The following is a 56,086-nucleotide window of genomic DNA, read 5'->3' as shown; positions in this document are numbered from 1 at the left end:
CCCCGCCCCGGCCGTCCACGTCGACCGGCTGTGCGCCCGGATCGAGCAGGTGGACCCGCTGATCCACGCCTTCGTGCCGGAGCCCGGCCGCGCGGACCGGCTGCAGGCCGAGGCCCGGGCGCTCGCCGCCCGCCACCCCGATCCGGCCCACGCCCCGCCGCTGTACGGGGTGGCCGTCGGGGTCAAGGACGTCGTGCGGGTGGACGGCCTGCCCACCCGCGCCGGCTCCGCGCTGCCGCCGGGCGTCCTGGCCGGGCCGCAGGCCGCGGTGGTGGACCGGCTGCGGGCGGCCGGCGCCCTGGTCGCGGGCAAGACGGTGACCGCCGAGTTCGCGGGTGCCGCCCCCGGCCCGACCCGCAACCCGCACCATCCCGGCCACTCCCCGGGCGGCTCCAGCAGCGGCTCCGCGGCGGCGGTCGCGGCCGGGCTGGTGCCGCTGGCGATCGGCACCCAGACGATCGGCTCGGTGGTCCGCCCGGCCGCCTACTGCGGCGTGGTGGGCTTCCGGCCGACGCACGGGCGGATCCCGTCGGCGGGCGTGATCCCCAACGCGCCGACGTTCGACACCCCCGGTCTGTTCACCGCGGACCTCGCGGGCGCCGCGCTGGCCGCCCCGCTGCTCTGCGACGACTGGGACGACCGCCCGGCGGCCGCCGGCGACGACGGCGTGCCGGTGCTCGGCGTGCCGGTCGGCCGGTACCTGGAGCGGGCCGGCGCGCAGGCGCGGGAGGCGTTCCGAGGGCAGCTGGAGCTGCTGACCGCACGGGGACTGACGGTCCGCCGGATCGATCTGCTGCCGGACTTCGACGAGCTGGAGCGGTGGACGCGGACGATCAACCGCTTCGAGACGGCGGCCTCCCACGCCGAGTGGTTCGACCGCTTCGGCGGCCTCTACCGGCCGGAGACGGTGGCCGCCGTCCGGCACGGCCGGGCGGTCGCCCGCTCCGCCTACGAGGCCGCGCTGCGGGCCCGTTCGGCCTTCCGCGAGCGGCTCGCCGAGCAGCGGCGGCGGGCCGGGGTGGACCTGCTGCTGGCGCCCTCGGCGACCGGCCCGGCCCCGTTCGGGCTGGACGGCACCGGCAGCGCGGTGATGTCGCTGCCGTGGAGCTGCGCGGGGCTGCCCGCGCTGAGCCTGCCCGCCGGGGTGACGGCGGAGGGGCTGCCGCTGGGCCTCCAGGTGGTCGGCGAGGCCGGGGCGGACGAGCGGCTGCTCGCACTGGCGGCCGTCCTGGAGCGGGTGCTGGACACCGCCTGAGCGGCCGCCGGCCCGGCCCGGGCGTCACCCGGCCAGCGCGGGCGAGTCCGGGTCGGTGGCGTCGGCGCGCAGCAGGCGCAGGGCGGCGCGGTGCGCCCGCTCGTACGGGGTGTCCTCGTCGAACAGCAGGGCCAGCGGGTTGGCGCTCTCCAGCAGTGCGATCAGGGTGAACGCGAGGTCCTCGGGGTCGGTGTCGGCGCGCAGTTCGCCGGTGTCGCGGGCGCCGTTCACCAGGCCGAGGACGGTGGCCCGCCACTCCCGCCCGTTGGCCGCGAGGGCGTCCCGCAGCGGGCCGGGGCGGGCGTCGTACTCGGCGGTGACCTCGTAGAAGAAGCAGCCGCCGGGGAACACCCGGGCGCGCGAGTAGGCGAGCCAGGACTCGAAGAGCAGCCGGACCTTGCGCAGGCCGGGGGGTTCGGCGGCGATCGGGTCGAGCACGGCGTCGGAGAAGATCCGCCGGGCCGCGCGGATGGTGGCGAGCTGGAGCTCCTCCTTGGAGCCGAAGCCGGCGAAGACGCCGCTCTTGCTGAGTCCGAGGTCGGCGGCGAGCCGGCCGATCGACAGTGCGTCCAGACCCTCGACGGAGGCGATGTCCACGGCCCGGCGCAGGACCGTCCGGCGGGTCTCCTCGCCGCGCAGGACCCGTCCGTCGGTGGTCGGCGTGTTCGGTCCGGCCACTTCTCACCCCAGTTCTCCGGCCCGTGCGCCGGACTCCGTCCGTGCCGCCCAGGGTAGCGGGGGGCAGCGCCGGGACACTAAAAAAGCACGAACGGTCGTGCTAATATCTCGCGGAGTCCGGCTCTCGCCCCTCGGCACCCACAGGAGTTCCGCATGGACCCGGCCGTCGCACTGATCCGCACCGCCCTGAACACCACCGCGTCCGTCGCCCCCGGCCTCGCCGGCCGGGCCGCGTTCGCGCTCTACCGCCACCCGCTGCGCCGTTCCCGGGTCCGCACCCGGGAGCGCGAGGTCCACGCGCGGGCCGTCACCCGGACGATCCGTCACCGCGGCGCACCGGTCGTGGTCCACCGCTGGGGCGACGGCGCCCGGCCCGTCCTGCTGATGCACGGCTGGCAGTCCCGGGCGTCCCGGTTCGCCGACCTCGTGCCCCGGCTGCGCGCGCTCGGCCTGAGCGCCGTCGGCTACGACGCCCCCGGGCACGGGGACTCCGGCGGGCGGACCGCCACCGTGCTGGACCACCGGGCCCTCGCCCTGCGGCTCCAGGAGGAGTACGGCGCCTTCGAGGCGGTCGTCGCCCACTCGATGGGTGCCAACGCGGCCTTCCTGGCGCTGCGCGAGGGCCTGGAGGCGCGGCGGCTGGTCGCCGTCGCCGGGGTCGCCGGGATCTCCTGGCTGCCCGCCGCCTTCTGCGCCAGGGCCGGCCTGAACGCCACCGTGGAGAGGGAGTTGACGCGACTGGCGGAGAGCGGGGCGATGTTCCCCGGGGTCGCCGACGTCCGGGCGCACTTCGACGCCACCCGCGACCCCGGGCAGATCGGCCTGCCGATCCTGGTGGCGCACGACGAGGACGACGACGTCGTCCCGTTCACCGAGGCCCGCCGGCTGCGGGCGGCCTACGGGGAGCGCCTGGAGCTGCTGGTCACCCGGGGCCTCGGGCACCGGCGGATCCTCACCGAGCCCACCGTGCTCGACAACGTGATCGGCTTCCTGTCCGCCGGGACGGCGACGGCGACGGCGAGGGCGGTTGACGCGCCCGGGACGGCGACGGCGGTGGACGCGGGATGAGCCTGCTCGAACTGCACGCCCGCTCCCTGGAACTGGCCGCCGGCGTGGTGGACACCGTGCAGCCGGAGCAGCTGGTGCTGCCGACCCCGTGCGCCGGCTGGTCGCTGCGGCGGCTGCTGGAGCACGTGGTCGGCCGGCACGACGGCTTCACCGCGGCCGCCCGGGGCGCCGGTCCGGACCTCGCGCTCTGGCGCGACGTCCCGGTGCACGGCGATCCGGCCGGTGCCTTCCGGCACTCGGCGGCGCGGCTGACCACCGCGTTCGCGCTCGCCGCCGCGGCCCGGTGGCCGGCCCCGCTCTGGCTGCCGGAGATCCTCCCCGGCCGTCCGGTCCCGTTCGAGCGGGCGGTCGGCTTCCACCTGCTGGACACCCTGGTGCACGCCTGGGACGTGGCGGCGGCACTGGGCCCGCCGGACCGGCTGACGGCCGCCGTGGAGGCGGAGCCGCAGCTGGCCCGGACGCTGCTCGCGGTGGCCGGGGCGGTGCCGGCCGGACCGGCGGACCGGGCGCCGGGGCGGGCGTTCGCCGCCGTCCGGACGCCGCGGGACACGGCCGGGCCGTTCGAGCGTGCGCTCGCCCTGCTGGGCCGCGACCCGGCCTGGGCGCTCCCGGAACCGGTGCGCTGAACGTCCCCGGCGGACCGTCCGTGCCGGGGCCGCCGCCCCGCCGTCCGGGCCGCCGCCTCCGGCCGGCCGGGTTACCGCCGGCCGGGCCGCTGCTCGTCGGGGAAGCGGGGCCCGCCGATCAGGAAGAGCAGCGCGGCGGTCGGAAAGCCGAACGAGGCGGCCAGTAGCACGATGAACTCCCAGAACATCCGTCGCTCCTCGTCGTCGGAGCCGCGGGCGCGGGTCCCCCGGAGGGGATCCCGAACCCCCGGGGCCGGGATCGGCCGAACAGTCCACCCCCGGTCCGACGGTATGGCCGGATCACCCGCGCTGCCACCGGGGGAGTGCGGCACCGCGCGTGCACGGGTCTGGGCTCGCGCCGCGCCGGCGCGCACACTGTCGGGATGCAGGTACAGCTGGCAGGGGAAGCACGGCGGCCGGAGTGCGTGAGCGAGGACTTCGCGGCGGCCACGTCGGAGGCGCTCGTCCTGCTCGACGGTTCGAGCTCGCCGACCGGTCTGGAGTCGGGGTGCCACCACGGCACCGCCTGGTACGTCCGCAGACTCGGGGTGCACCTGCTGACCCGGCTCACCGACCGCGCGGACCGCTCGATCGCCGAGTGCCTGTCCGACGCGATCGCCGAGACGGCCGCCCTGCACGGCGGGCGCTGCGACCTCGCCCACCCCAACACCCCGGCCGCGATGGTGGTCGCGGCCCGCCGGCACGGGTCGGCGCTGGAGTACCTGGTGCTCGGCGACTCGCTGCTGGTCCTGGAGCCGGTCGACGGCCCGCCCCGGGTGATCGGCGACAACCAGCGCTTCCCGGGCGGCGAGGAACTGCGCCGGCAGGTGTGGTCGACGGTGCCGGGATCCGCCGAGCGCGCCGCGCTGCACCTGGAGTACACGCTGGCGGTCCGGGCCGCCCGCAACTCCGGCCACGGCCCGTGGATCGCCGCCGCCAGTCCGCGGGCGGCCGCGCACGCCGAGACCGGGTTCGCCCCGCTGGACGGACTGCGCGCGGTGGCCGCTCTCTCGGACGGCGCCGCGCGGTTCACCGAGCGCTTCGGCCTGGGCAGTTGGGGCGACGCGCTGCGGCTGCTCGCGGAGTGCGGACCGGCCGAGCTGATCGCCCAGGTGCGGGCGGTGGAACGGGCGGACGCCGCCTGCGAGCGCTGGCCGCGCGGCAAGGCGCACGACGACGCCTCGGCCCTCTACGCCCGTCTCCAGGAGCCGTTCGGGGCAACGCGGCCCGCGTGAACCCGCCGCCTTCCGGGGCGGGTCCGCACGGGCCGTGCTGTTCCGGGTGACTCCTACCGGGCGTCGGCGGGGATGGTGCCGAGGCGGCCGGCCTGGAAGTCCTCCATGGCCTGCTGGAGTTCGCGGTGGCTGTTCATCACGAACGGGCCGTAGTGGGCGACCGGCTCGCGGATCGGGAGGCCACCGAGGAGGACGACCTCGAAGTTGTCGTCGCGGGAGTCCTGCTTCCCGTCCGCGCGCAGGGTGATCGAGTCGCCGTCGCCGAAGACGACGGCCTGGCCGCGGTGGAAGGGGCGGTGGTCGGTGCCGGCCGAGCCGTTGCCGGCGAGGCCGTAGGCGAGGGCGTTGAAGTCGGAGCGCCAGGGCAGGGTGATCTGGGCGCCGGGGTTGATCGAGGCGTGGATCATGGTGATCGGGGTGAAGGTGGTGCCCGGGCCCTGGTGGCCGTCCAGCTCGCCGGCGATCACGCGCAGCAGCGCGCCGCCGTCGTCGGTGCTGAGCAGCTTGACGCTGCCGCCGCGGATGTCCTGGTACTTCGGGGTGATCATCTTGTCCGAGGCGGGCAGGTTCACCCACAGCTGGAGGCCGTGGAACAGGCCGCCGGACCGCACCAGGGACTCCGGCGGGGTCTCGATGTGCAGCAGGCCCGAGCCGGCGGTCATCCACTGGGTGTCACCGTCGGTGATGGTGCCGCCGCCGCCGTGCGAGTCCCGGTGGATGAAGGTCCCGTCGATGATGTAGGTGACGGTCTCGAAGCCGCGGTGCGGGTGCCAGGGGGTCCCCTTCGGCTCCCCGGCCGCGTAGTCCACCTCGCCCATCTGGTCCATCATGATGAACGGGTCCAGGTACTTCTGGTTGATCTTGGCGAAGGCGCGGCGGACGGGGAAGCCCTCGCCCTCGAAGCCCTCGGGGGCGGTGGCCACGGTGAGGACCGGGCGGGCGGTCGAGGTGGCGGCGTCCGGGGTGGCGACGCGCGGGAGGGTCAGCGGGTTCTCGACGGTCACGGCGGGCATGTCGGCCTCCTTCGGGGGATTTTCCTCTGGCCTGCGTCCACGAGATTAGTTCAATGCTCAACAAGAAGCAAGTTGAAAGTTGAACCAAATGGTCGCGCGACGCGCTCCGGGCGGCCCGCCGTCGGGGCGGGCGGGCCCTCGTCCATCCTCCGTCAGCCGTACATCCGCCGCATCGTGAAGTCGACCATCTGCTCGACCGCCTTGGCGTCGAACACCATCCGGTGCTCGCCCTCCATGTCCAGCGCGAAGCCGTAGCCGGTCGGCAGCAGGTCGAGGACCTCGGCGCCGGTGACGGTGAAGTGCTTGGAGTCCTTGCCGGCGTACCGGCGCAGTTCCTTCAGCGAGCTGAACATCGGGATCACCGGCGTCGGCGTGTTGTGCAGGGCCAGGAAGCCCGGCCGCTCGCCGCGCGGGCAGTGCACCTTGGAGGTGATGAAGATGGCCTGGAAGTCCTCCACCGCCATCGAGCCGGTGGTGAAGGCCCGGACGGCGTCCGCCAGGGACGGCGGGGACGGCTCCGGGTAGAGGGACTGCTGTGCGCTCGGCGGCTGCTCGCCGTACGGGCCGGGGCCGGGCATGCCGTTCATGCCCGGCTGCGGCCCCGCCTGCTGGTAGGGGTCGCCCGGGTACGCGTTCTGGTCATAGCCGTACACACGGACAGGCTATCGGGAGCGCGCCCGCCCGCGCGGGCGCCGATCCTGACAAGGAGTGGCCGCCCCGGATTGTGGGACGTGACCACGTTCACGGCGGAATCCCGGGAGGATTCGGTGACGGGGGCTTGAAACAAGTTACCGCTGGGTAGCATCATGAGGCCTACTGGTGGGTACGGGGCGCCCGAACGCGGCGTTCTCCCGGAAGCGACGAACCGGAGAAAACGGCCATGGGTCACTACAAGTCCAACCTGCGGGACGTGGAGTTCAACCTCTTCGAGGTGTTCGGCCGCGACCAGGTGTACGGCACCGGACCGTTCGCGGACATGGACGTCGAGACCGCGAAGAACATCCTGGGCGAGATCGCGCGCCTCGCCGAGAACGACCTCGCCGCGTCCTTCGCCGACACCGACCGCAACCCCCCGGTGTTCGACCCGGAGACCAGCACCGCGCCGGTCCCGGCCGCCTTCCGGAAGAGCTACCAGACCTTCATGGACGCCGAGTGGTGGCGCCTGGGCATCCCGGAGTCGATCGGCGGCCAGGTCACCCCGAACTCGCTGATCTGGGCCTTCGCGGAGCAGATCCTCGGCTCCAACCCGGCCATCTGGATGTACTCCTCCGGCCCGGCCTTCGCCGGCGTCATCGCCGAGGAGGGCACCGAGGAGCAGCTTGAGGTCGCCCGGCGGATGACCGACCGGCTCTGGGGCTCCACCATGGTCCTCACCGAGCCGGACGCCGGTTCGGACGTGGGCGCCGGCCGCACCAAGGCGGTCCGCCAGGAGGACGGCTCCTGGCACATCGAGGGCGTCAAGCGCTTCATCACCTCGGGCGAGCACGACATGTCCGAGAACATCGTCCACCTGGTGCTGGCCCGCCCCGAGGGCGGCAAGCCCGGCACCAAGGGCCTGGGCCTGTTCATCGTCCCCAAGTTCGACTTCGACTGGCGGACCGGCGAGCTGGGCGAGCGCAACGGCGTCTACGCCACCAACGTCGAGCACAAGATGGGCCTCAAGGCCTCGAACACCTGCGAGATGACCTTCGGCGCCAAGCACCCGGCCAAGGGCTGGCTGCTCGGCGAGAAGGTCGACGGCATCCGCCAGATGTTCAAGATCATCGAGTTCGCCCGGATGATGGTCGGCACGAAGGCCATCGCCACCCTCTCCACCGGCTACCTGAACGCGCTGGAGTACGCCAAGGAGCGCGTGCAGGGCGCCGACATCTCGCAGTTCCTGGACAAGACCGCCCCGCGCGTCACCATCACCCACCACCCGGACGTCCGCCGCTCGCTGCTGACCCAGAAGGCGTACGCCGAGGGCATGCGCGCCCTGGTGCTGTTCACCGCCTCGGTCCAGGACGACATGACGGCCGCCAAGCTGCGCGGCGAGCACGACGAGGCCGCCGAGCGCCTCAACGACCTGCTCCTGCCGATCGTCAAGGGCTACGGCTCGGAGAAGTCCTACGAGCAGCTCGCCCAGTCCCTGCAGACCTTCGGCGGCTCCGGGTACCTGCAGGAGTACCCGATCGAGCAGTACATCCGGGACGCCAAGATCGACACCCTCTACGAGGGCACCACGGCCATCCAGGGCCAGGACTTCTTCTTCCGCAAGATCGTCAAGGACGGTGGCCAGGCGCTCACCGCCCTGTCCGAGCAGATCCAGAAGTTCCTCGGTGCCGCCGAGGGCGGCGACGCCCTCGCCGCCGAGCGCGAGCTGCTCGCCAAGGCCGCCGGGGACCTGGAGGCCGTCGTCGGCAAGCTGCTCGCCGACCTCTCCTCGGTCGAGCAGGACGTCCGGAACATGTACAAGGTGGGCCTCAACACCACCCGCCTGCTGATGGTCTCCGGCGACGTCGTGGTCGGCTGGCTGCTGCTGCGCCAGGCCGCGGTGGCCCTGGCCAAGCTGGAGGCCGGCGCCTCCGGGAAGGACGTGCAGTTCTACCGGGGCAAGGTGGCGGCCGCCCGCTTCTTCGCCAGGAACGTGCTGCCGACCGTGGCCTCGCAGCGGCTGATCGCCGAGGGCATCGACAACGAGATCATGGAGCTGGCGGAGGAGGCGTTCTGACGCCGGCCCCGAAGACCGCCTGACCCACCCTCGCGCCGAAGGGCCCGGTCCCCCGACCGGGCCCTTCGGCGCGTCCGCGTTCGTCCGCGTTCGTCCGCGTTCGTCTGTGGTTGCGGTAGCGGTTGCGGTTGCGGCGGTGCGGTGCGGCGCCGTCGGCGCACGGCAGGGCCGCGCCCGGTCAGGCCGCGCGCAGCGCCTGCAGCGGGTCGGTGCGCGCGGCCCGCAGCGCCGGGTGGAGACCGGCGAGCAGCCCGACCGCGGTGCCGATGAGCGGCGCCGGCAGGGTCACGGCGGGCTGGAGCACCGCGGTCCAGTCCCGGGCGGCGGCGACCGCGACCACCGTCGTCACCCCCAGGCCGGTGCCGATCAGCCCGCCGAGCGTCCCCAGCACGGTGGACTCGGTGAGGAACTGGGCGGCGATGTGCCCGGTCCGGGCACCCAGCGAGCGGCGCAGGCCGATCTCCTGGGTGCGCTCCAGCACCGCCACCAGCGTGGTGTTGGCGATGCCGACCGCGCCGACCAGCAGACAGATCGCGGCCAGCGCGAGGAACAGTCCGGTGAGGTCCGAGGTCACCCTGTCCTGGAGGCTGTGCGGGTCCGGCGGCGGGAGCACGGTGAACGCGTCCGGGGCGTCCGGCCGCAGCGCGACCGGCACCTGCGCGGCCACCACCGGGGCCGCGCCGGCCCGGGTCGCGATCAGCCCCCGGGCCGTCCGGTCCGGCTCGCCGCCCGGGTTGCCGTACCGCGCCAGCGCGGTGCTCGCCGGGACGATCATGCCGAGCAGCGCGCCGGGCTGCCGCCGGACGTCCGAGTAGATGCCGATCACCGTGTACGGCAGCGAGTCGATGAAGACCGCCGGCTGGGCGTCGAGCCGGCCGACGCCCAGCCGGGTCGCGGCGGCCCTGCTCAGCAGGACGACCGGCTGGGCGGTCTCCTGGACGAACGGGTCCATCGTGACGCCGGCCGTCAGGGTCGGCTCCATCGCCGCGACCGCGCCCGGCGTGGCGGCGAGGACGGCGAGGCCGGTGCCCTCGCTCTCCCCGCCCGGGCGGCCGGAGACCGCCGGGGCGCCGGGCAGCGGCCACCAGACCCCGCCCGAGCGGACGCCGTCGATCCGGGCGAGCCGGGTGTCGGTGTCGGCCGGGAAGTTCGTCGGCGGGTTGGCACCCGGCGCGACCCCGTCCGTCCGGGGCCGGTCGTCGACGTCCACCGTGGTGGCCCTGGTCAGGCCGAACTGCTCGCCGATCTGGCCGGAGGCGGTCGCGGTGAGGCCGAGCACCGTGACGAACGCGCCGATGCCGAGCACGGTGCCGAGGACGGTCAGCACCGAGCGGCCGGGGCGCTGCAGGATGCCGGCCAGCGACTCCGAACCGAGGTCGCGCAGTCCCAGCCGGGAGGACGGCTCGTGGAGCGGGGTGCGCTTCACCGGGCACCCGCCCCTTCCGCCGCGGCGTCCGGACCGGGCAGCGGGGTGAGCCGCCCGTCCCGGATGCCGATCCGGCGGCCGGCCCGGTCCGCCACGGCCGGATCGTGGGTGATCACGACCAGGGTGAAGCCCTCCGCGTGCAGCCGGTCGAACCGGTCCAGCACCGCCGCGGCGTTGGCCGAGTCCAGGTTGCCGGTCGGCTCGTCGCAGAGCAGCAGGCTGGGGCGGTTGACCAGGGCCCGGGCGATCGCCACCCGCTGGCGCTCGCCGCCCGACATGGTGGTGGGCAGCGCGTCCGTCCGGTGCCCGAGGCCGACCCGGTGCAGTGCCTCCAGCGCGGCGGCCCGGCGGGTCCTGGCCGGGGTGCGGTTGTAGAGCTGGGCGAGCAGCACGTTCTCCTCGGCGGTGCGGTGCGGCAGCAGGTGGAAGGACTGGAAGACGAAGCCGATCCGCCGGCCGCGCAGGGTCGAGCGGTCCCGGTCGCGCAGACCGCCGGTGTCGATGCCGTCCAGCTCGTAGCGGCCCCGGCTGGGGCTGTCGAGCAGCCCGAGCAGGTGCAGCAGGGTGGACTTGCCGGAGCCGGACGGGCCCGTGACGGCCAGGTAGTCGCCGCGGCGGACGGTGAGGTCGCAGGGGTGCAGCGCGGTGACGGGCGGATCCCCGGGGTGGGAGCGCCCGACCCCGTGCAGGGCGATCACGGGCGGTTCGGCGGGACAGTCGTGGACGGGCGGGCCGCCGGGGCTCCGGTGGACGGGCGGTCCGGTCACTTGCCGACCACCACCTGGTCGCCGGGCCCGAGCACCGCGCCGTCGGCCGGGGTGACGGCGACCAGGCCGTCGGCGGACACCCCGGTGGTCACCGGTACGGTGGTCCGGCGTCCGGCGGCGTCCACCGTGGTGACCGAGGTCCGGCCCGACGCGTTGGTGGAGATCGCGGCGACCGGGACGGCCGTGACGGGCTGGTCGGCGTTGTCCTTGAGGACGGTGAGCCGGACGTTCCTGCCGTTCAGCTCGGCGGGCAGCGGGGCGGCGGGGGTCACCGCGAGGGGGACGTAGGACGGTGCGGCCGCTCCGGCGGGGTTCGCGCCCTGGTTGTTCTGGCCGGGAGGGGCGGCGCCGGCGCCACCGGCCTGACCGGCCCCTGCGGCGGTGGCACCTCCCAGGGTGATCACCCGGCCGGCCGGGGCGGTGGTGGTCGGGGCGCCGAGTTCCGCGACCGTGCCGGTGAGCCTGGTGCCGGTGTCCTCGGCGAGGATCTCCACGGCCATGCCCGGCTTCACCCCGGTCGCCTGGGCGGGGGTCAGCTGCCCGGTCAGACTGAGCCCGCCGCTGGTGAGCGAGAGCAGGGTGCCGGAGGCCGGCGAGCCGACCTGGCCGTTGACCGCGGTGACCGGGGCGGGCAGGGCCGGCAGGAAGGCGACGTGGGCCGCGGGCACCATGGGGCCGTTGACGGCGGCGGCCTTGGCCAGGGCGGCGCGGTCGGCGGTCAGTTGTTTCTTCGCGGCCGCGATCTGCTGGTCGAGGTCGCCGCCGGCCGGCGGGGCGGCGGGGGCGGCGGCCGGCGTCGAGGGCACGGTGGGTGCGGTGGGCTCGGTGGGTGCGGTGGGCGTGCCGGCGGGTGTGCCGGTGGGCACCGGCGCGGCCGGTGGCGCCGCCTGCCCGGCCCGTTTCTGCGCGGTGAGCGTGTCGACGGCCTGCCGGCTCGCGTCCACCGCCTTCTGCGCGGCGTCGACCGCCTGCTGGGTGGCGGCGCCGGTGGTCGGGGCCGGATAGCCGAGCCGTCGGTAGAACTCGGTGACCGCCTTGGCGGTGCCGGCCCCGAACTCCCCCCCGGCGTCCGCCCCGACGGAGAACCCCAGCTCCGTCAGGGCCTCCTGGAGCTCGCCCACGTCCGGGCCGCTGCTGCCGGGCCTGATGTCCCGGTAGGCGGGCACCGGACCCTTCAGTGCGATCAGCGGCTGCCCGGAGACCTCGGCCAGCAGCCGGCCACTGGCAACCGTGTCCCCGGTTCTCACGGTCAGCTTGGAGACGTACAGCTGGGTGACCTCCGCCGAGGCGCTGCCGGGCACGATGTCGTACCGCGTCGGCGGGTAGACGACGCCCCGGGTCGGCACCGACCGGTTCAGCACTCGGCTGACGACCGGCGCGGTGATCAGGCTGTTGGGCGGCGGAGCAGCCCGGGCGGCCCGCTCGGCCGGTGACTTCACCAGCGTCGCCGCTCCGAGCCCACCCACCGAGAGCAGTGCGGCCACGGCCGCCACGACCAGCAGTACCCGCTTGCGGCGGGCGGTGCGGGAACGGCCCGGCGGCGTCGTGAACGCCTCCGTCGCGCTCTCGCCGCCGGACTCGGATTCGCCCGAACTGATCGTCAACAATGATGTCTCCCATGACACTTGATGAGACCAAGTGTCGCGTGCGGAGAGTCTGCTGGGAATAGACGGGAATAGCGGGGACTGTCGGTCGGTCGGGTTGCCGGAGCTGACCGGTACCGAGGTGCTCCTGCTGTTCGAACCGGTCGGCGGGGTCGACCTGGCGGGCTGGGACCCGGCGGTCCGCGGGGTGCTGCTGCGGGCCTGCTGCGGTTCGCCGCCCGCCGCCCGCCGCCCGGCCGGCGGGCGCGGTGCCGGCGGGCGCGGTGCCGGCGGTCCTCCCGGAGCTGCCGGTGGACGGGTCGGCGAGGAGGCCGGAGGGACTGCGGACGGCGAGCTGACGGGTGTTCGGCGCGGCTGTGTGCCCGCGCGGACGCACTCGGTGACGGACGGGCGTGCGGCGGCAGTTCACGTTTCTGTCTGCGTTCTGCATCCGTTGGGATGCTCCGAGTGTCATGTCCGTGTACGGGCATATGCTCAGAGTGCGAAGCCGATCCCCCATTTCGGCCTTCGGCCCTCCCTCGACCCAGGAGCAGCATGTCGACCGCCGCCCGCCAGGCCTTCTTCGACCGGACGCACACCGATGACCTGATCGCCTTCCTCGGCACCTCGCCGTCGCCCTACCACGCGGTCGCGAGCGCGGCCGAGCGTCTGGAGAAAGCCGGCTTCCGACAGGTGCTGGAAACGGACGCCTGGGACGGTCTGGCCGGCGGCCGGTACGTCGTCCGCGGCGGCGCGCTGATCGCCTGGTACGTACCGGACGGCGCGGGACCGGAAACACCGTTCCGGGTGGTCGGCACCCATACCGACTCACCCAACCTCAGGGTCAAGCCGATCCCCGACACCGGGTCGGCTGGCTGGCGGCAGGTCGCGGTGGAGATCTACGGCGGGGTGCCGCTCAACACCTGGCTCGACCGGGACCTCGGCCTCTCCGGGCGGCTCACCCTGCGCGACGGCAGCCGGCGGCTGGTCCAGCTGGACGAGCCGCTGCTGCGCGTCCCGCAGCTGGCGATCCACCTGGACCGCCAGGTCAACGAGGGCATGAAGCTCGACAAGCAGCGCCACCTCACGCCGATCTGGGGCCTCGGCCCGGTCGACGAGGGCGGGCTGATCGCCTACGTCGCCGAGCGCGCCGGGGTCGACGTCGCCGAGGTGACCGGCTGGGACCTCATGACCCACGACGTCCAGCCCGCCTCCTACCTGGGCCGGGACCGCGAGCTGCTGGCCGGTCCGCGGCTGGACAACCTGCTCTCGGTGCACGCCGCCACCGCCGCGCTCGCCGCCGTGGCGACCGCCGCCGGGACGGACGGCGTCGCGCTGCCGTACATCCCGGTGCTGGCCGCCTTCGACCACGAGGAGACCGGCAGCGAGTCGGACACCGGCGCGCAGAGCCCGCTGCTCGGCAACGTCCTGGAGCGCAGCGTGTACGCGCGCGGCGGCGGTCTGGAGGACCGGGCCCGGGCGCTGGCCGGCACCGTCTGCCTCTCCTCCGACATGGGCCACGCCGTCCACCCGAACTACAGCGAGCGGCACGAGCCGGGCCACCACCCGCTGCCGAACGGCGGGCCGATCCTCAAGGTCAACGTCAACAACCGGTACGCCACCGACGGCGTCGGCCGCGCGGTGTTCGCGGAGGCCTGCGAGCGGGCCGGCGTGCCGTGGCAGAGCTTCGTCTCCAACAACGCCATGCCTTGCGGGACGACGATCGGCCCGATCACCGCGGCCCGCCTCGGCATCCAGACCGTGGACTGCGGCATCGCCGCGCTCTCCATGCACTCGGCGCGCGAGCTCTGCGGCGCGGAGGACCCGTACCTGCTGGCGAGCGCGATCAAGGCGTTCCTGGAGGGCTGAGCACCGACGGAGGGGCCCGGTGGACGCGATGTCCGCCGGGCCCCTCCGTCCGTCGCCGCCCGGGGGTGCCCGGGGCGGTCGTCACTCCATGCCCGCCAGCACCAGCGGCAGCCGGCGCGTGCCGTCGGCGGTGAGCCGCACCGGCACACCCCAGTCCTGCTGGTGGACGTGGCAGGCCGGGTACTCGATCGCCGGGTCGTCGTCGCAGGACGCCGCCATCGCCGAGACGTGCAGCACGCCCTCGGTCACCTCCGCGGAGAGCACCAGCTCGCGGGAGAGCGCGGTGTCCGCGCCGGCACCGGACACCAGCAGCTCGGGCGGGGTCGCGCTGACCAGCAGCCGGGTGGACGGGCCGTAGCGCTCGTCCAGCTTCTGGCCGGTGGGGGCCTGGAAGACCACGTCCAGCCGCAGCGCGCCCGGTGCGACCTCGGTGGCGGCCCGCCGGGTGCGGTGCGCCACCGCGTCCACCCGGACGGCCTCCTCGGGCAGCCGCAGCCGGGTCAGCCGGTGCCGGGCGGACTCGACCACCACGATGTCGCCGTCGACCAGCACCGCGCCGGACGGCTCGCGCAGGTCGGTGGCCAGCGTGCTGACCTCGCCGCTCGCCGGGTCGTAGCGGCGCAGCGCGTGGTTGTAGGTGTCGCTGACGGCCACCGAGCCGTCCGGCAGCACGGTGACGCCCAGCGGGTGCTGGAGCAGCGCCTGCCCGGCCGCGCCGTCGCGGTGCCCGAAGTCGAAGAGGCCGGTGCCGACGGCGCTGTGCACCTCCTTGGTTTCACGTGAAACCCAGCGCACGGCGGAGGTCTCGGCGTCGGCGACCCAGAGCCGCTCGCCGTCCGCCGAGACGGCCAGGCCGGAGGGCTGGGCGAACCAGGCCTCGGCGGCGGGTCCGTCGACCAGACCCTCGTTGGTGGTGCCGGCCGCGACGCCGACCGTGCCGGCGGCCGGGTCGTAGGCCCACAGCTGGTGGACGCCGGCCATCGCGATCCACACCCGGCCGTCGAACCAGGCGACGTCCCACGGCGAGGAGAGGTCCACCTCGCGGGCCGGGCCCGCGGTCGCGGAGCCCTGCCACCACTGCTTGCCGGTGCCGGCCAGGGTGGTCACGCTGCCGTCCGCCAGCCGGACGCCGCGCAGCGCGTGGTTGACGGTGTCGGCGACGACCACGTCGTACCCGGCGGTGCCCTCCGGCAGCAGCACGAGGCCCTGCGGCTCGCTGAACCGGGGCTCGGTGCCGTCCACCAGACCGCGCACGCCGTCGCCGATCCGGCGCACCACGGTCTCGCCGTCCGGCTCCAGCTCGACCAGGCGGTGGTGCCCGGAGTCGGCCACCAGGAGGTTCCCGTTCGGCAGCCGGACCGCCTTGCCCGGGAACTTGAGCTCCCCGGCGACCGGCTCGGGCGCCACATACGGGCCGTCGCCGCGCCGCAGCGTCCCCTTGGCCGTGTGCTCCGCCTCCAGCTCCTCGACCAGCCGGGCGATGGCGTGCGCGTGGCCCTCGCCGGCGTGCTGGGCGACCACGTACCCCTCCGGGTCGATCACCACCAGCGTCGGCCAGGCCCGCACCGCGTACTGCTTCCAGGTGGCGAGCGCCGGGTCGTCCAGCACCGGGTGGTGCACCTCGTACCGGTCCACCGCGTCCACCACCGCCCGGTGGTCGGCCTCGTGCACGAACTTGGGCGAGTGCACTCCGACGATCACCACGGTGTCGCGGTGCTTCTCCTCCAGCTCCCGCAGCTCGTCCAGGACGTGCAGACAGTTGATGCAGCAGAACGTCCAGAAGTCCAGGACGGTGATCTTGCCCCGGAAGTCGGCGAGCGTGAGCTCCTTGCCGCCGGTGTTCAGCCAACCGCCTGCCCCGACCAGCTCGGGAGCGCGTACACGTGCACGAGATGCCATGGGCCAATCAAACAGCACGGTGGCCGCCGGCATTCCGCGACCCGGGGCCGGGGCCGGGCCCGGGGTCAGACGATGAGGTGGGGGAGGAAGCGGGCGCCCTGGTGGGTGATGGGGCTGTCGTCGGTCTCCCGGATGCCCAGGCCGGCGGCCTCGCCGTCGACGACCCAGGTGCCGAGGACGGGGCGGTTGCCGTCGAAGTCGGGCAGCGGGTGCAGCTGCTGGTAGCAGTGGCCCTCGGCGCCGTAGCGGTCCGGGTCGCCGGCCCAGTCGGCGAGGCGGGTCTCGCGGCCGCCCGGCTCGACGATGCGCACGCCCGCGCCCTCCCGGCCCAGCAGCGGCTTTGCGGCGTAGCCGGGGCCGTCCGGTGCGGCGAGTTCGCGCGGGCCGTCCAGGTAGGCGGGGAGCAGGTTGGGGTGGCCCGGGTTGAGCTCCCAGAGGACGGCCAGCAGGGCCTTGTTGGAGAGCAGCATCTTCCAGGCCGGTTCGATCCACAGGGTGGAGCCGGTGGAGCCGCCGTGGTCGATGACGTCCAGCAGTTGCTCGCCGAACTCGTCGGAGGCCAGCCACTCCCACGGGTAGAGCTTGAACGCGGAGCGGATGAAGCGGTGGTCGAGGTCGACGAAGCGGCCGGACAGGGCGTCCCAGCCGATGTCCTCCATGGCGATGCCGACGGTCTCGATGCCGGCCTGCTCGGCGCACTCCTGGAGGTAGAGGGTGGTCATCCAGTCCTCGCCCTCGGTGTCGCCGCGCGAGTGCGCGAAGTGCACCGGGCCGGGCGGCAGCAGGTGCTTCTGCCGGGCCCAGGAGGCGACCAACCGCTCGTGCAGCGAGTTCCACTGGTCGGCCTGCGGGAAGCGCTCCTCCATCCAGAACCACTGCGGGCCGGCCGCCTCGATCAGCGAGGTCGGGGTGTCGGCGTTGTACTCGAACAGCTTCGCCGGGCCGGCCCCGTCGTACGCCAGGTCGAACCGCCCGTAGACGGAGGGCTGTTCGTCGCGGCGGTGCCAGGACTCGGCGACGGCGGCGGCCAGCCGGGGGTCGGTGATGCCGTAGTCGGCGAACCGGCCGGTGCGCACCACGTGGCCGGCGGCGGCCAGGGACAGCTCGTGCAGTTCCTCGACCACCTCCTCCAGTGCCTCCACCTCGGGCAGCGAGAACTCGTAGTAGGCGGACTCGTCCCAGTAGGCGTGCGGGCCGCCCTGGTTGCAGGGGTCCGAGCACATCGCGTAGATCAGGCCCTGCCCCTCGACGGTGGCCAGCCAGTCCCGGCGCGGTTCGACGGTTCGGCGGCGCACGGCGGATCAGCCCCCGCCCGAGCCGCTGGAGCCCTTCGGGCAGCCGAAGCCGCCGCGCTTGGCGGCGGCCTTGTCGAAGGTGCCGCCGGAGACGGTCGTGCCGCCGGAGCCGCAGTAGTACCAGCGGCCGGCGGTGACGCCGCTGCCGGCCGCGCAGGAGTGGCTGTCGAGGACCTTGAGGGTGCCCGGGTCGACGCAGCGGCTCGGCGTGCCGCCGGAGGAGGAGCAGCCGGACAGCGCCAGCGCGAGGGTGCCGACCATGCCGAGGGCGACGACGCCGGAGCGGCGGCGGGTGGCGCTGCCGGGGGCGACGGCAGGAGCGGCGGACGGTGCGGGGGTGCCGGCGGTTCCGGGGAGGGCCGGGCCCGGCACGGCCGGGCGGCGGACGCCGGCGTCCGGTCTCGGCGCGGGACTGGCGGGCGGCGGCTGGGTCATGGCGTCCGATGGTACGCGCGGGCCGGGACCCCACGGGAGGGGCCCCCGTTCCCCGTCCGGAGCCGGCCCCGATGGGTTATCTTTTGCCGATCCTTGACCGTGGCTCCGGCCCCCGCCCGGGCGGCCCGCCCCACGGCCTGCGACCTGCCAAACGGACCCGGGGGGCCACACCCATGAACGACATCCTGAACGGTCTCGGCGCGGCGGCGGTCTTCGGCGGCGTCGGTGTCGTCCTGCTGCTCCTCGGCATCGTCCTGGTGGACGTGCTGACGCCGGGCAAGCTCGGCCACCAGATCTGGGTGGAGCGCAACCGCAACGCCGCCGTGCTGCTCAGCTCGGCGCTGCTCGGGATCGGCGGCATCGTCTTCACCGCGATCCTCTACACCTACGAGGACTTCGGGAAGGGCCTGGCCTCCACCGCCGCCTTCGGCGTGCTGGGCCTGGTGCTGATGGCGGTCGCGTTCTGGGTGGTGGACGTGCTGACGCCGGGCAAGCTGGGCGCGATCCTGGTCGACCCGGAGCCGCACCCGGCGGTCTGGGTGACGGCCAGCTGCAACCTCGCGGTGGCGGCGATCGTCTCCGCCTCGATCGCCTGACACGATCCCTCCGGTGCCCGGCACGCGTCTTCCGGCACCTGTCACCCGACGCGCGCCGCCCGGCACCCGTCCGACGCGGGCCCGACGGCCGGCCGGACCCCGCGGGCCGCTACGCGCCGACCGGGTCCGGCCGGCCGTCCCGTACGTACTCCCGCCCCCAGGCACCCAGCGGGGCCAGCGCCTCGTTGAGCCGCCGCCCGGCCGGCGTGAGCGAGTACTCCACGCGCGGCGGCACCTCGTCGTACGACGCGCGGTGCACGATGCCGTCCGCCTCCAGCTCTCGCAGATGGGCGGCCAGCACCTTCTCGGTGATCCCCGGCACGTCCCGGCGCAGCTCGCCGAAGCGCCGGCTCGGCCGCTCGGCCAGCGCCCAGAGGATCAGCACCTTCCACTTGCCGCCGATCACGTCCATCGCGGCGTCGATCCCGCACACGTGTGCGCCGGGCCTCGGCACGGTCGCCATGTCCTGTCCACCCACCCCTTCGCCGGCCTGCTCGCTCACCCCAGGGTAACCACCCACTCCGAAGTGCGTACTTGAGCGCCGGTGGGCCCGGAAGCAGGCTGATCGGCATGACCGACAACACTGCTGACGCCCCGTCCGGAACCCCCGCCGGAACCCCCGCCGAGACTCCGCCGGCCCCGCTCACCCTGCTCGGCCTCGGTGCGATGGGGACCGCGCTGGCCGGGGCCTGGCTCGCGGCCGGGCACCCGCTGACCGTCTGGAACCGCACCGCCGCCCGCGCCGAACCGCTCGCCGCGAAGGGCGCCGCCGTCGCCGCCACCGCGGCCGGGGCGGTCGCCGCCAACCGGCTGGTGGTGGTCTGCCTGCTCGACGACGCCTCGGTCGAGGAGGCGCTGTCCGGCGTCGACCTCACCGGCCGGGACGTCGTCAACCTGGTCACCGGCACCCCCGGCACGGCCCGTGACCGGGCCCGCTGGGTGACCGGCCGGGGCGCCCGCTACCTGGACGGTGGCATCATGGCGGTGCCGCCGATGATCGGCGTCCCGGCGGCGGGCCCGTACGTCTTCTACAGCGGCTCGCGCGGGTCGTTCGAGGAGCACCGCGCGGCCCTCGCCGTCCCGGCCGGCACCCGGTACGTGGGCGAGGACGCCGGCCTGGCCGCGCTGTACGACGTGGCGCTGCTGAGCGCGATGTACGGCATGTTCGCGGGCGTCGCGCACGCCTTCGCGCTGGTCCGGGCGGAGGCCGTCGACCCGGTCGGGCTCGCCCCGCTGCTCTCCTCCTGGCTGACCGCGATGACCGGCTCGGTCGCCGCCACCGCCGGGGAGCTGGCGGCCGGCGACTACACCCGGGACGTCGTCTCCAACCTGGCGATGCAGGTCGCCGGCGTGCCGACGTTCCTGCGCACCGCCGAGGAGCAGGGCGTGAGCGCGGAGCTGCTCTCGCCCTACTTCGAGCTGATGCGGCGACGGCTGGCGGAGGGGAGCGGGGAGGAGAGCCTCACCGGCGTGATCGACCTCCTGCGGACCTGAGCCCCGGGGGACGGCCGGTGGCGTTCGGGGGGCGCCCCGGCGGGCCGGACGCCGTGCCGGCACCGCGGCGCGGGTTCCGCGGCGGCGCTCACCCGGCCGCCGGGCGGTCGGCGGGGAGGCGGCGGCGCAGGGTGGGGTCGGTGAGCGGCCGGGGCTGCCAGACGCCGTCCGGGTGGTAGACGTTGGTGCCCGGCGGGACGATGGCGTCGATCCGGTCCAGGGCGGCGTCGTCGAGGACGAGGTCGGCGCCCTTCAGGGCGGCCGTCAGCTGGCCGTGGGTGCGGGGGCCGATGATCACCGAGGTGACCGCCGGGTGCGCGAGCGGGAACGCGACGGCCAGTTCGGGCAGGGTGCGGCCGAGGTCCCCGGCGAGCGCGGTCAGCTGCTCGACGGCGTCCAGCTTGGCCTGGTTGACGGGCAGCGCCGGGTCGAACCGGGCCGGCATCAGGGCCGCCCGGCCGCTGCTCAGGTCGACCGGCCGGCCCTTGCGGTAGCGGCCGGTGAGGAAGCCGGAGGCGAGTGGTGACCAGGTCAGCGCCCCCATGCCGAGCCGCTGCACGGTCGGCAGGACGTCCCGTTCGACACCGCGCGCGAGCAGCGAGTAGGGGGGCTGCTCGGTCCGGAACCGGGACAGGCCGCGCCGCTCGGCGACGTGGTGGGCCTCGACGATCTCCTCGGCGGGGAAGGTCGAGCAGCCGAAGGCGAGGATCTTCCCCGCCCGCACCAGGTCGCCGAGCACGCCGAGGGTCTCCTCCAGGTCGGTGCCGGGGTCGGGCCGGTGCACCTGGTAGAGGTCGATCCGGTCGGTGCGCAGCCGGCGCAGGCTCTCCTCGACCTCGCGGACGATCCAGCGGCGGGAGTTGCCGCCCCGGTTGCGGCCCTCGCCCATCGGGAAGTGCACCTTGGTGGCGAGCACGACGTCGTCGCGGTCGCCGCGGACCTGGAGCGCCTTGCCGACGATCTCCTCGGACTCGCCGGCCGAGTACATGTCGGCGGTGTCGACGAAGTTGATGCCCGCGTCGAGCGCGGTGTGGACGATCCGGGCGCAGTCGTCGTGGTCGGGGTTGCCGATCGCGCCGAACATCATGGTGCCGAGGCAGTGGGCACTGACCTCGATGCCGGTGCCGCCCAGCGTGCGGTAGCGCATGGTGGTGGTCCCCCTGGGTGTGTCGGTGTGTCGGTGCGGTGGAGCGGTGGGCGGCGGTGCTGTGAAGCGGTGCCGCGGCTGCCGACCCTAGGAGTTGGAGCGCACTCCAGGGCAAGGGGGGACAGGGCACGGGATCCGCTCCCGCCCGGAAGGCGTTGCCGAAACAGCAACGAAAGTTGCCTCCCGTCCGTCGTCCGGCGCAGCCTGGCAGTGGAGGTGATCGCCGTGACCGGGACGAACGGAACGAGCGGGACGAGCGGAAGCGGGACGGGCGGGACGGCCGGGCCGGTGCCCGGGAACCCGGGGGACACCGGCCACGACGTGGTCGTGGTCGGCGGCGGCGCCGCGGGCCTGAGCGCGGCCCTGGTGCTGGCCAGGGCCCGCCGCCGGGTTGCCGTGGTGGACGCCGGGCAGCCGCGCAACGCCCCGGCCGAGCACATGCGGGGCTTCCTCACGCGGGACGGCATGCCGCCGGCCGCGCTGCTGGAGGCCGGCCGCGCCGAGCTGGCGGGGTACGGCGTCGATCTGCTGGACGCCCGGGTGGACCACATCGATCCGCTCCCGTCCGGTGCGGGCCCCGGGTTCGCCGTTTATCTGGCCGGCGGCCCCGCGCTGCGGGCCCGCCGGGTGGCCGTCGCCACCGGTCTGCGGGACGGCCTGCCGGAACTGCCCGGCCTGGCCGGCCGCTGGGGCCGTGACGTGCTGCACTGCCCCTACTGCCACGGCTACGAGGTCCGGGACCGCCCGCTCGGCGTGCTCGGCACCCACCCGGGCGCGGTGCAGCAGGCGCTGCTGGTCCGCCAGTGGTCGGCCGACGTGGTGCTCCTCGCGCACGACCTGGAGCTGTCCGCCGACGACCGCGCCCGGCTCGACGCCCGGGGCGTGCGGGTCGTCGAGGGCCGGATCAAGCGGCTCGTGGTCACCGGCGACCGGCTGCGCGGCGTCGAACTGGCGGACGGCACGGCCGTGCCGCGCGAGGCGGTGTTCCTCTTCCCGCACATGGTGCCCCGGGACGCGCTGCTGTTCGGCCTGGACTGCGAGCGGGACGCGCAGGGCTGGGTGACCACCGACCGCACGGGCCGCACCAGCGTGCCCGGGGTGTGGGCGGTGGGCAACGTCGCCGATCCGCGGGCCCAGGTGGTCACCGCCGCCGGAGCGGGCGCCGCGGCCGCCTTCGCGCTCAACCACGACCTGGTGGACGAGGACGTCGAGCGCGCCCTCGCCGCCTTCACCACCGCAGTGTGAGCCCACCCCCTTCCCGAGAGGACGCCGTACCCATGACCCAGCACACCCACCGCGACCACGACCACCGGGGCCACCCGGGCGAGAACCACGCCCACGCTCACGCCCACCAGCACGCCCACCAGCACGGCCACGACGCCGACTTCGACTGGGAGGCCCTCTCCGGCCACCTGGAGCGCGAGGCCGAACTCCACACCCCGGCCGTCACCGGGGCCGCCCGGTGGCTGGGCGGTCTGCTGGACGGCACCCCCGTCCGCCGGGTGCTCGACGTGGGCAGCGGTCCCGGAGTGGTCGCCGGCCTGCTGGCGGAGGCCTTCCCGGCCGCCGAGGTGGTTGCCGTCGACCAGTCCGAGGCCCTGCTGGAGCGCGCCCGGACCCGCTCGGCCGGCCGGGTCGGCACCCGGCGCGCCGACCTGCCCGCCGACTTCGGCACGCTCGGCACCGCCGACCTCGTCTGGTCCGGCAACGCGATCCACCACCTCGGCGACCAGCAGGCGGCGCTGACCGCACTGGCGGGGACGCTGCGCCCGGGCGGCCTGCTGGCCGTCGCCGAACGCGGCCTGCCGGCCCGCTACCTCCCGCGCGATCTCGGCCTCGGCCGTCCCGGGCTCCAGGCGCGGCTGGACGCGGCGCACGAGGAGGTCTTCGCGGCGATGCGCGAGTCCGTCCCGGACGCGGTGGCCGTGGTCGAGGACTGGCCGGCGATGCTGGCCGCGGCCGGGCTGGTCCCCGGCGGCACCCGGACCTTCCTGGTCGACCGGCCGGCTCCGCTGGACGCCCCTGCCCGTGAGTTCCTGCACGTCCAGCTCTCGCGCCGCCGCGAGCAGTTCGGCGACGTCCTCGACGAGGACGACCTCGCGGTGCTGGACGCCCTGCTGGACCGCGAGGCCCCCACCGGGATCCTGGCCCGCCCCGACGCCTTCTACCTCACGGCGCTCACCGTCCACACCGCCCGCGCGGCCGGAGGGGCGGACGCGGCAGGGGCCTGAGGCCGCCCCCCGACCGCCCGTACGCCGGTCCGCCCGCCCGTCAGCGGTCCGGCTTGCGGTGCCGGCCGGTGCCCTTGCGCAGCAGCGGGACGGGCGTGTCCGTCTGCGGGAGCGCCCCCTCCGGACCCCGGGCCGCTTCGGGGCCGGGGCCATGGCCGGGAACGGGCCCGGAGCCGGAGTCCGGCCCGGAACCGGGGTCCCGGGCCGGACGGACGATCAGCGGGTAGGCCCCGGCGTAGTTCTCGGCCACCGCGACGGGCTGCCAGGTGTGGCCGTCCCACTCGACGACCAGCCGGGGCACGTCCTGGAAGAGGTGCGCGGCGCGCCGGGGACCGGGGACGAGCGTGATCGCGTCCCTCGTCCCGGGCGCCCGGCGCCGGCGGGCCCGCTCGGCGTACCAGACGGCCAGCGACTCGTCGGCCCCTGATCCGTCGGTCCCTGATCCGTCGGCCACCGGCCCGTCGGGCGACTCGTCGTCCCGCGCGTCGTCCTCGGCGTCCATCGTCGGCGCCTCCCTCGCGTGTCGGTCGGGACGGCCAGTCTCGCCGATCCGCCCCGGGCCGGGCGATTCCACGATCGGGTGAAAAGACGACAGCCGGACCGGAGTCGCCCGCCCGGTCGCCGGGGCCCGCGGCTCGTGCCGCCCCCCCCGGAAACGCGGCTCGGCCGCCTCCCGCCCCGGGAGACGGCCGAGCCCTGGACGGGGCGGCGTCTACTCCCCGCCGCCGAAGCGCGCGGACCAGGCGGCCAGGTCCTCGTCCGTGATCTTGGCGAACAGCACCGGCGGCACGGTGAACGGCGTCCCGGCCGGGACGGCGTCCAGCGCGCGCGCCGCGTCCGCGTCCACCCAGGTGAGGGCGCGCGCCGGGGCGTCCGCCGGCAGCGCGAAGGCCTCGCGCATCGCCTGCGCCGCCGTCGGGACGAACGGCTCGGAGACCACCGCGTAGAGGTGGACGAGGTTCATCGCCGTGCGCAGCGTCAGCGCCGCCGCCTCCGGGTCGGTCTTCACCTGCAGCCAGGGCGCCTTCTCGTCCAGGTAGGCGTTGCCCGCGCTCCACAGGGTGCGCAGACTCTGCGCCGCCTTGCGGAAGTTGAGCGCCTCAAGCTGGGCCTCGTAGTCGGCCAGCAGCTCGGCGATCTGGGCGCCGAGCCGCTCCTCCGCCGCGCCTGCGGCGTGGCCGGCCGGGACGTCGTCGCCGAACCGCTTGCGGCTGAACGTCAGCACCCGGTTGACGAAGTTGCCGAGGGTGTCGGCGAGGTCCTTGTTGACGACCGAGGCGAAGAGGTCCCAGGTGAAGCTGGAGTCGTCCGACTCGGGGGCGTGCGCCATCAGGAAGTAGCGCCAGTAGTCGGCGGGCAGCAGCTCCAGCGCGACGTCCGTGAAGATGCCCCGCTTCTGGCTGGTGGAGAACTTGCCGCCGTAGTACGTCAGCCAGTTGAAGGCCTTGACGTAGTCGACCTTCTTCCACGGCCTGCGCGAGCCGAGGATGGTGGCCGGGAACATCACCGTGTGGAACGGGACGTTGTCCTTGGCCATGAACTCGGTGTAGCGGACGGTCTCGTCCGCCTCGTACCACCAGGACTTCCAGTCCCGCAGCTCGCCGGCCGGGGCCGCGTCCGACCACTCCTTGGTCGCGCCGATGTACTCGATCGGCGCGTCGAACCAGACGTAGAACACCTTGCCGGCGGCGGCCAGCTCCGGCCACACGTCGGCCGGGACCGGCACGCCCCACTCCAGGTCGCGGGTGATCGCGCGGTCCTGCAGGCCCTCGGTCAGCCACTTGCGGGCGATCGAGGAGGCCAGCACCGGCCACTCGTCGGCGTGCGCCGAGACCCAGTCCTCCACCTGGCCGGTCAGCTTCGACTGGAGCAGGAACAGGTGCGAGGTCTCCCGGACCTCCAGGTCGGCGGAGCCGCTGATCGCCGAGCGCGGCTCCAGCAGGTCCGTCGGGTCGAGGACGCGGGTGCAGTTCTCGCACTGGTCGCCGCGCGCCTTGTCGTAGCCGCAGTGCGGGCAGGTGCCGACGATGTAGCGGTCCGGCAGGAAGCGGCCGTCCGCGTTCGAGTACACCTGGCGGATCGCCCGCTCCTCGATGAACCCGTTGGCGTGCAGCTCGCGGGCGATCTCCTGGGTGATCTCCCGGTTCTGCGGGGAGGAGCTGCGGCCGAAGTAGTCGAAGGACAGCCGGAAGCCGTCGTACACGGCCTTCTGCTGCTCGTGCGCCCGGGCGCAGAACTCCGCGACCGGCAGTCCGGCCTCCTGCGCGGCCAGCTCGGCCGGGGTGCCGTGCTCGTCGGTCGCGCAGATGTACAGCACCTCGTGGCCGCGCCCGCGCAGGTACCGGGAGTAGACGTCCGCCGGCAGCATGGACCCGACCATGTTGCCCAGGTGCTTGATCCCGTTGATGTAGGGGAGGGCGCTGGTGATCAGGTGCCGAGCCATCCTCGGATGCTCCGATTTCTCCCGCAGGCACCCCTGTCCCGGAGTGCCGCGACGGGCGCAGGGTCTGGGGCCTCGACGGGAGGCGGGCACAGGCGCCGACTCCCGGGCAGCCGGCCAGAACGACGTTCCACTGTGGGCGCGCCAATCCTAGCGAAGCCGGCACCACCCCCTCGCGCGCATTTCCGGCGCCCGGACCCCGCCCGCGTCAGCCGACGGCCGTCCAGCCCCAGGGCCGCGGCCCGCGCTCTCCCCGCAGGCAGGCCAGCCGGTGCCGGGCCGGTGCGGCGTACCGGCCCGGATCCGCCGCGGCCTGCTGGAGGGCGAAGCAGGTGACCCGCAGCTCCCGGACGTCCCGCAGCAGCGGGTAGTCCGGCAGGTCGCGGACGTCGGCCCCGTACGCCGCGCAGAACGCCGCGTACTCGTCCGCGGGGACCAGGCCGAAGGTCTCGTGCCCGACGGCGGTGCCGGTGAGGTCCCACCCGGGGGGCCCGAGCGAGGTCCGCTCGAAGTCCAGCAGGTAGTGCGTGCCGGAGGTGACCGCGAGGTTGCCGCCCCAGGCGTCCCCGTGCAGCACGGCCTCCGGCGGTCCGGCGGGCCGGTCCGCCCACGCGGCGCGCAGGCCGGCCAGCCTCTCCCGCAGCCAGTCGCGCTGCTCCCCGTCGAGGGTGACCGCGCCGTCGATCCGTTCGGGCAGCCGCACGAACGGGTCCAGCCGGCCCAGCGGGAGGTCCGGCACGGGCAGTCCGTGCAGCCGCCGGAGCAGCGGGGCGAGTTCCGCCGGCGTCCCCGGCCGGTGCGGGGGCAGCTCCTCCCAGAAGGTCACCGGCCGGCCGTCCGGCGCCACCGGCCCCGGTACCCGTTCCAGCGGCCGGACGGCGGGCACCCCGCACCGCGCCAGCCACCGGGCGACCGCCAACTCCCGCGCGGCGGCGGCCGTCTGGCCCTCCCGGCCGATCCGCGCCACGAGCCCGCCCGGCAGCCGCCACAGCACGTTCTCGCCGGCCCGGATCAGCGTCGCCCCCGCCGCGCCGACACCGGCCAGCGCACACGCCCTCGCCAACAGCGTCCGGCTCGCCTCCACCCCCTCACCCTGTCACCGGCGCGGGGCGGTTGTACGGGCTTTCGGGCCGGCCCCCGCGCGCGGGCGCCCCGCGCGCGGGACCGGTGCGGGGCTACGGCTCGACGAAGTGGTCGAACTCGCCGGCCTTCACGCCGAGGACGAACGCGGCCCACTTGCGGGGCGTGGTGCGGACGACGACCGAGTCGTTCCGGGTGTCGCGGAGTTCGACCATGCCGTCGACGGTGCGGACTTCGAGGGTGTCCTCGCCGCCCTCGCCGCCGGGCGCGGCCTGCTGCTGGGTGTCCATGGGATCGGGGCCTTCCGTGGGTCGGTCCGGCGCCCCCGCTCCTCCGCCGGGAGCCGCCGGAAGGAGGTCGGTCGGGTGGTCGCCCGGGCGGTGGGTCGGGTGGCCGGCCGGGTGGCCGCTCAGGTGCCGGGCCGGCTGCCGGCGACGTGGTCGAACTCGCCGCGCTTGACGCCTTCGAGCCAGCGCGCGAACGCGCCGGGGGTGGTGGTGACGATCGCGTCGGGGTCCTCGGACTCGCGGATCTGGACGAGGCCGTCGGCGACGCGCACCTCGACGCACTGGTTGCTGTTGCCGCTCGTCGAGGACTTCTGCCAGTGGGTCATCGGGGTGCCTAGCCTTTCAGGTCCGTCATGATGCGCCGGATGAAGTCGCGGGACTCCTCGGGGCCGAGGGCGAGGGAGCCGGACTCGGCGACGATGGCGCGGTAGGACGCCAGGTCGGCCTCGGAGTCGATGAACTGCGGCCCCTGGGTCAGGTCGATCTGCACGGTGTCCAGCGCGGGCACCGGTCCCTGGGCGAGGAAGAGGTCCTCGCCCGAGCCCGGGTACGTGTCGACGTCGAACGGGATCGCGCGGATCGTCACCCAGGGGCGGTCCGCGTCGTCGAGCAGGCCGGCGAGCTGCTCCCGGAGGACCGCGGGGCCGCCGAACTGCATCCGCAGCGCGGCTTCGTGTATGAACGCGGTGAACGGCCGCCCGGTGGCGAGGACCTGCTGGCGCTCGGTGCGGAAGGCGGTCCGCACATCGGCGTCGTGGCGCGGCAGGGAGGGACGCAGGCGGGCGAAGACCGCGGCCGCGTACCGGCTGGTCTGGAGCAGGCCGGGGATCGAGGTGGTGTTCAGGACGAGCAGCGACGCGGCGTGGTGTTCGAGTTCGGCGATGTCGAGCATCCCGGCGGGGACCCGCCCCCGGAAGTGGTGCCACCAGTGCGTGCCGCGGTCCTGGGTCATGAGGATCAGGGCCTCGATGAGCCGGCGGTCGGCGCACCGGCAGGCGGCGGCCCAGGACCGCAGGCGGTCGGCGCTGATGCCCGACTTCCCGTTCTCCATCTGCGAGATCTTGGGGACGTCCGTGCCCAGGGCCGCGGCCATGGCCTTGGGGGTCATGCCCGCGTGTTCGCGCAGCCTGCGCAGCTCGGCGCCGAGCCTCTGCTGGCGCACGCTGGGCGACAGGCGTGGTGGCATGCGCGTCTCCCCTCGGTCGGTGCTCTCGGTGCAGTTTGCCGCGCGGTGGACAGCGGGTCCACAGAGTCGCTCGATGGGGTGAGGTGCGCCAAAGGCCGTAGCAATGCTTGCCCCCTTGAACCTAGCGTCGTCGGTACAGGGTTGCCCGATGCGTCCCTCAACCGCACTGGAGGCCGTCGATGGCGCTTCCCCCCGGACGGGTCCGCCGTGCACCGGGCGCGGCTCGAACGTGCGCGCGGGGGCTTGACCCGGTCGCCGCTTTGGCCGATGAGTGGGGTGTGGAAATCATCGGGGTGTGCGGCGAGGCGGTCCGGGCCGTGGTGGCGGTCGATCGCTGATGGCCGTGGTGTTGCTGACCGGTCTGTTGGTGTCGGTGGTCTTCGTCGGAGTGGTGGCGCAGATCATCGCGACCCGTCAGCCGAGGGAACGGCGCCCGGGCAGGGGCGACTTGGCGCCCCGCAAGGACAAGTAGCGCTCACCCGGCGGCGAGCCGCTCCGCCAGCCGCGCCCGCGCCGCCGGCCACTCCTCGCGCAGCATCGAGAAGTACGCGGTGTCCCGCCAGACGCCGGTGGCGCGCCGCTTCTCGCGCCGGTGGACGCCCTCGAAGTGCGCGCCCAGCCGCAGGATCGCGTTGCGCGAGCGGTCGTTCAGGGCGTCGGTCTTCCAGAACACCCGGCCCATGCCCAGCTCGTCGAACGCGTGGCCGATCAGGAGCAGCTTCGCCTCGGTGTTCACCGCCGTGCGCCAGACGGACCGGGCGTACCAGGTGCCGCCGATCTCGACCAGCTCGTCCTCCGCGTGGAACGCGTAGTAGCCGGTGATGCCGACGGCCCGCCCGCTCGCGAGCTCGATCACCGCGAACTTCACCGCGCTCCCGGCGGCCGCCTCGGCGATCCGGAAGTCCAGGATCGCGCCCAGGTCCTCCTCCGTCGCGGGCGCGCCGAAGGGGATCCACCGCCACACCTCCGGGTCCGGGCCGACGGTCGTCCACAGGTCGGACAGGTGCCGGCGCTCCAGCGGCTCCAGGCGGACGTGGCGGCCGGTGAGGGTGACGGGGGCGGGAAGCTTCGCGGTCATGGTCCGAGAAGGTAGCGGCAGTTTGCACTAGCGGCAACCGAATTTTGCGCTAGTTCAAATCGACGAGCCCAAAGGAAAGGCCCCGCGGACCGTGCGGTCCGCGGGGCCTCCCCGGCCGGGGCCTACAGGAACGAGTTGATCTGGATCGTCTCGTCCCGGCCCGGGCCGACGCCGATGGCGGAGATCGGGGCGCCCGACATCTCCTCCAGCGCCTTCACGTACGCCTGGGCGTTCTTCGGCAGCTCCTCGAAGGTCTTCGCCCCGCTGATGTCCTCGCTCCAGCCCGGCAGCGACTCGTAGACCGGCTTCGCGTGGTGGAAGTCCGACTGGTTGTACGGGAGCTCCTCGACCCGCCGGCCGTCGATCTCGTACGCGACGCAGACCGGGATCTGCTCCCAGCCGGTCAGCACGTCCAGCTTGGTCAGGAAGAAGTCGGTCAGGCCGTTGACCCGGGTCGCGTAGCGCGCGATCACCGCGTCGAACCAGCCGCAGCGCCGGTCGCGGCCGGTGGTGACACCGCGCTCGCCACCGATGCGGCGCAGCGCCTCGCCGTCCTCGTCGAGCAGCTCGGTCGGGAACGGGCCGGAGCCGACGCGGGTGGTGTAGGCCTTCAGGATGCCGATGACCCGGTCGATCTTGGTGGGGCCGATGCCCGAGCCGGTGCAGGCGCCGCCCGAGGTCGGGTTGCTGGAGGTGACGAACGGGTACGTACCGTGGTCGACGTCCAGCAGGGTGCCCTGGCCGCCCTCCAGCAGGACGACCTTGCCGGCCTTCAGCGCCTCGTCGAGGACGAGGGTGGTGTCGGCCAGGAACGGCTTGATCTTGTCCGCGTAACCCAGGTACTCCTCCAGCACCAGGTCGGCGGGGATCGCGCGGCGGTTGTAGAGCTTGACCAGCAGCTGGTTCTTGTCGTGCAGCGCCGCCTCGATCTTCTGGCGCAGGATCGACTCGTCGAAGAGGTCCTGGACCCGGATGCCGACGCGGTTGATCTTGTCCGCGTAGGTCGGGCCGATGCCGCGGCCGGTGGTGCCGATCCGGCGCTTGCCCAGGAAGCGCTCGGTGACCTTGTCCAGGGTGCGGTGGTACGGCGTGATCAGGTGGGCGTTGCCCGAGATCAGCAGCTTGGAGGTGTCGATGCCGCGCTCGTTCAGGCCGCTGAGCTCCGAGAGCAGCACGCCCGGGTCGATGACGACGCCGTTGCCGATCACCGGCGTCACGTTCGGGCTGAGGATGCCGGAAGGCAGGAGGTGCAGCGCGTACTTCTGGTCGCCGATGACCACCGTGTGACCGGCGTTGTTGCCGCCCTGGTAGCGGACGACGTAGTCGACGGAGCCGCCGAGGAGGTCGGTCGCCTTCCCCTTGCCCTCGTCTCCCCACTGAGCGCCAACGAGCACGAGTGCCGGCACAGGCGTACACCCCTTCCGGTTGGGGCATCCTGCGTAGGCCGCAGTCTGCCCCGAGATAGACGAAGCCCCTGGCGCAATAGCGCAAGGGGCTCTTGCACCGAGAGATTACCTGAGGAAGGACCGGTTGTGTCGTCCCTGTCCACGCCCGCAACCGGCGGCCCGGAGCCGCTCCTCCTGCTCCTCGACCCGGCGGCCCGGCAGTCCGACGGCGAGTCGGTGCGGATCGCGAAGGACGTTCTCTCGGGTGGGACGGACGTCAAGGTGGCCTGTCCGGAGACGCCTTCCGAGCTCGACCGGGTGCTTTCGCACCGCGGCCGGAGGCGACCGGTGGTGATCGGTTCCGATCTCGCGCTGCAGCGCGTCCTCCAGGCGCTCCACCGTCAACGTGAGCTGGGGGCGGACCCGGTGGGCCTGGTGCCGGTCGGCCGGCCGGAGGAGCTGGCGGCGGCCCGGGCGCTCGGCGTGCCGGTGACCCCGGTGGCGGCGGCGCGGGCCGTGCTGGCGGGCGCGGCGCGGAAGCTGGACCTGCTGGTGGACGACGGCGGCGGGGTCGCGCTCGGCGGGGTGCGGATCCAGGGGACCGGCGCGCGCCGTCCGGCGGGCCGTCCGGTGGGCCGTCCGGGCGGCTGGCGTTCGCTATGGGCGAAACTGGCTGCGGCCGAGCAGGCGACCGTGCTCGCACCGCACCGGACCGGCCCGGCCGGTGTCCCGGCGCGCGCCGCCGCGGCCGGACCGGGCGCGGGGGCCGGGCCCGGCCGGGGCGAGCCGAGCTCCCGGCTGCGGGTCGAGGCCGACGGCCGGCTGCTCGCCGACGTCCACCGCCCGGTCCGGGCGGTCCAGGTGACCCTCCCGGCGGGCGACGCGGCCGGCGGGGGCGTCATGGAGATCGTGGTCCGCACCCCCGGGGCCCTGCTCCGCGTCCGGGCGGCGAGCGTGTCGGTGGCCGGCCGGGGCTTCGGCTACGAGGCGGACGGCCACCCGGTCGGCCCGGTCCGGGCCCGCACCTGGACGGTCCACGCGGGGTGCTGGGGCCTGCTGCTGCCCGCCGGGCCGGGCGCCGGTGCCCCCGGGCGCCCCGGGTGAGCAGGCTCACGTTGGGCGAACGCCGGACGAACGGCCGGCGAAGCCCCGTCCGCGCGCGGAACGCGCCAACGGGCGCGAACCACAAGGCCAAGCGCGTCCGCCGGGAATTCCCGGCCGGCGAAATCCGCCCCCCGTAAGGGGTTTTGTCTACGCGCGTCGCCGACGAGCGGCCGGACATTCCCGCCCGCCCGGGTTCCGAAAGGCCGGGCCGACTGTCCTAGACTCGAAGGCGTGCCACGTGGTGACGGAAGACTCAACCACGATCTTCTTCCCGGTGAGAAAGGCCCCCAGGACGCTTGCGGCGTCTTCGGTGTCTGGGCTCCCGGCGAGGAGGTCGCCAAGCTCACGTTCTTCGGCCTTTACGCCCTGCAGCACCGCGGTCAGGAATCCGCGGGCATCGCAGTGAGCAATGGCTCCCAGATTCTCGTCTTCAAGGACATGGGACTCGTCTCCCAGGTCTTCGACGAGGCCTCCCTGGGGTCGTTGCACGGGCATATCGCCGTCGGACACGCCCGCTACTCGACCACCGGTTCCTCGGTCTGGGAGAACGCCCAGCCGACCTTCCGGGCGACCGTGCACGGCTCGCTGGCCCTCGGTCACAACGGAAACCTGGTGAACACCGCCGAACTGGCGGCCATGGTCGCCGAACTCCCCGGCGAGGAGCACGTCTCCCGCTCCGGGCGGACGGCCGCGACCAACGACACCGACCTGGTGACCGCGCTGCTCGCCGGCCACCCGGACCTCTCCATCGAGGAGACGGCCAAGGTCGTGCTGCCCAAGGTCAAGGGAGCCTTCTCGCTCGTCTTCATGGACGAGAACACGCTCTACGCCGCCCGCGACCCGCAGGGCATCCGCCCGCTGGTGCTGGGCCGGCTGGAGCGCGGCTGGGTGGTCGCCTCCGAGACGGCGGCGCTGGACATCTGCGGCGCCTCCTTCATCCGCGAGGTCGAGCCCGGCGAGCTCATCGCCATCGACGAGAACGGCATCCGGACCTCCCGGTTCGCCGAGGCGAAGCCCAAGGGCTGCGTCTTCGAGTACGTCTACCTGGCCCGCCCGGACACCTCCATCGCCGGCCGCAACGTGCACCTCTCCCGCGTGGAGATGGGCCGCCGGCTGGCCAAGGAGGCCCCGGTCGAGGCCGACCTGGTGATAGCGACCCCCGAGTCCGGGACCCCGGCCGCCATCGGCTACGCCGAGGCGAGCGGCATCCCGTACGGCTCCGGCCTGGTGAAGAACGCCTACGTGGGCCGCACCTTCATCCAGCCCAGCCAGACCATCCGCCAGCTCGGCATCCGCCTCAAGCTCAACCCGCTGCGCGAGGTCATCCAGGGCAAGCGCCTGGTCGTGGTCGACGACTCGATCGTCCGCGGCAACACCCAGCGCGCCCTGGTGAAGATGCTCCGCGAGGCGGGCGCCGCGGAGGTCCACATCCGGATCTCCTCGCCGCCGGTCAAGTGGCCGTGCTTCTTCGGCATCGACTTCGCCACCCGCGCGGAGCTGATCGCCAACGGCATGACCATCGAGGAGATCGGCCGCACCCTCGGCGCGGACTCGCTCTCCTACATCTCGATCGACGGCATGATCGAGGCCACCAAGCAGCCGAAGGACAGGCTCTGCCGGGCCTGCTTCGACGGGGAGTACCCGATGGAGCTGCCCGACCCGGCGCTGCTCGGCAAGCTCCTGCTGGAGGCCGAGATCAAGGGCGGCCAGCAGGCGCCCGCGGTCCGCGGCAAGCCGACCAGCGGGAGCGACCTGGACGGCGTCCAGTCGCTCCTCGGCGGGGCGGGCGCGGCCGACGCGCTGCGGCGGCCGTAAGAGTTTCCGGGTGGGGTCCCGCGAGCCGGGGCCCCACCGCTGTTCCAACCCCCACCACAGACCCGAGAGGGCCGCAGTGACCAGCTCCAACCAGAACGGCGCCACCTACGCCGCCGCGGGCGTCGACATCGAGGCGGGCGACCGCGCCGTCGAGCTCATGAAGCAGTGGGTGAAGAAGGCCAACCGCCCCGAGGTGGTCGGCGGTCTCGGCGGCTTCGCCGGTCTCTTCGACGTGTCCGCCTTCAAGAACTACGAGCGGCCGCTGCTGGCCTCGGCCACCGACGGGGTGGGGACCAAGGTGGCCATCGCGGCCGCCATGGACAAGCACGACACCATCGGCCACGACCTGGTCGGCATGGTCGTCGACGACATCGTCGTCTGCGGCGCCGAACCGCTGTTCATGACCGACTACATCTGTGTCGGCAAGGTCGTCCCGGAGCGGGTCGCCTCGATCGTCAAGGGCATCGCGGAGGGCTGCGCGCTGGCCGGCTGCGCCCTGGTCGGCGGCGAGACCGCCGAGCACCCGGGCCTGCTCGGCCCGGACGAGTACGACGTCGCGGGCGCCGGCACCGGTGTGGTCGAGGCGGACGCGCTGCTGGGCGCCGAGCGCGTCCGGGCCGGCGACGTGGTGATCGCGATGGCCGCCTCCGGCCTGCACTCCAACGGCTACTCGCTGGTCCGCCACGTGCTGCTGAACGAGGCCGGGTGGAAGCTGGACCGCAGGGTCGAGGAGTTCGGCCGCACCCTCGGCGAGGAGCTGCTGGAGCCGACCCGGATCTACTCGCTGGACTGCCTGGCGCTGATCCGGGCGACCGAGGTGCACGCCTTCTCGCACGTCACCGGCGGCGGCCTGGCGGCCAACCTGGCCCGGGTCGTCCCGGACGGCCTGCACGCCCGTCTGGACCGCGGCACCTGGAACCCGCTGCCGGTCTTCCGGACCGTGGCCGAGGTCGGCAAGGTGGCCACCCTGGAGATCGAGAAGACGCTGAACATGGGCGTCGGCATGGTCGCGGTCGTCCCGCCGCACGCGGTGGACGTGGCGCTGTCGGTCCTGGAGGACCGCGGGGTCGAGTCCTGGGTGCTGGGCGACGTCGTCGAGCGCGGCGACGGGCACGAGGGCGGCGCGGCCCTCTACAACGCCTACGAGGGCTTCACGGGCTGACCGCCGGCCACCGCGCGGAGCGGACGCCAAGGCCCTTCCGGCGGTCGCCGGAAGGGCCTTGGCGCACCCGCAGGGATCGGCCCGGCGGGTGCGGGAACGCCGAAAACCGGCCCGGCGCCTCTGGCGCCTGGACCGGTGGACGGCTGCTGCGTCGTGCTGTTACGCGCGGCGGCGGGTCTGCGAGGAGGACCCGGTGTCCAGGTCCGCGTCGTCGTCCTCGTCGTCGGCGGCATACCGAGCCGCGTACTCCGCGTAGGGGTCGTCATCCTCCTCTTCCTCGATCGGCTCCGGCTCGATCGGGGAGGTGGAGGGCGATACGCCCAGCTCGCTGGACAGACGATTGGCGTCGAACCCGCCGCTGTTGTACTTCAGCTCGCGGGCGACCTTCGTCTGCTTGGCCTTGGCCCGGCCGCGCCCCATGGGTCGACCCCCTCAACGATGGGGCTCACGGCCCCGAGTCTGACACGTGTTAACGATCAGGAGCGGCCTGCCCGAATGGGGAGGACCGTCCCTTGGAGCATTAACGGTACCTGTTTCTGCCGCTGGACGGTACGTCGTCGGTGTGACGTGGCGCGCACCGACCGCACCCGAGACCAGGTCTTCCCAGGTCACGGGAGGTTTTGCGGCACTTCGCGCGCTGTCCGGAGGTATCTGAGGTCCGTCGTTCCGGGATCGATTATCCCCCCAAGGGGGGTCCCGGATCACCCGATCGGGTGCAGAATCGAGAATCCGGTTCCACATTGTGATGCGCGGGGGACGGCCGCCGGCCGCCCCCCGCGCACCGCGGTCCGGATCAGCCCCGGCGGGCGCCCGGCAGCAGCACCGAACGCAGCGCGCTGATCTCGCGCATCCGCTTCTCCGCGAGGCGGTCGGCGGCGACGGCCGGGGGGATGCCGTCGGAGGCGGCCCGGGTGAAGATCTCCAGGGTGGTGTCGAAGATCCTCGTGGCCTTGTTCTTGGCGCGGTCGAAGTTGAAGCCCTCGATCTCGTCGGCGACCTGGATGACGCCGCCGGAGTTCACCAGGTAGTCCGGGGCGTAGAGGATGCCGCGGTCGGCGAGGTCCTTCTCGACGCCCGGGTGGGCCAGCTGGTTGTTGGCGGCGCCGCAGACGATCACGGTGCCGTACTCGCCGAGCGCGGCCACGGTGTCGTCGGTGAGGGCGCCGCCGAGCGCGCAGGGGGCGTAGACGTCCAGCTTGGCCTGGAGCAGCGCGGCGGTGTCGGCGACGACCTCCACCTCCGGGTGGGCGGCCCGGACCCGGTTGACGGCCGCCTCGGAGACGTCGGTGACGACGACGGTGGCTCCGTCCGCGACCAGGTGGCCGACCAGGTAGTGGCCGACCTTGCCGACGCCGGCGACGCCGACCCGCTTGCCGCGCAGGGTCGGCTGGCCCCAGCGGGCCTGCGCGGAGGCGCGCATGCCCTGGAAGACGCCGAAGGCGGTGAGGATGGAGGAGTCGCCGGCGCCGCCGTGCTCGGGCGAGCGGCCGGTGACGAACCCGGTCTCGCGCGCGACCACGTCCATGTCCTGGACGTAGGTGCCCACGTCGCAGGCGGTGATGTAGCGGCCGCGCAGCGACTCGACGAAGCGGCCGTAGGCCCGGAGCATCGCCTCGTTCTTGTCCTTGTTCGGGTCGCCGATGATGACGGCCTTGCCGCCGCCGAGGTCGAGGCCGGCGAGCGCGTTCTTGTAGGACATGCCGCGGGAGAGGTTGAGCGCGTCCTCCAGCGCCGCCTCCTCGGAGGCGTACGGGAAGAAGCGGGTGCCGCCGAGGGCCGGGCCCAGCGCGGTGGAGTGGACGGCGATGATCGCCTTCAGCCCGGAGGAACGGTCGTGGCAGAGCACGACCTGCTCGTGGCCGTCGCCGGTGGCGCCGTCCTGGGAGTTGCCGAAGATCCTGCCGAGCACGCCGGGTACGGGGTGCGCGGTGGCGGCGGTCTGTACGTCGGTCACTGTGGTGACTCCAGTATTTCGAGGCCCGCTGCTGTGGTGCGGGCGCCTAGGGCGAAGCGTAGTCGCGCACGCTCGGGCGATCCCCCCGCTTGCCGAAGCTCGGGCCCGTTGTCCGAGGGGTGAGACGGCGGGGGTGCCAGCAGCCCGTTCGTGGCCCGGGGGCGCGTCCGCGAACGGGCCGCCGGGCGGTGCCGGCGCCGCCCGGCCGGCCCCTGCCGCCCGCCCGCCGCCCGCCGTCCGTCCGGCGGCTCCGGCCGGACACTCCCGGGCGGCGGGGGGTGCGTGGGACGATGCAGGACGTGACCGTCGTCCGTACCTCCGTGCTGCCGCCCTACGCCGCGCACCTGCGGGTCTACGAGCCGCTGGCCGCGTACCCGGAAGCCGAGCGCGCGCACTGGCAGGCCTACGCGGCGGAGCACGGGCCGGACGCGCCGGAGGCGGGCCGCTCGGTGGCCGCGGCGGCGCTGGCCGAGCAGCGCTCGGCGCTCGCCGACCTGGTCGGCCGGACCCCGCGGGTGCTGCCGGACCGGGAGAGCGAGCGGGCCTTCGTCCGGCTCGTCGACGGGGTGCTGTACATCTGTCCCTGGGCGACCAGGCTGCGCAGCTGGCAGGCGCTGGAGGAGCTGCGGACGGGGGCGCCGGTGGCGCTGCTGGACACCGCGCTGCCGCCGGCCGCCCGGGCGGTGGCGGAGGCCGCCCGGGAGCGCTGGCGGGCGGAGCACCCGGACGCCCGGCCGTGGATCCTCACCAGCCGGTGGGAGGTGCCGGTCCGGTGGTTCCTGCCCTTCGGGGACGAGGATCGATGCTTCGTTCCCGCAGGGGCGGGGGAGAAGGGGGAGGAAGGGGAAGGGGACCGGGAGGACCGGGCGTCGCTGTTCTACCTGACGCCGATGGCGCAGGCGCGCCGCCGGGTGGCCCGGGCGTACCGGGCACTGCGCGAGGCGGTGCCGGAAGGGGAGCTGGTGCGGGGGGCGGAGCAGGTCGGGCGATGGCTGGAGGAGTTCCATCCGCGGTCGCTGGTGGAGCTGGACTACGGGGGACTGGTGCATCTGCTGGGGCCGGAGCAGCTGGCGGCGGACCGTTCGGCGGGGGAACTGGAGGACGGGCTGCGGGCACTGCGGGCGGGGGACGACGCGGAGGCGCTGCGGGCGTACGAGGCGCTGACGGTCCGCTGGCGGCAGGTGCTGGCGCTGCGTCACGCCAACTGATCCTGAGGGGGCGTCACCGCTGGCCGGAGCAGGTGTCGGTGGTACTTGTAAGACTGTAAGAGTCCTACGGCCCGAGCCGTATGACCTAGGTCCCGGTTCGGGTCAATACCTGTCGAACGTGACACTACTCACCGTTGACGCGAACTCACCCCTATGTGCAAAAATGGGACAACCAGCCCAAGTTCACGTGAGCGTGCCCACTTTTGGGTGGTTCTGGAGTCGATGCGTGCTTTGCGGGGAAACGGCGGGTCTGGTCCCTTCGTAACCGGATGTCACTATGGAGTGACCGCCCGTTATGGGGTGGTCCATCGCCATCCGTCGGGCTTGAACCCGTGAGGGGTCAATTTTGGCGGTTTGGTCGATAGGGCTGGACGGATGGTGTAGTTGTAGACACCAGGACAAGCCGTTCGTCCTATAACCGACTCGGCCCGTCTATGCCATTTCGGGCATCGCGGGCCAAGGTGCAGAATTTGAAGGATAGAACCGCCCTGGTTCGGTTCTCCCGAGGAGGCCGCTCATGACCGCTCGTACCCCCGATGCCGAGCCCCTGCTGACTCCGGCAGAGGTCGCCACCATGTTCCGTGTGGACCCGAAGACCGTGACGCGCTGGGCCAAGGCCGGCAAGCTCACGTCGATCCGCACGCTGGGCGGCCACCGCCGTTACCGTGAGGCGGAGGTGCGTGCCCTGCTGGCCGGTATTCCGGCTCAGCGCACCGAGGCCTGACCGGGCCGAACGCTCGTCGCCCCGCTCCGGGGCTTCAAGGCATCAAGGATTCACGCTCTTTCGAAGGGGCTGCTTACCGGACTCCGCCGGGTCCGGTAAGCAGCCCCTTTGTTCGTCCCTGTACCGGCTTCTACAACGCTGTCGAAGAAGCCCCGGAATGTTGAACTCCGGATAACGATTTGAGGGGGAAGAGGTGGGGGGGATTTACTGTTAATAGCAGTACAATTTTACATATTAAATTAGGCCCTTGTGGGAAGGGTGTTCGAACGGTCGGTTCCCGGAAAGGGCGGGTGACGACGATCACACGGACCGTCACTTGTGGTCTAGACCTAGTCCGGGGTAGAGGAGCGGGTCCGGACAACGCGAGAGGCCCGGAACCAAACGGTTCCGGGCCTCTCGACTACGGCGATCCCGACGGGACTTGAACCCGCGACCTCCACCTTGACAGGGTGGCGAGCTAACCAACTGCTCCACGGGACCAGAGTGTTTCCTGATCCGTCCGCTTCGCTTGCGCGCTGCGGACAAGACAGACTGTAGCCCATGCGGGGCCCCCAGGTCGAACCGGCTCCCGAGGGCCCCCGCCGCAGCTCAGAGCGTGGCCCTGGCCGCCTCCATCGCCTTGGTGATCCGCTTCTCCGAGACCGGTGACGGCGTGCCCAGCGACTGGGCGAAGAAGCTGACCCGCAGCTCCTCGATCATCCAGCGGACCGCCCGCACCTCCGGGGAGGGCTGCCGCCCGGCCGGCACGGCCGCCAGCAGCTCCCCGTAGGCCCGCTGGACGTCCTGGACCTTCGTCAGCTGCTGGGCGTCCCGCTGCGGGTGGTTGGGCAGCGCCTCCAGCCGGCGGTCCACCGCCAGCAGGTAGCGCTTGAGGTCGCCCAGCCGCTGCCAGCCGGTCTCCGTGACGAAGCCCGGGTGCACCAGCGAGGCCAGGTGCAGCCGGATGTCGTTCACCGCGTTCAGCAGCACCGGGCTGCTCACCGACTTCAGCCGGGTCGACGCCTTGTGGAAGGCGATCAGCGCGGTCGCCGTCTTCAGCGTGGTGTCCGCGGAGAGGTCGTACAGGTCGGCCCGCACCTTGTCGCGCAGCACGCCGAAGGCGGCCTCGTCCCAGGCCGGTCCGCCGGCCAGCGCCATCAGCCGGTCCGCGGCGCAGGCCACCACGTCCTCGAACAGCGCCGGGATCGAACCGTGCGGGTTGTACGACAGCGCGAGCTTGGCCTGGTTGCCCAGCCGCCCCTGGATCGACTTGGCGGGCGAGGTGGTGGAGAGCATCAGCAGCCGCCGGGTGCCCGCCCACATCGCCGCCTCCTGGGCCTCCGGGGTGTCGAACAGCCTGATGCCGACCGTCTCCCCCTCGTCCACCAGCGCCGGGTAGGCACGCAGGGAGTGGCCGCGCGAGCGCTGCTCGAAGGTGCGCTGGAGGACGGGCAGGTCCTCCGGCCAGGCGGTCAGCCCGGACCGCTCGATGCCCCGGCCGGAGGCGGCCGAGGAGAGCGTCTCCTTCAGCTTCGGCTTCAGCAGCAGCCGCAGCTCCTCCAGGTCCTTGGACTCGGCGAGCCTCTTGCGGCCGTCCACGACCCGGAAGGTCACCTTGAGGTGTTCGGGGACCCGTTCCCCGTCCCAGGCCTCCGGCGGCACGGTGACCGCCGTCAGGCGCTTCAGGGCGTGCTCCAGGGCCGGGAGGAGGGGTTCCTGGCGCTCCTGGTGGTTCCTCAGGTCGCGCAGCGCCGCGCGGGCGAAGTCCGGGGCGGGCACGAAGTTGCGCCGCACCGCCTTCGGCAGCGACCTGATCCAGGCGGTGACCAGTTCCTCGCGCAGGCCGGGGATCTGCCAGTCGAAGCCCTCCGCGGTGACCTGGTTGAGCACCGGCAGCGGGATGTGGACGGTCACGCCGTCCGCGTCGCTGCCCGGCTCGAACTGGTACGTCAGCCGGAAGCGGAGCTTGCCCTGCTGCCAGTGGTCCGGGTAGTCGGCCTCGGTGACGCCGTCCGCGGCGTCGTTGATCAGCATCGACTTCTCGAAGCCCAGCAGGTCCGGCTGCTCCTGCCGGGCCTGCTTCCACCAGGCGTCGAAGTGCCGGGTGGAGACGATGTCCTGGGGCAGCCGGTCGTCGTAGAACTCGAACAGGGTCTGGTCGTCGACCAGGATGTCCCGGCGGCGGGCCCGGTTCTCCAGCTCCTCGACCTCGCCGAGCAGCTTGCGGTTCTCCGCGAAGAACCGGTGGTGGGTCTCCCAGTCGCCCTCGACCAGCGCGTTGCGGATGAACAGCTCGCGACAGAGCTCCGGGTCGATCCGGCCGTAGTTGATCTTCCGCTGCGCGACGACCGGCACCCCGTAGAGGGTCACCTTCTCGTACGCCAGCACGGCCCCGGACTTCTTCTCCCAGTGCGGCTCGCTGTAGCTGCGCTTGACCAGGTGGCCGGCCAGCGGCTCGACCCACTCCGGCTCGATCTTCGCGTTGATCCGGGCCCAGAGCCGGGAGGTCTCCACCAGCTCGGCGGACATCACCCAGCGCGGCGGCTTCTTGAACAGGCCCGAACCGGGGAAGACCGCGAACCGGGCGCCGCGCGCGCCGCCGTACTCGCGCTTCTCCACGTCGTACAGGCCGAGGTGGGAGAGCAGGCCGGCCAGCAGCGACTGGTGGATCCGGTCGGCGTCCGGCTCGGCGTCCTCGTGGGGCTCCTCGATGGTGACGCCGAGCTGCTTGGCGACCGTGCGCAGCTGGGAGTAGATGTCCTGCCACTCCCGTATCCGCAGGTAGTTGAGGAACTCGGCCTTGCACATCCGGCGGAACGCGGAGGAGGAGAGCTCGCGCTGCTGCTCCCGCACGTAGCGCCACATGGAGAGGAAGGAGAGGAAGTCCGAGGTCTCCGAGGCGAACCGGCGGTGCCGTTCGTCGGCGGCCTGGCGCTTCTCGGCGGGGCGTTCGCGCGGGTCCTGGATGGAGAGCGCCGCGGCGATCACCATGACGTCGCGCACGCAGCCGTTCCGGTCCGCCTCCAGGACCATCCGGGCCATCCGCGGGTCCACCGGGAGCTGGGCCAGTTTGCGGCCGAGCGGGGTGAGGCGCTTGCGGACGTCCTTCTCGGCCGGGTCGAGCGCGCCCAGCTCGTGGAGCAGGTTGACGCCGTCCTTGATGTTGCGGGAGTCCGGCGGGTCCAGGAACGGGAAGGCCGCGATGTCGCCGAGGCCGGCCGCGGTCATCTGCAGGATGACCGAGGCGAGGTTGGTGCGCAGGATCTCGGCGTCGGTGAACTCGGGGCGGGAGAGGAAGTCCTCCTCCGAGTAGAGCCGGACGCAGATGCCGTCCGACGTGCGGCCGCAGCGGCCCTTGCGCTGGTTGGCGCTGGCCTGGCTGATCGCCTCGATCGGCAGCCGCTGGACCTTGGTGCGGTGGCTGTACCGGGAGATCCGGGCGGTGCCGGGGTCGATCACGTACTTGATGCCGGGGACGGTGAGGCTGGTCTCGGCGACGTTGGTGGCGAGCACGATCCGGCGGGAGTTCGAGCGCTGGAAGACCTTGTGCTGCTCGGCGGAGCTCAGCCGGGCGTAGAGCGGCAGGACCTCGGTGTTGCGCAGCCCGAGCCGGGTGAGCGCGTCGGCGGTGTCCCGGATCTCGCGCTCGCCGGAGAGGAAGACCAGGATGTCGCCGGGCCCCTCGGCCTGGAGCTCCTCGGCGGCGTCGCAGATCGCCTGGACCTGGTCGCGGTCGCGGTCCGCCTCGTTGCCGTCGCCGTCCTCGTCGTCCGCGCCGTTCTCGTCGACGACCGGGCGGTAGCGGACCTCGACCGGGTAGGTGCGGCCGGAGACCTCGACGATCGGGGCGTCCCCGAAGTGCCGGGCGAACCGCTCCGGGTCGATCGTCGCCGAGGTGATGATCACCTTGAGGTCGGGGCGGCGGGGCAGCAGCTGCTTGAGGTAGCCGAGCAGGAAGTCGATGTTGAGGCTGCGCTCGTGCGCCTCGTCGATGATCAGGGTGTCGTACTGGCGCAGCTCGCGGTCGGTCTGGATCTCCGCGAGCAGGATGCCGTCGGTCATCAGCTTGACCAGGGTGTCCGGGCCGACCTGGTCGGTGAACCGGACCTTCCAGCCGACCGCCTCGCCGAGCGGGCTGCGCAGCTCCTCGGCGACCCGGTCGGCCACCGTGCGGGCGGCGATCCGGCGGGGCTGGGTGTGACCGACCAGGCCGCGCACGCCGCGGCCCAGCTCCAGGCAGATCTTCGGGATCTGGGTGGTCTTGCCGGAGCCGGTCTCGCCCGCCACGATCACCACCTGGTGGTCGCGGACGGCGGCGAGGATCTCGTCCTTCTTCTGGCTGACCGGCAGTTCGGCGGGGTAGTCGATGACGGGCACGGCGGCGCGGCGCCGCTCGACGAGCAGCTCCGCCCGCCCGATGTCGGAGGCGATCTCGGCGGCGATCTTCGCGCGGGCCTCGGGTTTGCGGACCCGGCGCGCGCCCTCCAGCCGGCGGCCGATCCGGACCTGGTCGCGCAGGGTCAGCTCGGGCAGGCGCGCGGCCAGCTCGCCGATGCCGGGCCCGTCGCCCGGGGCGGACTCGGCGGCGGACTGGACTGCGGGAGAACTCACGGCGGGCATCCCTCTAGGTTCGCAAGGAGATGCGGGGCAGCGCACCTCGGTTTTCGAGCGCCTCCAGTGTCACAGGGGACGCCGGTCCGCTGCCAACGGCGGGCCGGGTGGGCCCGGCGGCCCGCCGGACGCGGCGGCCCGGAGCGGGCCGCCGCGACCTTCCGTGGTGGTGGGGAGGCGCTGCGTGGCCGTGGTGCGTGGTCGTGGTGCCCGGCCGTCGGGCGGTGCCGGGGTGCCGGGGTGGGTCCGTCGCCCGTGCGGGGCACGGTTCGTCGAGGGGCGCGGTGGGTTCAGCGGTGGGTTCAGGGGCGCAGGGCCCGGTCCACCAGGGCGCCGGCCGCGCCGGTGTAGCCGGCCGGGTCGCAGAGCGCGGCGACCTCCTCCGGGGTGAAGCGGCCGGCCAGTCCCGGCTGCTCGCCCAGCACCTCGGCCAGCGGCCGGCCCGTCCGGTCGGCGAGCAGCGAGGCGTCGGTCAGCAGCTGCTTGGCCGCCGCCTTGCCGAGCGCGGGCGCCAGCCGGGCGGCGATCCGTTCGGAGACCAGCTGCCCGCCGGTGAGCTCCAGGTTGGCCCGCATCCGCTCCGGCCGCACCAGCAGGCCCCCGGCCAGCTCCACGGAGGTGTGCGCGGCGCCGCCGGAGAGCCGCAGGCACTCGCGCAGCAGCAGCCACTCGGCGTGCCAGGCACCGCCGGAGCGCTCGTCCTCGGTGACCAGGCACTGGGTCAGCCCGGCGGCCAGCACCGGCACCTGGAGCGCGGCGCTGCGCAGCAGGGTGGCCAGCACCGGGTTGCGCTTGTGCGGCATGGCGGAGGACGCCCCGCGCCCGGCCGCGGCCGGTTCGACCACCTCGCCGACCTCGGTGCGGGTCAGCGACAGCACGTCCACCGCGATCTTGCCGAGCGCGCCGGCGGTGAAGGACAGCGCGGCGGCCAGGTCGGCCATCGGGGTGCGCAGCGCGTGCCAGGGCAGCACCGGGCGGGCCAGGCCGGTCTCGGCCGCGAAGGCGTCGGCGAGCCGGTCCAGGTAGGCGCCGGCCTCGACGTCCGGGTCCGGGCCGTCCAGCCGGGCGTACTCCAGGTAGCCGGCCAGGGTGCCGGCGGCGCCGCCGAGGGCGACCGGCAGTCCGTCCGCGAGCACGGCGGCGAGCCGGCGGTCGGCGTCCAGCACCAGCTGCCGCCAGCCGGCCGCCTTGAGGCCGAAGGTGGTGGGCACCGCCTGGAGGGCCAGGGTGCGGCCGGCCAGCAGGGTGTCCCGGTGCTCGGCGGCGAGCGCGCCGAGCGCGTCGGCGGTGCGGCCGAGGTCGGCGCGGATCAGCGTCAGTGCGCGGGCGGCGACCAGCATCGCGCCGGTGTCGAGGACGTCCTGGCTGGTCGAGCCGCGGTGCACGTACTCGGCGGCGGCCGGGTCCTCGGCGGCGACCACCCGGGTGAGCGCCTGGACCAGGCCGACCACCGGGTTGGCGGTCTCCCGGGAGGCGAGGGCCAGTTCGCGGGCGTCGAAGTGCTCGGCGCGGGCGGCCGCGGTGATCACGGCGGCCGCGGCGGGCGGCACCGTGCCGAGCCCGGCCTGGGCGCGGGCCAGCGCGGCCTCGGCGTCCAGCATGGCCTGCAGCCAGGCGCGGTCGGCCACGGCCGCCTCGACCGGGGTGCCGGCCCGGACGGGCGAGAGCAGTCCGGAGTCGGTGTCCGCACCGGCGGGGGCGGGGTGCTGGTCGGTCATACGAGGAGGCCTCTCGGTTCGGTCCCGTCGGTCGTGGTGCTCCCGGTGCGCCCGCCGTCCCCGGTGGTCCCGGTGTCCGCGGTGTTCGCGTTCGGCCCGTTCCGGCCGTTCCGGCTGTTCGGACCACCGGGCGCGGGGCCGTCGGCGCGGCGCGGACGGGGCACGGCGGGCCGGTCGCCCGCCGACGGGAGCGCCAGCACCGCGCGGGCGATGGCGTCGGAGTCGCCCAGGGTCACCGAGTCGACGCCGGGGCGGATGCCCGCGGCGGTCACCCAGTGCACCGACTCGGTCGGCACGCCGTACGCGAAGCGGCGCGGGTGCGCCCGGCCGCGCGCGTCCAGCAGCCGGTAGGGCCGCTCGGTGACGGCGAGGCCGCCGGTCTGGTAGCCGTCGTCCGGTTCGCCGGACGGGCCGGACGTGCCGGAGGGCGCGGCGGGTCCGGAGGGTGTCCCGGCGGGGATCCGGGACGCGGTCCGGGAGGGGATCCGGTAGGGGAGGCACTGCCCGGTGTCCAGCAGGTGACGCAGCAGTGGGTCCTCGGTGCGGCGCAGGTCGGGCTCGGGCAGCCGGGCCTCGATCAGCACCCGGGCCCGGACCGGCGGGCCCGGGACGGCGGCGGAGGCGGCGGTGAACGCCGGGTCGACCGGGTCGATCCGGATCTCGGTGCCGGGGCCGAGGAGTTCCAGCACCCCGGCCTCGATCAGCGCGATCAGCTGCTCGATCCGCTCGGCCGGCGGGCCGATGGAGAGGAAGGCGTTCAGCGGGGTGTACCAGCCGTCGAGGTCGTCCCGGTAGGAGGAGCCGTCGATGCCGCCGTGGTCGACCGCCAGCCGGATCTCGTTGCGGAGGTCGCGCAGCACGTCCAGGGCGGCCTTCAGCGGCCCGCCGACGTTGCCGGCCCGGGCCTCGGCGACGTCCCGGCGCAGGTGGCCGAGCAGCCAGTCGCGGAAGTCCGCCCGGTCGGTGAACCCGCGTCCGGCGTACGGGCGGGAGAGCCGGTCCCAGCACCAGCGGTCGGCCTCCGGGATCCCGTACGCGTCGAGCACGCCGGCCGGGTCCGCGGCGGTCAGGAAGCGGTCGGTGAACGCCTCCCGCTCGGGGCCGCGTCTCCCGGCGGTGAGCAGCGTGCCGTAGTACACGGCCTCCACCTCGCGGGAGACCAGCGGCCAGAGGTCGGCGGCGAACCGCACCGGCTCCCCCCGGCGGGCGCGTTCGCGCAGGTCCGCGACCACCTCGGGGGTCAGCAGCCGGGGCAGGTGGCGGCCGTACGCGCCCTTCTCGTTCTCGCCGCGCGCGTGGTACGGCACGCCGCGCCGGGAGGTGGCGTACAGCCGGGGCTCGCGGCCCGACGGGTGGTAGACCAGGGCGCCGTCCACCCGCTCGAAGAGGCCGCCGCGGCCGAGCGTGAACAGTGCCATGTGGTCGAAGAAGTTGAGGCCCAGGCCGCGCAGCAGCACGGCCTGGCCGGGGCCGGCGGTCACGTGGACGTCGGCCGGGTTGGCGGGGGTGACGTAGTCGAGGTGGTGGAGCCGGGCCAGGCCGGCGGTGCGCGCCTCGCGCGGGGTGAGCCGGGCGGGGACGTGGCCCTGGGCGAGAACGACGGCGTCCAGCCCGTTCAGCCGGGTGCCGTCCTCCAGCCGGACGCCCTGCGGGCCGCCGGGGTCGCCGTGCGCGTCGGCCACCAGGACGGCGCGGGAGCGGTGCACCCGGACCGTGACGGTGGGCGGCGCTGCGGCGACCACGGCCCGGAAGGCGTGGTGCAGGTAGTGGCCGTAGAACGCCCTGGTCGGGTAGGTGTTCGGGCCGAGGGCGGCGGCCTCGGCCAGCGTCCGTTCGTCGCAGCCCTCCGGCGGGCGGGACGGACTGCCTGTCGGGGAGAGCGACTTGGCCCATTCGTACAGGCTCGGGCCGGGTTCCACCGGGCCCTCGATCCGCACGCTGTCGTCGGTGTACACGGTGATCTGCGAGGCCACCGTGTTCATCAGCAGGTGCGGCGACTGGTCGGTGCGCCAGACCAGGCCCGCGCCGGGCGCGGCCGGGTCCACCAGGTGCACGGTGACGGCGGCCCCGGTGGGCCTGCTTCGTTCGTTGGCGCAGAGCCTCTCCAGCACCGAGAGGCCACGCGGACCTGCGCCGATGACACAGATGCGGAGATGACGGTCGATCATGCTCACGGGTCACAATCGTAGTTGTGACGATCCGATGATGGAAAGGTCTGAACCAAAGGGGCACGCTTGAGCTGAAGCGGACTTGAGGTCCTGCTCTCGGCGCCACCACCGCCGTCACAGGAGGGAACCGACCCATGGCCGTCCGGCTGAACCGCACCATCGTCCCGGCCCGTTCCCCCCTCTCCGCCCGTGCCCCCTCCGTCCTCCTCCCCTCCGTCCTCCTTCCCTCCTTCCTTCGTGTGCCGTGACGGTCCGACCTCCCGTTCTGCCCGTTCGGACGGTCCTTCCGGACCACCCCGGCAACGGTTCGGGGCCGGACCGGACTCCGATAGGGCGAGGAGGTACTCATGGGAGCCAAGAAGGCCGAGCGGGACGCCGAGTTCAACGCGTTCGTGACCGGTGCCTGGCCACGTCTGATGCGCACGGCGTTCCTGCTGACCGGGGACCGCTACCTTGCGGAGGACGTGGTCCAGACCGCGCTGGAACGGACGTACGCGGCCTGGGGGAGGGTCACCCGGGCCGACGAGCCGTACGCCTACGTGCGCCGGATCGTGATCAACGAACACGCCCGGCGCTTCCGCCGCAAGGTGCCGGAGCACCTGGTCACCACCGTGCCCGAGCGGACCGGACCGGACGGCTTCGAGCGGCTGGACGACCGGGCCGCGCTGCTCCAGGCACTCGGCACGCTGCCGCCCGGGCAGCGGCAGGCGGTGGTGCTGCGGTACTGGGAGGACCTGAGCGAGTCCCAGGCCGCCGCCGCCATGGGCTGTTCGGTGGGGACGGTCAAGAGCCAGGCGTCGAAGGGCATCGCCAAGCTGCGCGAGCTCTCCTCACTCATCACCAGGACGAGCATCGGAGGTGCGGCATGAACCGCGACGGTACGAGTGCGGACACGGCGGTCGAGGGCGGCGGGGAGGTGGTCCGGGCGCTGGCGGGGCTGGCGGAGACGGTGGAGACCGGCCCGGCGCCGTACGGGGCCGTGCTGGCCGGCGGGCGCCGGAGGGTGGTCCGGCGGCGGACGTCCCTGGTGGGGGCGCTGGCGCTGGGCCTGGTGGTCGCGGCGGGCGGCGTCGCGGTGGTGGACAACGGCGGTGGCCGGTGGGGCGGCGGCGGGGGTGGCGGGGCGGCCGACATGGCGGCCGTCGCGGTCTCGACGGCGGACGGGGCGACCAGCCTGGTGCCGGCCGCCGGCGGGGCGGTCACCCCGGCCCCCGCCGGACCGCGTGACCCGCTCGCCCCGACCCGGATCCAGGTGCTCGCGGGCGTGAAGGACGGCAGGCCCTGGAGCGTCTGGGCGGCCCTGTGGCCCGCCCCGGGCAAGGAGCGGATCCACGAGCAGGCCCGGGCGATCTGGGCGGAGAACGCCGCGGCCGGCTACCCCTGGCCCGCGCCGACCGAGGACTACGTCAACCAGTACGGCGAACCGGACGCGGACCACGTGGTCTTCTACTACGTCCTCGACGGCACACGACTGGCGACCCCCGCGGAGGCCCTGGTCGAGCCGCCGGGCAGCCCCCGCCGCGTCCCGGCCGACGGCCTCGACTTCTCCAGGGTCTGGCTCGGCGCGCAGTCCAAGAACGGCGAGGCCGACCCGCTGTTCCACGTTCCCCGGGCCCAGGCCGGCCTGGTGCGCCCGGGCGTCGCCCGCGCCGAGCTGACCTGGGCCGACGGCGTCACCGCCGAACCCGCCATCCTGCCCCTGGGCGACTCCGAGGCCCGCTGGATCGCCGTCGCCAAGCGCGGCATCCCCGCCGACCTCCGGCTCTACGCGGCCGACGGCGCCCTGCTCGCCACCGAACGGAACTGGCTGGACAGCTGACCACCGTCCGACGGACACCCCCACACGGCGCACGGGTGGGGGTGGCGGGCATGCGGAAGGCCCCGGAGAGTGATCCCTCCGGGGCCTTCCCGATGGTGGCCAGGGCCGGGGTCGAACCGGCGACCTTCCGCTTTTCAGGCGGACGCTCGTACCAACTGAGCTACCTGGCCGTACTGCACCGTCTCCTGCGAGACGAGCGATCCCGACGGGACTTGAACCCGCGACCTCCACCTTGACAGGGTGGCGAGCTAACCAACTGCTCCACGGGACCTGGTAGTGGCTAGCCACCGAGGTCTTGCGCACTGCACTTTACTACGGTACTGCGTGCCCCCAACGGGATTCGAACCCGTGCTACCGCCTTGAAAGGGCGGCGTCCTGGGCCACTAGACGATGAGGGCTTGCGGCCTGTCCTTTGCTGTTTCCAGCGCTCGGGGACGTCGAGAAGCATATGGGATGCGGGGCCGATCGCCAAAACGGGTTTCGGCCGGGTGGGCGGACGGGGCCGGCGGGGGTCAGGACCAGCCGAGCTCGTCGAGCTCGTGGTCGTCGAAGCCGAAGTGGTGGGCGACCTCGTGGATGACCGTGGTGCGGACCTCCTCGACGGCCTGCTCGTGGTTCTCGCACAGGCGCAGGGTGGGGCCGCGGTAGACGATGATCCGGTCCGGCAGGACGCCCGCGTACCACTCGCCGCGTTCGGTGAGGGGGGTGCCCTCGTAGAGGCCGAGCAGCTCGGGGTCGGCGGGGTCGGGCTCGTCCTCGACGAAGACGGCGACGTTGTCCATCATCGCGGCGAGCTGCGGGGGGATCCGGTCGAGCGCGTCGGCGACCAGTACTTCGAACTCTTCCCGGGTCATCTCCACCGGATCATTGTCGGGTCTGGGATGACGGTGTGCCAGGCGGCCGGGGCAGGTGTTTCATGGGGCTGTGGCGAGCTCGGAGGACTTGGTGACGGACGGTGCGACGGCCGCCCCGGCGGATGCGGGCGGTGCGGCGGGCGGTGCGGCCGGTGGCGCGCCCGGGGGTCCGGCGGCGCGGCGACGGCCGCCGGTGCTGCGCGGGCAGGGGCCCGCGGTGGCGGTGGTGGCCGCCGGCGGGGCGCTGGGGGCCACGGCCCGGTACGGCGCGGGGCTGCTCTGGACGACCGGGCCGTCGGCGTTCCCCTGGACGACGCTGCTGGTGAACGTGGTGGGGTGCGCCGTGATCGGGGTGTTCCTGGTGGTGATCACCGAGGGCCGGCCGGCCCACCCGCTGCTGCGGCCGTTCTTCGGGACGGGCGTGCTGGGCGGGTTCACGACCTTCTCGACGTACGCGGTGGACGGCCGGCGGCTGCTGGAGGAGGGCCGCCCGGGGCCGGCCGCGGCCTACCTGGGGCTGACCCTCGCGGCGGCGATGGCCGCCGTCTGGGCGGCGGCCGCGGTGACGCGCCGGCTGCTGCCGGGCGCGGCCGGGAGGGCGTCGTGAACGCCCCGGAGGAGCGCAGGCTGGGCGGCCCGGCGCTGCGGCTGACCGTGCTGGTCGGCGAGAACGACCGCTGCCACCACCGGCCGCTGTACAGCGAGATCGTGCACCGGGCGCGGACGGCCGGGCTGGCCGGGGCGAGCGTGTTCCGGGGGGTCGAGGGGTTCGGGGCGTCGTCGCTGGTGCACACCGCGCGGCTGCTGTCGCTGAGCGGGGACCTGCCGGTCGCGGTGGTGGTCGTGGACACCGAGGAGCGGGTGCGGGCGTTCCTGCCCGAGCTGGAGGAGCTGGCGGTGGAGGGGCTGGTGACCCTGGAGCGGTGCGAGGTGGTCCGGTACTCGGGCCGGGCCGGGGGACGGGGCCGGGCCGGGCGCCCGGCGGGCGGGGACGCGGGCGGTGCGGCGTGAACTGGCTGCTGGTGGTGGCCGGCGCGGTGGTGGGCGCGCCGTTGCGGTACCTGACCGACCGGGCGGTGCAGTCCCGGCACGACTCGGTGTTCCCGTGGGGGACCTTCACGGTGAACGCGGCCGGCTGCCTGGTCCTCGGACTGGTGACCGGGGCGGTGGCGGCCGGTGCGGCGTCCTCGCAGGTCCAGCTGCTGCTCGGGACCGGGCTGTGCGGCGCGCTGACCACCTACTCGACCTTCTCGTACGAGACGCTGCGGCTGGCGGAGAGCGGGGCCGGGCGGTACGCCCTGGCGAACGTCGCGGGCAGCGTCGGGGCGGGTCTGGTGGCGGTGTACGCGGGGGCGGGGCTGGCCTCGGCGCTCTGGGGCTGACCCGGCGGCACGGGCCGCTCGTGCGGTCCGTACGACCCGGTGCGGCCCGGTGCGGCCCGGTGCCGTGCGGTCGGTGCCCGGGGGCCGGTGCTCCCGCGGCCGGTGCCCGTTCGAGTGCAACTGGTGCTTCCGGCCGTGTCCGTGCGCCGGGGGCGTGCGTTGGTCACCCGCAAGGGTGGCCGTGCGCGGTGGGTGGGCGGCCCGGGTGGGGCGGGTGCAGGAGAGGGCTCGGTGGCGGCGATGCGTGCGACGCGTGCGGTGCGGGTGACGGCGGTGGTCCGGGGCGCGGAGACCCCCGGCACGGAGGGCCCCGGCACGGGGGCCCGGGGCGCGGAGGCCCGGGCCGGGACGGTCCGGAGCGCCGTGGCGCGGGCGGGTGCGGTGCGGACGGGCGTGGTGCGGGCGGCGGCGGTCCTGGCGGCGGCCGGGCTGGGGCTGACCGGGTGCATGTCGGTCGGCCCGGGGCCGGACGAGAAGCACGGCACGGTGCCGGTCGGCCAGGCCGGGACACCGACCCGGCCGGGGGCGACGCCGTCGGCCCCGCCGAGCGGGGGCGGCCACCAGGGCGGCGCGTCCGGGCGTTCGGAGCGTGCGGGGGGCGTGCAGGCCCAGAGCGCGCCGACGGGCGGGATGAACGCGGCCCCCGGTGAGACGGGCGGCGGCGCGAACGGGGCGGGCGCAGGGGGCAACGGGAGCGGTGCGGGCGGCGCGAACGGCGTGGCCGTCGGCGTGGACCCGGTGCCGGCGGCGGACTCCGGTGAGGCCGCGCCCGGCGCGACCGGCACCGCCGGGGGCGCGAACGCCAGCCCCGCGCCCCGGCCGGGCGGGACCGGCACCGCCGCGGGCGGGGCGGCCGGGGGCACCACGGGCAGCGCCGGCACCTCCGGCGGCACGGGCGGCCACCTCCCGGGCGGCGGAGCGGCCACCACGGGCGGCGGGGGCGGCGCGGGCGGGGCCCCGGCGTCCACCCCGGCGGCCAGCCCGACCGGGCGCCCGTCCTCCCCGGAGCCGGGCCACACCAGCCCCGCCCCGACCGCCACCACGGCCCCGGAACCGACCGCCGCGCCGACCTCCACCGCGGTGCCCAGCTCCGGTTCCGGTGGCCATTGACCGCCGGGGGAGGCCGCCGGTCGGCGCATCGCGGCCCCGCTTCCGCAGCCTGGCCAGCGCATTTGCCTCCGATCCACAGGCTCGTCTATGGTGGTAGATCGTTCGTTTGATCCATTTGACTGGCGCCCTACTCCCATCTGGCGCCCTTGGCGCGTTCCGGCGATCCGTGGCTGACCGCATAGAGGCGGTTGTGAAACAGAACCCCGGACTTTGGCGCGTGCCACTTCCGGAAGGTTTTGCATGTCTCTCGTTGACGACGCCCGCTTCGCCATGCCCGCGAGCGAGGCCGCCGCCGATGCCACTGCCCCCGTCACCACCGACGCCGACGCCGAGCTGATCGCCGCCGTCGACGCGGTCGAGGACACCGACAACGACACGGACACCGGGGCGGCCGACGCCGCCGAGGAGTCCACCGACGCGGCCGACGAGGCCGCCGACGCCGAGCCGACCATCACCTTCGGCGACCTGGGCCTGCCGGACGACATCGTCCGCGCCCTCGCCAAGCGCGGCGTCACGACCCCGTTCCCGATCCAGGCCGCGACCATCCCGGACGCCCTGGCCGGCAAGGACGTGCTGGGCCGCGGCCGCACCGGCTCCGGCAAGACCCTCAGCTTCGGCCTGCCGCTGCTGACCCGCCTCGCCGGCGGCGAGCGCACCCGCGCCAAGCACCCGCGCGGCCTGATCCTCGTCCCGACCCGCGAGCTGGCCATGCAGGTCGCCGACGCCCTGGAGCCCTTCGGCTCGGTGCTCGGCCTGCGCCTCAAGGTCGTCTGCGGCGGCACCTCGATGTCGAACCAGATCTACGCGCTGGAGCGCGGCGTCGACGTCCTGGTCGCCACCCCCGGCCGACTGCGTGACCTGATCAACCGCGGCTCCGCCAAGCTCGACGACGTCCAGGTCGCCGTCCTCGACGAGGCCGACCAGATGGCCGACATGGGCTTCCTGCCCGAGGTCACCGAGATCCTCGACCAGGTGCCGGCCGGCGGCCAGCGCCTGCTGTTCTCCGCCACCCTGGAGAACGAGATCGACACCCTGGTCAAGCGCTACCTGAACAGCCCGGTCACCCACGAGGTCGACCCGTCGGCCGGCGCCGTGACCACCATGACCCACCACATCCTCGTGGTGAAGCCCAAGGACAAGGCGCCGATCACCAACGCGATCGCCGCCCGCAAGGGCCGCACGATCATCTTCGTCCGCACCCAGATGGGTGCCGACCGCGTCGCCGAGCAGCTCGTCGAGGCCGGCGTGAAGGCCGACGCGCTGCACGGCGGCATGACCCAGGGCGCCCGTACCCGGGTGCTCGGCGACTTCAAGGACGGCTACGTCAACGTCGTCGTCGCCACCGACGTCGCCGCCCGCGGCATCCACGTCGACGGCATCGACCTGGTGCTCAACGTCGACCCGGCCGGCGACCACAAGGACTACCTGCACCGCTCCGGCCGCACCGCCCGCGCCGGCCGCTCCGGCATCGTCGTCACCCTGGTGCTGCCGCACCAGCGCCGCGGCGTCTTCCGCCTGATGGAGGACGCGGGCGTCGACGCCAGCCGTCACATCCTCGACCACGCCTTCGACGCCGAGGTGGCCCGGATCACCGGCGCCCGCTCGCTCGTCGAGGTCCAGGCGGAGAGCGCGGCCAACATCGCCGGTGCCGCCGAGCGCGAGATCGCCGACATGACCCGCCAGCTGGAGCGCGCCCAGCGCCGTGCCACCGAGCTGCGCGAGGAGGCCGACCGGCTGGCCGCGCGGGCCGCGCGCGAGCGGGCCGAGCTGGGCATCGAGGAGGAGGCCCCGGCCGCCGAGGCCGCCGCTTCCGACGAGACCGCCGCGCCGGCCGCCGAGTCGGCCGCGCCCGCCGCGGTGACCGAGGAGCGCACGCCGTCGTACCGCGAGGCGCGCAACGAGCGTCCGTCGTTCAACCGTGACCGTGACGACCGCGGCGGCCGCTCCTCCGGCGACCGCGACCGCGGTGACCGTGGTGGCCGTTCCTTCGGCGACCGTGACCGCGGCGAGCGCGGCGGCTTCAACCGCGACGACCGCGGCGGCCGTTCCTTCGGCGACCGTGACCGCGGCGAGCGCGGCGGTTTCAACCGTGACCGCGACGACCGCGGTGGCCGTTCCTTCGGCGACCGTGACCGCGGCGAGCGCGGTGGCTTCAACCGCGACGACCGCGGCGGCCGTTCCTTCGGCGACCGTGACCGCGGCGAGCGCGGTGGCTTCAACCGTGACCGTGGCGAGCGCGGCGGTTTCAACCGTGACGACCGCGGTGGCCGTTCCTTCGGTGACCGTGACCGCGGCGAGCGCGGCGGTTTCAACCGTGACCGCGACGACCGTGGCGGCCGCTCCTTCGGCGACCGTCCGGCCCGTTCCTTCGGCGACCGCGACCGCTCCTTCGGCCGTGACCGCGACGAGCGCGGCGGCAGCAACAACCGTCCGTTCGCCCGCCGCGACGACCACCGCTCCGGTGGCCGCCCGCAGTCCGGCGGTGGCTTCAACCGTGACCGTGACGACCGCGGCGGCCGCTCCGGCGGCTTCAACTCCGGCTTCAACCGCGACGACCGCAAGCCGCGCTGGAAGAACTGACACGGACGCCGGGTAGCACCCGGCGCACCCGCACGGGCCCGCTCCACCTCGGTGGGGCGGGCCCGTCGCCGTATCCGGGCCGCACGTTGTTCTGCAGATGAGAATAACCAGTGGCGCGGTGGGGCCGGTGTCCCCTACGGTCGGGCGCATGAGCAGCAGACTGCGTGCAGTGGCGGCGGAGAACGAGGGCATCGCCGAGCGGGGGAGCTATCAGGCGGCCGGGGGCGAACCCGTCGCCCTGGCCGACCGGTTGGCGGCGGCGCGGGCCGGCACGGTGTCCTACGACCCGGCCGGGCTGGACGCGCTGGTCGCGGCGGGCGGCCCGGGGCCGGTCACCGGCACGGTCGAGGTCACGGCCGAGGGCAGCATCGGGGCGGCCGCACGGCTGGCCGCGGCCGGCGCGGGGACGGTCGGCGTGCTCAACTTCGCCTCCGCCCGCAACCCCGGCGGCGGCTACCTGCGCGGCTCCCGCGCCCAGGAGGAGGACCTCTGCCGCAGCGCCCTGCTCTACACCTGCCTGCTGGAGGCGCCGGACTACTACGAGGCGCACCGGGCCTCGGCCGACCTCCGGTACAGCCACCGGGTGATCGTCTCGCCGGGCGTGCCGGTCGTCCGGGGCGAGGACGGCGAGCTGCTGGCGCGCCCGTTCGACGTCACCTTCCTGACCTCGCCCGCGCCCAACGCGGGCCGGCTGGCCCTGCGGGCCGGGGAGGACGGCCCGGCCGGTGCTCCCGCCGGAACCCCCGGCGGCGCTTCCGGGACCGTGGACGTCCGGGGGGTGCTCGCCGAGCGGGCCGAGCGGGTGCTCGCGGCGGCGGCCCGGCACGAGGTGCGCTCGCTGGTGCTCGGGGCGTGGGGGTGCGGGGTGTTCGGCAACGATCCGGCCGAGGTCGCGGAGGCGTTCGCGTACGCGCTCGGCCGGTACGGCGCGGCCTTCGACCGGGTGGTCTTCGCGGTCTGGGACCGCACGCCGGTCTCGCCGAACCGGGCCAGTCCAGCTCGTCCAGGTCGTCCAGCAGCCGGTCGGCCGTCGCCCACGCCTCGCGCGAGGAGTCCCGCGAAATGGTGTGCAGCCGGATACCGAACCGGACCGTACGCCCCTGCTCCTCGGCCAG

The 56,086-nt window shown here is 74.1% G+C and carries 47 protein-coding genes, 4 tRNA genes and 2 pseudogenes (1 of these 53 cut by a window edge); 23 read left to right on the top strand and 30 right to left on the bottom strand.

Annotation, left to right across the window (positions count from 1 at the left end; translation table 11 throughout):
* Window positions 1–1,255 carry the 3' portion of an amidase gene (locus ACFCX4_RS01205; protein WP_376137801.1) on the top strand. The gene continues 71 nt to the left of window position 1, outside the view, so the window shows 1,255 of its 1,326 coding nt (coding positions 72–1,326); the start codon falls outside the window, past its left edge; the stop codon is at window positions 1,253–1,255.
* 24 nt (window positions 1,256–1,279) lie between these two features.
* Here ACFCX4_RS01205 and ACFCX4_RS01200 read toward each other — a convergent pair whose 3' ends face one another.
* Window positions 1,280–1,933 carry a TetR/AcrR family transcriptional regulator gene (locus ACFCX4_RS01200; protein ID WP_376137800.1) on the bottom strand — a complete coding sequence of 218 codons (654 nt, stop codon included), beginning with the start codon at window positions 1,931–1,933 and terminating at the stop codon, window positions 1,280–1,282.
* A gap of 153 nt (window positions 1,934–2,086) precedes the next feature.
* Between ACFCX4_RS01200 and ACFCX4_RS01195 the strand changes: the two genes are divergently transcribed.
* The 3 genes from ACFCX4_RS01195 (at window position 2,087) to ACFCX4_RS01185 (ending at window position 4,862) form a co-directional block, all read left to right on the top strand.
* On the top strand, window positions 2,087–3,001 hold the full coding sequence (locus tag ACFCX4_RS01195; RefSeq protein WP_376137798.1) for an alpha/beta hydrolase: 915 nt from the start codon (window positions 2,087–2,089) through the stop codon (window positions 2,999–3,001).
* Entirely contained in the window at window positions 2,998–3,627 is a 630-nt protein-coding gene (locus tag ACFCX4_RS01190) for a TIGR03086 family metal-binding protein (RefSeq protein ID WP_376137796.1), read from the top strand. The genes ACFCX4_RS01195 and ACFCX4_RS01190 overlap by 4 nt, the downstream gene beginning before the upstream one ends.
* A 383-nt stretch (window positions 3,628–4,010) precedes the next feature.
* Window positions 4,011–4,862, top strand: a complete 852-nt coding sequence (locus ACFCX4_RS01185) for an integrase (RefSeq protein ID WP_376137794.1) — start codon at window positions 4,011–4,013, stop codon at window positions 4,860–4,862.
* 53 nt (window positions 4,863–4,915) lie between these two features.
* Here the strand turns inward: ACFCX4_RS01185 and ACFCX4_RS01180 are convergent, their stop codons facing one another.
* Window positions 4,916–5,875 (bottom strand): pirin family protein, encoded by a 960-nt coding sequence (locus tag ACFCX4_RS01180; RefSeq protein ID WP_376137793.1) that lies wholly within the window; start codon window positions 5,873–5,875, stop codon window positions 4,916–4,918.
* 152 nt (window positions 5,876–6,027) lie between these two features.
* Complete coding sequence (locus ACFCX4_RS01175) at window positions 6,028–6,528, bottom strand: SseB family protein (protein WP_376137792.1); 501 nt, start codon at window positions 6,526–6,528, stop codon at window positions 6,028–6,030.
* Window positions 6,529–6,755: 227 nt separating this feature from the next.
* Between ACFCX4_RS01175 and ACFCX4_RS01170 the strand changes: the two genes are divergently transcribed.
* Entirely contained in the window at window positions 6,756–8,585 is a 1,830-nt protein-coding gene (locus ACFCX4_RS01170; RefSeq protein ID WP_376137791.1) for an acyl-CoA dehydrogenase, read from the top strand.
* 178 nt (window positions 8,586–8,763) lie between these two features.
* On the opposite strand, the gene ACFCX4_RS01165 is transcribed toward ACFCX4_RS01170, so the two are convergent.
* From ACFCX4_RS01165 to ACFCX4_RS01155, 3 genes are read right to left on the bottom strand one after another with little or no spacing between them, the layout of a single operon-like run.
* Window positions 8,764–10,011, bottom strand: coding sequence for an ABC transporter permease (locus ACFCX4_RS01165; protein ID WP_376137789.1), 1,248 nt, complete (start codon window positions 10,009–10,011; stop codon window positions 8,764–8,766).
* Window positions 10,008–10,778 carry an ABC transporter ATP-binding protein gene (locus tag ACFCX4_RS01160; RefSeq protein ID WP_376137788.1) on the bottom strand — a complete coding sequence of 257 codons (771 nt, stop codon included), beginning with the start codon at window positions 10,776–10,778 and terminating at the stop codon, window positions 10,008–10,010. The genes ACFCX4_RS01165 and ACFCX4_RS01160 overlap by 4 nt, the downstream gene beginning before the upstream one ends.
* Window positions 10,775–12,382, bottom strand: coding sequence for a peptidoglycan-binding protein (locus ACFCX4_RS01155; RefSeq protein WP_376137787.1), 1,608 nt, complete (start codon window positions 12,380–12,382; stop codon window positions 10,775–10,777). The genes ACFCX4_RS01160 and ACFCX4_RS01155 overlap by 4 nt, the downstream gene beginning before the upstream one ends.
* Before the next feature lie 534 nt (window positions 12,383–12,916).
* On the opposite strand from ACFCX4_RS01155, the gene ACFCX4_RS01150 reads away from it, so the two are divergent.
* Complete coding sequence (locus tag ACFCX4_RS01150) at window positions 12,917–14,230, top strand: M18 family aminopeptidase (RefSeq protein ID WP_376137786.1); 1,314 nt, start codon at window positions 12,917–12,919, stop codon at window positions 14,228–14,230.
* 81 nt (window positions 14,231–14,311) lie between these two features.
* On the opposite strand, the gene ACFCX4_RS01145 is transcribed toward ACFCX4_RS01150, so the two are convergent.
* The 3 genes from ACFCX4_RS01145 to ACFCX4_RS01135 all read right to left on the bottom strand — a co-directional run bounded on the left by ACFCX4_RS01145 (window position 14,312) and on the right by ACFCX4_RS01135 (window position 17,859).
* Complete coding sequence (locus tag ACFCX4_RS01145) at window positions 14,312–16,129, bottom strand: NHL domain-containing thioredoxin family protein (RefSeq protein ID WP_376137785.1); 1,818 nt, start codon at window positions 16,127–16,129, stop codon at window positions 14,312–14,314.
* Between the two features lie 65 nt (window positions 16,130–16,194).
* Window positions 16,195–17,424, bottom strand: a complete 1,230-nt coding sequence (locus ACFCX4_RS01140) for a glutathionylspermidine synthase family protein (RefSeq protein WP_376137784.1) — start codon at window positions 17,422–17,424, stop codon at window positions 16,195–16,197.
* 6 nt (window positions 17,425–17,430) lie between these two features.
* Entirely contained in the window at window positions 17,431–17,859 is a 429-nt protein-coding gene (locus ACFCX4_RS01135; RefSeq protein WP_376137782.1) for a hypothetical protein, read from the bottom strand.
* A gap of 173 nt (window positions 17,860–18,032) precedes the next feature.
* Between ACFCX4_RS01135 and ACFCX4_RS01130 the strand changes: the two genes are divergently transcribed.
* The gene (locus ACFCX4_RS01130; protein WP_376137781.1) at window positions 18,033–18,455 is read left to right on the top strand and encodes a DUF350 domain-containing protein; all 423 of its coding nucleotides are present in this window, start codon (window positions 18,033–18,035) and stop codon (window positions 18,453–18,455) included.
* A gap of 109 nt (window positions 18,456–18,564) precedes the next feature.
* Here ACFCX4_RS01130 and ACFCX4_RS01125 read toward each other — a convergent pair whose 3' ends face one another.
* Window positions 18,565–18,918 (bottom strand): winged helix-turn-helix transcriptional regulator, encoded by a 354-nt coding sequence (locus ACFCX4_RS01125; protein ID WP_376137853.1) that lies wholly within the window; start codon window positions 18,916–18,918, stop codon window positions 18,565–18,567.
* Between the two features lie 107 nt (window positions 18,919–19,025).
* On the opposite strand from ACFCX4_RS01125, the gene ACFCX4_RS01120 reads away from it, so the two are divergent.
* A complete protein-coding gene (locus ACFCX4_RS01120) occupies window positions 19,026–19,949 on the top strand; it encodes an NAD(P)-dependent oxidoreductase (RefSeq protein ID WP_376137780.1) in 924 nt (307 codons plus the stop codon).
* Window positions 19,950–20,037: 88 nt separating this feature from the next.
* Here the strand turns inward: ACFCX4_RS01120 and ACFCX4_RS01115 are convergent, their stop codons facing one another.
* On the bottom strand, window positions 20,038–21,096 hold the full coding sequence (locus ACFCX4_RS01115) for an aldo/keto reductase (protein WP_376137779.1): 1,059 nt from the start codon (window positions 21,094–21,096) through the stop codon (window positions 20,038–20,040).
* A 219-nt stretch (window positions 21,097–21,315) separates the two neighbouring features.
* Between ACFCX4_RS01115 and ACFCX4_RS01110 the strand changes: the two genes are divergently transcribed.
* Both ACFCX4_RS01110 and ACFCX4_RS01105 read left to right on the top strand, forming a co-directional pair.
* Window positions 21,316–22,341, top strand: coding sequence for an NAD(P)/FAD-dependent oxidoreductase (locus ACFCX4_RS01110; protein WP_376137852.1), 1,026 nt, complete (start codon window positions 21,316–21,318; stop codon window positions 22,339–22,341).
* 32 nt (window positions 22,342–22,373) lie between these two features.
* The gene (locus tag ACFCX4_RS01105) at window positions 22,374–23,327 is read left to right on the top strand and encodes a class I SAM-dependent methyltransferase (protein WP_376137777.1); all 954 of its coding nucleotides are present in this window, start codon (window positions 22,374–22,376) and stop codon (window positions 23,325–23,327) included.
* A gap of 40 nt (window positions 23,328–23,367) precedes the next feature.
* Here the strand turns inward: ACFCX4_RS01105 and ACFCX4_RS01100 are convergent, their stop codons facing one another.
* The 8 genes from ACFCX4_RS01100 to ACFCX4_RS01065 all read right to left on the bottom strand — a co-directional run bounded on the left by ACFCX4_RS01100 (window position 23,368) and on the right by ACFCX4_RS01065 (window position 30,804).
* Window positions 23,368–23,829 carry a DUF6087 family protein gene (locus ACFCX4_RS01100; RefSeq protein WP_376137776.1) on the bottom strand — a complete coding sequence of 154 codons (462 nt, stop codon included), beginning with the start codon at window positions 23,827–23,829 and terminating at the stop codon, window positions 23,368–23,370.
* 210 nt (window positions 23,830–24,039) lie between these two features.
* Window positions 24,040–25,770, bottom strand: coding sequence for a methionine--tRNA ligase (gene metG, locus ACFCX4_RS01095; RefSeq protein WP_376137775.1), 1,731 nt, complete (start codon window positions 25,768–25,770; stop codon window positions 24,040–24,042).
* Window positions 25,771–25,975: 205 nt separating this feature from the next.
* Window positions 25,976–26,851 (bottom strand): phosphotransferase family protein, encoded by an 876-nt coding sequence (locus ACFCX4_RS01090; protein ID WP_376137773.1) that lies wholly within the window; start codon window positions 26,849–26,851, stop codon window positions 25,976–25,978.
* A 91-nt stretch (window positions 26,852–26,942) separates the two neighbouring features.
* Window positions 26,943–27,137: a DUF397 domain-containing protein gene (locus ACFCX4_RS01085; protein WP_376137772.1), complete on the bottom strand. Its 195-nt coding sequence runs from the start codon at window positions 27,135–27,137 to the stop codon at window positions 26,943–26,945.
* Window positions 27,138–27,256: 119 nt separating this feature from the next.
* Entirely contained in the window at window positions 27,257–27,460 is a 204-nt protein-coding gene (locus ACFCX4_RS01080) for a DUF397 domain-containing protein (protein WP_376137771.1), read from the bottom strand.
* Between the two features lie 8 nt (window positions 27,461–27,468).
* Window positions 27,469–28,320, bottom strand: a complete 852-nt coding sequence (locus tag ACFCX4_RS01075; protein ID WP_376137769.1) for a helix-turn-helix domain-containing protein — start codon at window positions 28,318–28,320, stop codon at window positions 27,469–27,471.
* Between the two features lie 475 nt (window positions 28,321–28,795).
* Window positions 28,796–29,398, bottom strand: a complete 603-nt coding sequence (locus ACFCX4_RS01070; protein ID WP_376137768.1) for a GNAT family N-acetyltransferase — start codon at window positions 29,396–29,398, stop codon at window positions 28,796–28,798.
* A gap of 122 nt (window positions 29,399–29,520) precedes the next feature.
* On the bottom strand, window positions 29,521–30,804 hold the full coding sequence (locus ACFCX4_RS01065) for an adenylosuccinate synthase (protein WP_376137766.1): 1,284 nt from the start codon (window positions 30,802–30,804) through the stop codon (window positions 29,521–29,523).
* A 126-nt stretch (window positions 30,805–30,930) separates the two neighbouring features.
* Between ACFCX4_RS01065 and ACFCX4_RS01060 the strand changes: the two genes are divergently transcribed.
* The 3 genes from ACFCX4_RS01060 (at window position 30,931) to purM (ending at window position 34,864) form a co-directional block, all read left to right on the top strand.
* Window positions 30,931–31,887: a diacylglycerol kinase gene (locus ACFCX4_RS01060; protein WP_376137764.1), complete on the top strand. Its 957-nt coding sequence runs from the start codon at window positions 30,931–30,933 to the stop codon at window positions 31,885–31,887.
* Between the two features lie 231 nt (window positions 31,888–32,118).
* The gene (gene purF / locus ACFCX4_RS01055) at window positions 32,119–33,702 is read left to right on the top strand and encodes an amidophosphoribosyltransferase (RefSeq protein WP_376137762.1); all 1,584 of its coding nucleotides are present in this window, start codon (window positions 32,119–32,121) and stop codon (window positions 33,700–33,702) included.
* 76 nt (window positions 33,703–33,778) lie between these two features.
* Window positions 33,779–34,864, top strand: coding sequence for a phosphoribosylformylglycinamidine cyclo-ligase (gene purM / locus ACFCX4_RS01050; RefSeq protein ID WP_376137761.1), 1,086 nt, complete (start codon window positions 33,779–33,781; stop codon window positions 34,862–34,864).
* A 159-nt stretch (window positions 34,865–35,023) separates the two neighbouring features.
* Here the strand turns inward: purM and ACFCX4_RS01045 are convergent, their stop codons facing one another.
* Both ACFCX4_RS01045 and ACFCX4_RS01040 read right to left on the bottom strand, forming a co-directional pair.
* Window positions 35,024–35,284, bottom strand: a complete 261-nt coding sequence (locus ACFCX4_RS01045) for a DUF3073 domain-containing protein (RefSeq protein WP_376137760.1) — start codon at window positions 35,282–35,284, stop codon at window positions 35,024–35,026.
* Between the two features lie 373 nt (window positions 35,285–35,657).
* Window positions 35,658–36,773, bottom strand: coding sequence for a Glu/Leu/Phe/Val dehydrogenase dimerization domain-containing protein (locus tag ACFCX4_RS01040; protein WP_376137850.1), 1,116 nt, complete (start codon window positions 36,771–36,773; stop codon window positions 35,658–35,660).
* 335 nt (window positions 36,774–37,108) lie between these two features.
* On the opposite strand from ACFCX4_RS01040, the gene ACFCX4_RS01035 reads away from it, so the two are divergent.
* Together ACFCX4_RS01035 and bldC are read left to right on the top strand one after the other, a co-directional pair.
* The gene (locus ACFCX4_RS01035) at window positions 37,109–38,026 is read left to right on the top strand and encodes a hypothetical protein (RefSeq protein ID WP_376137759.1); all 918 of its coding nucleotides are present in this window, start codon (window positions 37,109–37,111) and stop codon (window positions 38,024–38,026) included.
* A 517-nt stretch (window positions 38,027–38,543) separates the two neighbouring features.
* The gene (gene bldC, locus ACFCX4_RS01030) at window positions 38,544–38,750 is read left to right on the top strand and encodes a developmental transcriptional regulator BldC (protein ID WP_014137253.1); all 207 of its coding nucleotides are present in this window, start codon (window positions 38,544–38,546) and stop codon (window positions 38,748–38,750) included.
* Window positions 38,751–39,156: 406 nt separating this feature from the next.
* On the opposite strand, the gene ACFCX4_RS01025 is transcribed toward bldC, so the two are convergent.
* The 4 genes from ACFCX4_RS01025 to ACFCX4_RS01010 form a co-directional block, all read right to left on the bottom strand.
* A tRNA-Asp gene (locus ACFCX4_RS01025) sits at window positions 39,157–39,230 on the bottom strand.
* A 108-nt stretch (window positions 39,231–39,338) separates the two neighbouring features.
* Window positions 39,339–43,349: an ATP-dependent RNA helicase HrpA gene (gene hrpA / locus ACFCX4_RS01020; RefSeq protein WP_376137757.1), complete on the bottom strand. Its 4,011-nt coding sequence runs from the start codon at window positions 43,347–43,349 to the stop codon at window positions 39,339–39,341.
* Between the two features lie 293 nt (window positions 43,350–43,642).
* A complete protein-coding gene (gene pcaB / locus ACFCX4_RS01015) occupies window positions 43,643–45,058 on the bottom strand; it encodes a 3-carboxy-cis,cis-muconate cycloisomerase (RefSeq protein ID WP_376137756.1) in 1,416 nt (471 codons plus the stop codon).
* Entirely contained in the window at window positions 45,055–47,226 is a 2,172-nt protein-coding gene (locus ACFCX4_RS01010; RefSeq protein ID WP_376137848.1) for an FAD/NAD(P)-binding protein, read from the bottom strand. Before ACFCX4_RS01010 ends, pcaB begins: the two co-directional genes overlap by 4 nt.
* Before the next feature lie 347 nt (window positions 47,227–47,573).
* Here ACFCX4_RS01010 and ACFCX4_RS01005 point away from each other — a divergent pair, with 347 nt between their 5' ends.
* Entirely contained in the window at window positions 47,574–48,095 is a 522-nt protein-coding gene (locus ACFCX4_RS01005) for a SigE family RNA polymerase sigma factor (protein WP_376137755.1), read from the top strand.
* On the top strand, window positions 48,092–49,045 hold the full coding sequence (locus ACFCX4_RS01000; RefSeq protein ID WP_376137753.1) for a hypothetical protein: 954 nt from the start codon (window positions 48,092–48,094) through the stop codon (window positions 49,043–49,045). The genes ACFCX4_RS01005 and ACFCX4_RS01000 overlap by 4 nt, the downstream gene beginning before the upstream one ends.
* A 93-nt stretch (window positions 49,046–49,138) precedes the next feature.
* Here ACFCX4_RS01000 and ACFCX4_RS00995 read toward each other — a convergent pair.
* The 4 genes from ACFCX4_RS00995 to ACFCX4_RS00980 form a co-directional block, all read right to left on the bottom strand.
* Window positions 49,139–49,215, bottom strand: a tRNA-Phe gene (locus ACFCX4_RS00995).
* 27 nt (window positions 49,216–49,242) lie between these two features.
* A tRNA-Asp gene (locus tag ACFCX4_RS00990) sits at window positions 49,243–49,316 on the bottom strand.
* 54 nt (window positions 49,317–49,370) lie between these two features.
* A tRNA-Glu gene (locus ACFCX4_RS00985) sits at window positions 49,371–49,443 on the bottom strand.
* Window positions 49,444–49,557: 114 nt separating this feature from the next.
* Window positions 49,558–49,899 carry a metallopeptidase family protein gene (locus ACFCX4_RS00980; protein ID WP_376137752.1) on the bottom strand — a complete coding sequence of 114 codons (342 nt, stop codon included), beginning with the start codon at window positions 49,897–49,899 and terminating at the stop codon, window positions 49,558–49,560.
* Between the two features lie 70 nt (window positions 49,900–49,969).
* On the opposite strand from ACFCX4_RS00980, the gene ACFCX4_RS00975 reads away from it, so the two are divergent.
* The 6 genes and pseudogenes from ACFCX4_RS00975 to ACFCX4_RS00950 all read left to right on the top strand — a co-directional run.
* Entirely contained in the window at window positions 49,970–50,506 is a 537-nt protein-coding gene (locus ACFCX4_RS00975) for a fluoride efflux transporter FluC (protein WP_376137751.1), read from the top strand.
* Window positions 50,503–50,910, top strand: a complete 408-nt coding sequence (locus ACFCX4_RS00970) for a DUF190 domain-containing protein (protein ID WP_376137750.1) — start codon at window positions 50,503–50,505, stop codon at window positions 50,908–50,910. Before ACFCX4_RS00975 ends, ACFCX4_RS00970 begins: the two co-directional genes overlap by 4 nt.
* Window positions 50,907–51,281, top strand: a complete 375-nt coding sequence (crcB, locus tag ACFCX4_RS00965) for a fluoride efflux transporter CrcB (protein ID WP_376137748.1) — start codon at window positions 50,907–50,909, stop codon at window positions 51,279–51,281. The genes ACFCX4_RS00970 and crcB overlap by 4 nt, the downstream gene beginning before the upstream one ends.
* Window positions 51,282–51,521: 240 nt before the next feature.
* The gene (locus ACFCX4_RS00960) at window positions 51,522–52,391 is read left to right on the top strand and encodes a hypothetical protein (protein ID WP_376137747.1); all 870 of its coding nucleotides are present in this window, start codon (window positions 51,522–51,524) and stop codon (window positions 52,389–52,391) included.
* Window positions 52,392–52,631: 240 nt separating this feature from the next.
* Entirely contained in the window at window positions 52,632–54,971 is a 2,340-nt protein-coding gene (locus ACFCX4_RS00955; protein WP_376137745.1) for a DEAD/DEAH box helicase, read from the top strand.
* 97 nt (window positions 54,972–55,068) lie between these two features.
* Window positions 55,069–55,887 (top strand): annotated as a pseudogene (locus tag ACFCX4_RS00950) (TIGR02452 family protein); the annotation flags it as partial.
* Window positions 55,888–55,933: 46 nt separating this feature from the next.
* On the opposite strand, the pseudogene ACFCX4_RS00945 reads toward ACFCX4_RS00950, so the two are convergent.
* Window positions 55,934–56,086, bottom strand: a pseudogene (locus ACFCX4_RS00945) (alkanesulfonate monooxygenase); the annotation flags it as partial.

The sequence above is a fragment of the Kitasatospora sp. NPDC056327 genome (assembly GCF_042261735.1).
Classification (GTDB): Bacteria; Actinomycetota; Actinomycetes; order Streptomycetales; family Streptomycetaceae; genus Kitasatospora.
Note: the sequence above shows the minus strand (reverse complement) of the source record. Positions and strands in the feature narration are given on the sequence as shown.

Coding starts and splice junctions, on each gene's coding strand:
- ACFCX4_RS01195 (WP_376137798.1), top strand. CDS start 2,087: ATGGACCCGGCCGTCGCACTGATCCGCACCGCCCTGAACACCACCGCG.
- ACFCX4_RS01190 (WP_376137796.1), top strand. CDS start 2,998: ATGAGCCTGCTCGAACTGCACGCCCGCTCCCTGGAACTGGCCGCCGGC.
- ACFCX4_RS01185 (WP_376137794.1), top strand. CDS start 4,011: ATGCAGGTACAGCTGGCAGGGGAAGCACGGCGGCCGGAGTGCGTGAGC.
- ACFCX4_RS01180 (WP_376137793.1), bottom strand. CDS start 5,875: ATGCCCGCCGTGACCGTCGAGAACCCGCTGACCCTCCCGCGCGTCGCC.
- ACFCX4_RS01170 (WP_376137791.1), top strand. CDS start 6,756: ATGGGTCACTACAAGTCCAACCTGCGGGACGTGGAGTTCAACCTCTTC.
- ACFCX4_RS01150 (WP_376137786.1), top strand. CDS start 12,917: ATGTCGACCGCCGCCCGCCAGGCCTTCTTCGACCGGACGCACACCGAT.
- ACFCX4_RS01145 (WP_376137785.1), bottom strand. CDS start 16,129: ATGGCATCTCGTGCACGTGTACGCGCTCCCGAGCTGGTCGGGGCAGGC.
- ACFCX4_RS01135 (WP_376137782.1), bottom strand. CDS start 17,859: ATGACCCAGCCGCCGCCCGCCAGTCCCGCGCCGAGACCGGACGCCGGC.
- ACFCX4_RS01130 (WP_376137781.1), top strand. CDS start 18,033: ATGAACGACATCCTGAACGGTCTCGGCGCGGCGGCGGTCTTCGGCGGC.
- ACFCX4_RS01125 (WP_376137853.1), bottom strand. CDS start 18,918: ATGGCGACCGTGCCGAGGCCCGGCGCACACGTGTGCGGGATCGACGCC.
- ACFCX4_RS01120 (WP_376137780.1), top strand. CDS start 19,026: ATGACCGACAACACTGCTGACGCCCCGTCCGGAACCCCCGCCGGAACC.
- ACFCX4_RS01115 (WP_376137779.1), bottom strand. CDS start 21,096: ATGCGCTACCGCACGCTGGGCGGCACCGGCATCGAGGTCAGTGCCCAC.
- ACFCX4_RS01105 (WP_376137777.1), top strand. CDS start 22,374: ATGACCCAGCACACCCACCGCGACCACGACCACCGGGGCCACCCGGGC.
- ACFCX4_RS01100 (WP_376137776.1), bottom strand. CDS start 23,829: ATGGACGCCGAGGACGACGCGCGGGACGACGAGTCGCCCGACGGGCCG.
- metG (WP_376137775.1), bottom strand. CDS start 25,770: ATGGCTCGGCACCTGATCACCAGCGCCCTCCCCTACATCAACGGGATC.
- ACFCX4_RS01085 (WP_376137772.1), bottom strand. CDS start 27,137: ATGGACACCCAGCAGCAGGCCGCGCCCGGCGGCGAGGGCGGCGAGGAC.
- ACFCX4_RS01080 (WP_376137771.1), bottom strand. CDS start 27,460: ATGACCCACTGGCAGAAGTCCTCGACGAGCGGCAACAGCAACCAGTGC.
- ACFCX4_RS01075 (WP_376137769.1), bottom strand. CDS start 28,320: ATGCCACCACGCCTGTCGCCCAGCGTGCGCCAGCAGAGGCTCGGCGCC.
- ACFCX4_RS01070 (WP_376137768.1), bottom strand. CDS start 29,398: ATGACCGCGAAGCTTCCCGCCCCCGTCACCCTCACCGGCCGCCACGTC.
- ACFCX4_RS01045 (WP_376137760.1), bottom strand. CDS start 35,284: ATGGGGCGCGGCCGGGCCAAGGCCAAGCAGACGAAGGTCGCCCGCGAG.
- ACFCX4_RS01035 (WP_376137759.1), top strand. CDS start 37,109: ATGCAGGACGTGACCGTCGTCCGTACCTCCGTGCTGCCGCCCTACGCC.
- bldC (WP_014137253.1), top strand. CDS start 38,544: ATGACCGCTCGTACCCCCGATGCCGAGCCCCTGCTGACTCCGGCAGAG.
- hrpA (WP_376137757.1), bottom strand. CDS start 43,349: ATGCCCGCCGTGAGTTCTCCCGCAGTCCAGTCCGCCGCCGAGTCCGCC.
- pcaB (WP_376137756.1), bottom strand. CDS start 45,058: ATGACCGACCAGCACCCCGCCCCCGCCGGTGCGGACACCGACTCCGGA.
- ACFCX4_RS01010 (WP_376137848.1), bottom strand. CDS start 47,226: ATGATCGACCGTCATCTCCGCATCTGTGTCATCGGCGCAGGTCCGCGT.
- ACFCX4_RS01005 (WP_376137755.1), top strand. CDS start 47,574: ATGGGAGCCAAGAAGGCCGAGCGGGACGCCGAGTTCAACGCGTTCGTG.
- ACFCX4_RS01000 (WP_376137753.1), top strand. CDS start 48,092: ATGAACCGCGACGGTACGAGTGCGGACACGGCGGTCGAGGGCGGCGGG.
- ACFCX4_RS00980 (WP_376137752.1), bottom strand. CDS start 49,899: ATGACCCGGGAAGAGTTCGAAGTACTGGTCGCCGACGCGCTCGACCGG.
- ACFCX4_RS00960 (WP_376137747.1), top strand. CDS start 51,522: ATGCGTGCGACGCGTGCGGTGCGGGTGACGGCGGTGGTCCGGGGCGCG.
- ACFCX4_RS00955 (WP_376137745.1), top strand. CDS start 52,632: ATGTCTCTCGTTGACGACGCCCGCTTCGCCATGCCCGCGAGCGAGGCC.